Consider the following 57,086-nt stretch of genomic DNA (forward strand, 5'->3'; position numbering starts at 1 on the left):
TGCCGGTGGTGCCGGTCCCGGGGGTGCCCGTGCCGGTGGTGCCGGTCCCGGGGGTGCCCGTGCCGGTGGTGCCGGTCCCGGGGGTGCTCATGACGGCTCCTCCTCGGTCGGTGCGATGACGGCGAGGACCTGGTCCATGGCGACCGCGGTGCCCGGGGCCACGTCCAGTTCGGCGACCGTCCCGGCGTGCGGGGCGGAGATGACGTGCTCCATCTTCATCGCCTCCACCACCAGCAGGCTCTGTCCGGCGGTCACCTCGTCGCCCACCGCGACCTTGACGACCGTGACCGTCCCCGGCATGGGGGCGGTGAGCGAGTCGGCGCCGCCGTGGGCGGCGCGGGTCAGGGACGCCTCGACCGGATCGTGGTCGAGCACCTGCCAGGCGTCGCCGTCCCGGCCCAGCCAGGTGCCCGAGGGCAGCGCGGCGAAGGTGTGGGCGATGCCGTCGAGCCGGACGGTGAAGGGCGCTCCGGGGCTCGCCGGGGCCGGGCCGGCGGAGACCGGGACGGGGCTCCCGGCGCCGGCCGGCAGCAGCTCGAAGCCGCCGCCCGCGGTGGTGCGCAGCCGGACGGTCACCGGGTCGTGCCCCGGCACCCGCAGGTGGTACGCCGTCCAGGCCCGCTCGCCGCCCAGCCGCCAGCCGTCCGGGACGGCGAACGGATCCACCCAGCCGGCGGCCGGGGCGGGGGCCAGCGCGGCCCGGCGCAGCAGCGCCGCCGCCGCGTAGACCTCCCGGGGGACCTCGTCCGGCACCAGGCCGGGCGCCTCCCGCTCGACCAGCCCGGTGTCCAGCTCCCCCCGGACGACCGCCGGGTGGGCGAGCAGCCGGCGCAGGAACCCGGCGTTCGCCGGCACGCCCAGCACCACCGTCCCGGCGAGGGCGGCGCGCAGCTTGCGCAGGGCGGCGGCCCGGTCGGGGCCGTGGGCGATCACCTTCGACAGCATCGGGTCGTACAGGCTGCCGACCTCGGTGCCCTCGCTGAGCCCGGAGTCGGTGCGCACCCCGTCGCCCCGGGGCTCGCGCAGGGCGAGCACCGTGCCGCCGGACGGCAGGAAGCCCCGGGCCGGGTCCTCGGCGCACAGGCGGGCCTCGATCGCGTGCCCGGTGAGGGCGATGTCGTCCTGGACGAAGCCGAGGCGCTCGCCCGCCGCGACCCGCAGCTGCCACTCCACCAGGTCGATCCCGGTGACCAGCTCGGTGACGGGGTGCTCCACCTGGAGGCGGGTGTTCATCTCCATGAAGCAGTACGCGGCCGGGTCGTCGCCGGGGACGATGAACTCGACCGTGCCCGCCCCGACGTACCCGCAGGAGCGGGCCGCCTGCACCGCCGCCTCGCCCATGACCGCGCGGGTGGCCTCGTCCAGGAGCACGCTGGGCGCCTCCTCGACGACCTTCTGGTGGCGGCGCTGCAGGGAGCACTCGCGCTCGCCCAGGTGGACGACGGTGCCCTGGCCGTCGGCCAGGACCTGGATCTCGATGTGCCGGGGCCGGTCGATCCACCGCTCCACCAGGAGCGTGTCGTCGCCGAAGGAGGCGGCGGCCTCGCGCCGGGCGGCGGCGATCTCGTCGTCGAGCCGGCCGAGGTCGCGCACCAGGCGCATGCCCTTGCCGCCGCCGCCCGCCGAGGGCTTGAGCAGCACGGGGGCGCCCAGTTCGCGGGCGGCGCGGGCCAGTTCGGGGTCGCGGCCGCCGGGGACGACGGGGACGCCGGCCGCCGAGACGGTCTCCTTGGCGCGGATCTTGTCGCCCATCAGGGCGATGGCGTCGGCGGGCGGTCCGACGAAGACGACTCCGGCGTCGGCGCACGCGCGCGCGAAGGCGGCGTTCTCGGCGAGGAAGCCGTACCCCGGGTGGACGGCCTGGGCGCCGGTGGCCGCCGCCGCCCGCAGGATCCGCTCCACGGACAGATAGCTCTCGGCGGCCGGCGCCGGGCCGATCCGTACCGCCGTGTCGGCCTCGCGCACGTGCCGGGCGTCGGCGTCGGCGTCGGAGTGGACGGCGACGGAGCGGACGCCCAGCGAGCGCAGCGTGCGGATGACGCGGACGGCGATCTCGCCGCGGTTGGCCACAAGAACGGTGTCGAACATCGGTCCCCTCACATCCGGAAGACGCCGGACTGGGGGTCGCCCAGCGGCGCGTTGGCGCACGCGGTCAGGGCCAGGCCGACCACCTGACGGGTGTCCACGGGGTCGATCACCCCGTCGTCCCACAGGCGGGCGGTCGCGTAGTAGGCGTTTCCCTGGCGCTCGTACTGCGCGCGGACCGGCGCCTTGAACGCCTCTTCCGCCTCGGCGGACCAGGACTCGCCGCGGCCCTCCAGCTGGTCCCGCTTGACGGTGGCGAGGACCGAGGCGGCCTGTTCGCCGCCCATGACGGAGATCTTGGCGTTGGGCCACATCCACAGGAAGCGCGGCGAGTAGGCCCGGCCGCACATCGAGTAGTTGCCCGCGCCGTAGGAGCCGCCGATCACGACCGTCAGCTTCGGTACGCGCGTGGTGGCGACGGCGGTGACCATCTTCGCGCCGTGCTTGGCGATGCCGCCGGCCTCGTAGTCCCGGCCGACCATGAACCCGGAGACGTTCTGCAGGAACAGCAGCGGGATGCCGCGCTGGTCGCACAGCTCGATGAAGTGGGCGCCCTTCTGGGCGGACTCGGAGAAGAGGACGCCGTTGTTGGCGACGACGCCGACCGGGTGGCCGTGGATCCGGGCGAAGCCGGTGACCAGGGTCTGTCCGAACTCGGCCTTGAACTCGGCGAACCGGGAGCCGTCCACCAGCCGCGCGATGACCTCGCGCACGTCGTAGGGCGTGCGGGAGTCGGCCGGCACGGCCCCGTACAGCCCGTACGGGTCGGCCTTGGGCTCGACCGCGGGCCGCACCTCCCAGGGCAGGGGCCCGCGCGCGGGGAGCGTGGCGACGATGTTCCGCACGATGCGCAGGGCGTGCGCGTCGTCCTCGGCGAGGTGGTCGGTGACACCGGACACGCGCGCGTGCACCTCGCCGCCGCCGAGCTCCTCGGCGGTGACGACCTCGCCGGTGGCGGCCTTCACCAGCGGGGGGCCGCCGAGAAAGATCGTCCCCTGGCCGCGCACGATGACGGCCTCGTCGCTCATCGCCGGGACGTACGCCCCGCCGGCCGTGCAGGAGCCGAGGACGGCGGCGATCTGCGGGATGCGGGCGGCCGACATCCGGGCCTGGTGGTAGAAGATCCGCCCGAAGTGCTCCCGGTCCGGGAAGACCTCGTCCTGCATCGGCAGGAAGGCGCCGCCGGAGTCGACGAGGTAGAGGCAGGGCAGCCGGTTCTCCAGCGCGACCTCCTGGGCGCGCAGGTGCTTCTTCACCGTCATCGGGTAGTACGTCCCGCCCTTGACGGTCGCGTCGTTGGCGACGACGACGCACTCCCGCCCGCTCACCCGCCCGATGCCGGCGATGACGCCGGCGGCGGGCGCCTGGCCGTCGTACATCCCGTCGGCCGCGAGCGGGGCCAGCTCCAGGAAGGGCGAGCCGGGGTCGAGCAGGGTGTCGACCCGGTCACGCGGCAGCAGTTTGCCGCGCGCGGTGTGCCGGGCCCGCGCCTTCTCCCCTCCGCCGAGCCGGGCGGCGGCGAGCTTGGCGCGCAGCTCCGCCACGAGCGTGAGATGCGCCTCCTCGTTGACCCGCCAGGCCTTCGACGCGGGGTCCGCCGCGCCGTGCAGCTCCGGTGCCTGGTCCATCCTGCGGTCCCCTCACCTTGTTAATGAGCGTTAACGCATTTCCCTCAGGTTAACGACCGCTAACCGTGCTGTCTAGAATTGCTGCCATGGCCATGCGAACCGACGCCCCCACCCGCCGCGAGCAGATCCTCAAGGAGGCCGCGCGGCTCTTCGCCGAGCGCGGCTTCCACGGTGTCGGCGTGGACGAGATAGGCGCGGCGGTGGGCATCAGCGGTCCCGGGCTGTACCGCCACTTCCCGGGCAAGGACGCGATGCTGGCCGAGCTGCTGGTGGGCATCAGCGGCCGGCTCCTGACCGGTGGGAAGCGCCGGGTGGCCGAGGCGGACGGGGACCCGGAGGCGGTCCTCGACTCGCTCATCGAGGGCCATATCGACTTCGCGATCGACGACCGCCCGCTCATCACCCTGCACGACCGCGAGCTGGACCGCCTCCGGGACAGCGACCGCAAGCTCGTCCGCCAGCTCCAGCGGCAGTACGTCGAGCTGTGGGTGGAGGTGGTGCGCCAGGTCTACCCGGGGCTGCCCGAGCCGACGGCCCGCTCGGCCGTCCACTCGGTCTTCGGCCTGCTGAACTCCACGCCGCACCTGGGCCGGCCGGGGGCGCTGCCGGGGCGGGGGGCCACGGCGGAGCTGTTGCACCGGATGGCGAGAGGGGCGTTCGGGGCGGCGGGGTAGGAAGGGGGGCGGGACGTCACGGCCCCGCGCGCCTCGAGGGCGCTGCCGGACCACGGGAGGCGGAGTGCGGGTCGTCTGCGCCGTCGCCGTACTGGTCGCCGTGAACCTGGCCACCGACCGGCTCCTCCGCGATCCCCGCGCGTACGTCCTGAGCCGTGCCGGCGCCACGGCCGCCGCCGCGGCGGCGTTCGGCGGCGGCTCCGCGGGCGCGGCGGCGGGCGTCGCCGCCACCGCCCTCGCCGGGGCGCTCATGTGCGAGCCGCGCCGCCGTTCCGACGGTCTGCTGCCGCCGGTGGCGCCGCGCCGGGCGGTCGACGGCTCGGGCCGCGCGCCGGCCCGAGGGGGGCGTCCCGGTAAGTGGCGGCCGGACGCGTGAGGGGCGTTACCCGTGCCACGGTCTGGACGGCGGTCCGTACTCGCCGGTAGGGTTGAGTGAGCAAGCGCTTAGACGCGTTCCCGTGGAGGTGACGGCGTGCGCCGTACGGTGTTCAATGAGGATCACGAGGCGTTCCGGGAGACCATCCGCGCCTTCATCGAGGCCGAGGTCGTACCGGTGTACGACGAGTGGTTCGCCGCGGGCCAGGCGCCGCGCGAGTTCTACTACAAGCTCGGCGAGCTGGGCGTATTCGGCATCAACGTGCCCGAGGAGTACGGCGGCGCGGGCCTGGACAGCCACAAGTTCGAGGCCGTCCTCTACGAAGAGACCGCGCGGGCGGGCGTCCAGTTCGGCGGCTCCGGCGTGCACGTGCTGCTCGCCCTGCCGTACCTCAAGATGCTGGCCACCGACGAGCAGAAGAAGCGCTACCTGCCGAAGTTCGTCTCCGGCGAGGAGATGTGGGCCATCGCGATGACCGAGCCGGGCACCGGCTCCGACCTCGCGGGCATGAAGACCACCGCCAAGCTCTCCGAGGACGGCACGCACTACGTCCTCAACGGCGCCAAGACCTTCATCACCGGCGGCGTGCACGCCGACCGGGTCATCGTCTGCGCCCGGACCTCCGCGCCGACCGCCGAGGACCGCCGTTTCGGCATCTCGCTGTTCGCCGTGGACACCAAGTCCGAGGGCTACTCCGTCGGCCGCAAGCTGGACAAGTTGGGCCTGCGCACCTCCGACACCGCCGAACTGGCCTTCGTCGACGTCGAGGTGCCGGCCGAGGACCTGCTCGGCGAGGAGAACAAGGGCTTCTCCTACCTCGGCCACAACCTGGCCTCCGAGCGCTGGGGCATCGCCTTCGGCGCCTACGCGCAGGCCAAGGCCGCCGTCCGGTTCGCCAAGCAGTACGTGCAGGAGCGGACCGTCTTCGGCAAGCCGGTAGCGCACTTCCAGAACACCAAGTTCGAACTGGCCGCCTGCCAGGCCGAGGTGGACGCGGCCGAGGCCGTCGCCGACCGCGCGACCGAGGCCCTGGACGCCGGTGAGCTGACCGCCGCCGAGGCCGCCAGCGCCAAGCTGTTCTGCACCGAGGTCGCGCACCGCGTCATCGACCGCTGCCTCCAGCTGCACGGCGGCTACGGCTACATGAACGAGTACCCGATCGCCCGCCTGTACGCGGACAACCGGGTGAACCGGATCTATGGCGGTACCAGCGAGATCATGAAGTCGATCATCGCCAAGGACATGGGCCTGTAAGGTCCGCGAACTCACTGGCCAGTGGAGCAGCGGCCATGAGCCAGGCACTGCGGGACCTCCTCGATCTGCTCGACCCGGAGCAGACCGAGGTACGGGGAGAGGATGGACCACTGGGCGCCGATCCCGCCCGCGCCCGGCCCGGCCACCCTGCCGGCCTCGTCGTCGGGGCCTCGCTGGACCACGCGATGTGGTTCCACCGCCCGTTGCGTGCCGACGAGTGGCTCCTGTACGACCGGGAGTCCCCGTCGGCGTACGGCGGCCGCGGCCCGGGCCGGGCCACATCCACACGCAGGACGGCCGCCTCGCGATCACGGTGATCCAGGAGGGCGTCGTCCGCGTCCCCCGGACCGGAGGCCAGGGAAGCCCAGGGGGCGTCTCGCCTAGAGCAGCCCCGCCTCCGACAGCAGGTACGCCGTCATCGGGTCGTAGTGGCGGGGGCTGACCACGTGGTCGTCGAGCGGGACCGTCACCTGGACGGTCCCCTCGGCCTCCGCGATGAACAGGGCCGGGTCGTTGCAGTCCGCGTAGCCGACGGAGTCGACGCCGTGCTGCCCCGCGCAGCCCGCCCAGCCGTGGTCGGCGACGACCAGGTCGGGCAGCGGACGGCCCGCGCGCTCCAGGCCGGTGAGAATGGCCTTCATCGGTTCGCCCGAGTGGGTGTGCCACAGGGTGGCGCCGTGCTCCAGCACCGCCACGTCCGCGAACTGCATGACGTACCCCTCGTCCGTCTGGAGCCCGTCCGGGATGACCACGATCTCGCAGCCGGCGGCGCGCAGCGCGGCCGCCGTGGCGCGGTGCACGTCGAGCAGGCCGCCGGGGTGGCCGGTCGCGAAGAGCACCCGCTGCCCGCCGTCCGCCGCCTTGCGCAGCCGGGCCGCGAGGCGCTCCAGGGCGGCGACCGTCAGCTCGGGGTCGATGGTGTCCTGGCCGTGCCGGTACTCGGGGTCGTCGTTCACGCCGACCCGCTCCGCCATCACCGCGAGCACGTCCTGCTCGTCGGTCCAGCGGTCGCCGAGCTCCAGTCCGAGCCAGAAGTTGCGGACGCCGTTGGACAGTTGACGGTAGTGGGAGAGGTTGTTCTCACGCGGTGTGGCGACGTCGCCCGCGATACGGGTCTTCACGAGGTGCTCGACGAGCTCGGCGCGGCTGGGTGTCCCGGGTATCGGCATGGCTCTTATTGTGCGGCACGCGCCCGGGCCCGCACCCGACGTCCCGCACGCTGGGACGTGGGTCACTCGCCCGGTCACAGCCGCCGCAGCGCGAACCACAGTTCCATCCGTACGTCCGGATCGTCCAGGTCCGACCCCAACAGCGCGGCGCACCGGGCGATCCGCTGCCGGACGGTGTTGCGGTGCACCGACAGGGCGACGGCCGTGCGGTCCCAACTGCCGTGCAGGGACAGCCAGGTGCGCAGGGTGTCGGTGAGGGCGGGGTGCTGCCCGAGGGGGCCAAGCAGGGCCCGGGCGTGCGCCTCGGCCTCGGCGCCCGGGACCAGGTCGGCGAGGGCGGGCCGGCCGGCGTGCCGGACCAGCGGCGTCCGGGTGGCGCGGGCCCGGGCCAGCGCGCGGGCCGCCTGGGTGTCCGCGACGGGCCACTCCCGCGGGCCGGCGGCGGCGCTGACGCCCAGGGTCCAGCCGGACTGCGGGGCCGGTTCCCGCTCGGCGGGCAGCAGCACGCGGACGACGTCCTCGGCGAGGTCCACCAGCGGCGAGCCCAGCGCCGCGCCGAGCGCGGAGGCGGCGACCGGGTCGGGGGCCCGGGCGTCGGGCCGGGCGTGCACCACCAGCCACCGCTCCCCGCCGAGCAGCGGGGCCACGGCCTCGGCCTCGGCGCCCAGCAGCAGCCGCACCAGCGCGGCGGAGCGGTCCGCGCCGGTGCCGCTCCGGTGTTCGCCGGTGAGCAGGGCGAGCAGCACGGCGGCGACGGAGGCGATGGCGTGGTCGGCGGGGTCCCGGTGCGGGGCGGCGACGCCGAGCACGAAACCCTGGCCGGCGCCGAGGGCGTAGGCGGAGAGGTGCGCGTCGGCGACGGTGTCGGTGGCGGAGGCGGGGGAGGGGGTGGAGGAGGGGGTGGAGGACGTCGAGAAGGGCGGAGAGGGGGAGGGCGAGGGGGAGAGGGGTGGCGTGGGCGAGGGGCGTGCGGACGTCGGCCGTACCACCCGCGACAGCTCCTCCAGCGCTTGGCGCGCCTCGTCCGCCGGTGCCCGGCCCGCCGTGGCGATCCGGCCGCCGTCCGGGCCGTACAGCGCCGTCCAGCCGCCCACCCGCTGGGCCAGCTGCCGCAGGACCGAAGGGACCGGGTCGGGGCGGGCGGCGGCCGCGGCGAGGCTCCGCTGGGCCTCCGTCACCCGGCGCAGCTCGGCGTGCCGGGCCCGGGCCGTCAGCTGCCAGACCGCGCGGGCGACACCGGAGAAGGTGGTCCGGGGCGGTACCTCCAGCAGCGGCAGGCCGTACGCCTCGCAGGCCCCGACCAGCGCGGGCGGCACCGTGTCGTGCACCGGCGCCACCCCGAAGCCGAGGGCCGCGCCGCCCGCCGCGACGATCCGGGAGACGTAGTCGTCGAAGTACGTCCCCTCGCCCGCCGCCTCCGGGATGTGCACGCCGGCCGTGAGCAGCAGCTCACCGCCCAGCAGATACGGGTACGGGTCGGACATCTCGGAGGCGTGCGCCCCGTGGATCACGGTGCCGGGGCCGGACGGGCCCGCGATCTGGCGCAGGGCGAGGTCCTCCCTGGCCAGCAGGGCGGAGAGCGGCACCGGAGGGGTCGGCGGCAGGGCCGGGGCCTCGGACATGGTGTGCGTTCCCTCCAGTCCGGTCCGTACGAATGGATGAAACGTACACTTCGCAGCCGCTTCCCGGCCACCTAAGGTCGGTCCTGACCGGCTGCCGCGGATGCGGGCGGATGCCCCCGCGCCGGGCGGGCCGCCGGTGCCGATCCCCGGCGGGCCGCCGTGGAAGCGCGGCACCGCGCAGGGGGCGCCGCCCGCCCGGCGGGAGCGGCGGGCCGGACGGGCACCCGAACCCGTGACCGAACCGGTCGCGGTGCACCAGTAAAGTCGTATGACAATTAGTGCAATCAGTGCATATGGCGCATGTGGTGCGTACGCGATGAAGCATGAGAAAGAAGGCCTTTTCCGATGAGCAGCAACGAGACGCCGACCCCCCGCGGCCCCGTCGACTCGTCCCGCGTCCCGCGGTACGCCGGTCCCGCGACCTTCGCCCGGCTGCCCCGCCTCGACGAGGTCGGCACCGCCGACGTCGCCGTGGTGGGCGTGCCGTTCGACGCGGGCGTCTCGTACCGGCCGGGCGCCCGCTTCGGCGGCAACGCCATCCGTGAGGCGTCCCGGCTGCTGCGGCCGTACAACCCGGCGCAGGACGCCTCCCCGTTCGCCCTCGCCCAGGTCGCGGACGGCGGGGACATCGCCGTGAACCCGTTCGACATCACCGAGGCCGTGGAGACGGTCGAGGCGGCGGCGGACCAGCTGCTCGGCACCGGCGCCCGCCTGATGACCCTGGGCGGCGACCACACCATCGCGCTGCCGCTGCTGCGCTCGGTCGCGAGGAAGCACGGCCCGGTCGCGCTGCTCCACTTCGACGCCCACCTCGACACCTGGGACACCTACTTCGGCGCCGAGTACACCCACGGCACCCCGTTCCGCCGCGCGGTGGAGGAGGGCGTCCTCGACACCTCGGCGCTCTCCCACGTGGGCACCCGCGGCCCGCTGTACGGCAAGCAGGACCTGACCGACGACGAGAAGATGGGCTTCGGCATCGTCACCTCGGCGGACGTCTACCGCCGCGGCGCCGACGAGGTCGCCGACCAGCTGCGCCAGCGCATCGGCGACCGCCCGCTCTACATCTCCGTCGACATCGACTGTCTGGACCCGGCGCACGCGCCCGGCACCGGCACCCCCGAGGCGGGCGGCATGACCTCCCGCGAGCTGCTGGAGATCCTGCGCGGCCTGGCATCCTGCACCCTGGTGTCGGCCGACGTCGTCGAGGTGGCCCCCGCGTACGACCACGCGGAGATCACGTCGGTGGCGGCGTCCCACACGGCGTACGAACTGACCACGATCATGTCCCGACAGATTGCCGAGGCGCGCGCGAAGTGACTCACGACCACGACCTGGTACTCCGCCCCACGGCCGCGCAGAGCGCGGCGGCCCTGAACCCGCCGCCCGGCCGCAACGGCGGAGACCTGGTCGTGGAGACGCTGGCCGGGCTCGGCGCGACGACGGTCTTCGGCCTGCCCGGCCGGCACGCGCTCGGCCTGTCCGACGCGCTGCGCCGCTCGGACCTGCGCTACGTGGGCCTGCGGGTGGAGAACAACGCCGGCTTCGCGGCGGACGCCTACGGCCGGATCACCGGCGAGGCGGCCCCGCTGCTGCTGTCGACCGGGCCGGGCGCGCTGACCTCGCTGGCCGCGCTCCAGGAGGCCCGGGCGGCCTCCGCCCCGGTGCTGGCGATCAGCAGCCAGGTGCCGACGGCCGGCCTGGGCGGCGGCCGCCACGGCTATGTGCACGAACTGCCCGACCAGGCGGCCTCGTTCCGGGGCGTGGTCAAGTCCGTGCACCCGGCCCGCGCCCAGTCCCAGATCCCGTCCGCGATCGCCGAGGCCTGGAAGTCCGCGCTGACCGCGCCGCACGGCCCGGTCTGGGTGGAGATCCCGCAGGACGTGCTGCTGGCCGGGACCCACCTGCCGGTGGTGACCGCGGTCGACGCGACGCCGGAGGACCTCCCGCCCCGCCCCGAGCTGACCGCCGTGGCGGCCGACTGGCTCACCGGGGCGGACCGCCCGGCGATCATCGCGGGCGGCGGAGTGGTCCGCGCGGACGCCTCCAAGAAGCTGCGGCAGCTGGCGGAGAGGCTGGACGCGCCGGTCGTCACCACGCCCGGCGGCAAGGGCGCCTTCCCCTGGGAGCACCCGCTCTCCCTCCAGTCCTGGCTGGAGGACCGCCACACCACGGACTTCCTGGAGGACGCGGACGTCCTGCTGGTGGTGGGCTCCGGCCTCGGCGAACTCTCCTCCCACCACCACACGTTCACGCCGCGCGGCCGGGTGATCCAGATCGAGGCCGACCTCGGCAAGCTGGAGTCCAACCACCCGGCCCTCGGCATCCACGCCGACGCCCGCCTCGCCCTCCAGGCGCTGCTGGAGACGGCGGCGGAGCGCACGGACGACACCGCGGCCGGCCGGGTACGGGAGGTGCTGTCCCGGGTCCGCGACCGCATCCCGTCGCAGCGGCTCACCCTGGAGCAGGACCTGCTGGCGTCGATCCGCCGAGCGCTCCCCGCCTCCTCGCCGTCCTTCTGGGACATGACGATCCTCGCCTACTGGGCCTGGTCCGCCTTCGACGCCAAGGGCCCCAACACCCTGCACTCCGCCCAGGGCGCCGGCGGCCTCGGCTACGGCTTCCCGGCCGCCCTCGGCGCGGCGGTCGCGGACCCCACCCGCCCGGTCCTCGCGGTCTCCGGCGACGGCGGCGCCCTCTACTCCATCGCCGAACTGGCCACGGCCCGCCAGTACGACCTCGACGTCACCTGGCTGATCGTCGACGACGGCGGCTACGGCATCCTCCGCGAGTACCCGACCGACGCCTTCGGCCAGGCCACCGCGACGGAGCTGACCCGCCCCGACTACGTGGCGCTGGCCGAGTCCTTCGGCGTCCCCGGCGTCCGCACGACCCCGCAGGCCCTGGAGTCCGACCTGGCGAAGGCGCTGGCGTCACCGGGGCCGTCGGTGGTGGTCCTCCCGGCGGTGCTGCGCATGTTCACGCCGACGCATCTGGCCTGAGGCGGGGGGAGCAGGACCTCCGCCCAGGTCGCCTCTCCGATGCCGTGGCGGCGAGGGCGGCATCCCCAGCGCACGGCGAGTGCGCTGATGATGGCGAGACCTCGGCCCTGCCCGTCGTCGGGGGCGGCCCGTCCGGGCTGTGGCCGAGCGGGATTCGCGTCGGCGACCTCCACGCGCAGACACCGGTCGTACTGCGCGATGCGCACGCCGATCTGGCGGCCGACGGGACTGCGGGCATGCAGGACGGCGTTGCTCATCAGCTCGACAGGAGAAGCTCGGCGGTGTGGGCGGCTTCGCCATCGATCTTCCATTCGGTGAGTTGCTCACGGAGGAGCGCGCGGGCCCGCCCCGCTCTACGAGGGCTGTGGGGCAAGCGCCACTGGACTTCTCGGTCTGACAAAGGAACCTCCGAGACAAGGTAGAGAGGTTGACTCGACATCTCTAGAGACGTGCTCATTGAAGCGCATGGTCGCAGTGCCTCGCCATGCATCTCTAGAGATGTGCAGGTGATTGCTCGGATGGTTCCTGTGCTCGACTGGGACGCGTGACGTCTGATCCCTAGGATGTCTAGAGATGATCGGAGGAGAGGTCTGTATGAGCGGCCGGGAGACGGGGCGGCAGCCCAAGTACCAGCGGATCGCGGCGGAGCTGCGGGAGGCCATCGACGCTGGTCGGTACGGAGCGGGGGACCGGCTGCCGGGCGAGAACGACCTCATGGCCGAGCACGGCGTGGCCCGGATGACGGCCCGCCAGGCACTCGCCGTCCTTCAGGCGGAGGGCATCGCGGAAGCGCGCAAGGGGGCCGGTGTCTTCGTCCGGGACTTCCGGCCCATCAGGCGTCGCGGTGTCGAACGCCTCGCGCGTGCGCACTGGAGTGAGGGCCGTTCCATCTGGTCGGCCGACATCGGGGACCGGGAGCTGGCCGTCGACTCCGTCGAGGTGGCCGAGGAGCGGGCTCCCGGCCCGGTGGCGGCGGTCCTGGAGGTGGATGAGGACGTGAACGTGTGCGTGCGGCGACGCCGCTTCGTCCTCGAAGGCAAGCCGGTGCTGTTGTCCACGTCCTACCTGCCGGCCGATCTCGTCGCCGGGACGCCGATCACGCGGGCGGACACGGGACCCGGCGGCACGTACGCGAGGCTTGCCGAGATCGGCCGCGGGCCCGCCCGGTTCCGAGAGGAGGTCCGTTCCCGCATGCCCAGCAGGGACGAGGCCGAGCGGCTGGCTCTGCCGCCCGGCGTTCCCGTGATGCTCGTGGCCCGGACCGCCTTCGACGCGGAGGGCGTTCCCGTCGAGGTCAACGACATGGTGCTGGACGCGTCCGCGTACGTGCTGGAGTACGGGTTCGAGGGCTGATCCCGCAGCCCCGGGGGGATCTACCAGATCGCCTCGACCCACTCCGGGTGGTCGATGAACGGGTTGCGGTTGCGCTGGTACGAGGTGTAGATGACGTCGTTGCGGCGCTCCTCGAAGGAGCTCGGCGGGTCCTGCTCGTGCCACTGCTTCAGCACCGACAGGCGGCCGTGGTAGGGGACGCTGCCGTTGGTGGTGGAGTCGTTCGCCTCCAGGTCGGGCCAGCTGTCGTCGCCCTCGTAACGCACGGCCATGTAGAGGACCATCCGGGCCACGTCACCCTTGACGGCGTCGCGCGGCTCGAAGGAGTTCGAGTCGGTCAGGCTGCCGCCGGAGTTGGTGAAGGGGCTGCCGCCGTGGTCGAAGTCCTTGTTGCCGCGGATGGAGTTGACCTGGACGTCCTCCGGGCGCAGGTGGTGCAGGTCGGTGCCCGGACCCGCGGACGTGCCGAAGTCGCCGTGCGACTGGGCCCAGACGTGCTCGCGGTTCCAGTTGCCCGTGTTGCCGCCGTTGAGGGACTTGGCGCGGGAGATGCCCGAGTACAGCAGGATCACGTTGTTGCTGTTGTTCGGGTCCTGGTCGGTGACCTTCAGCGCCTCCCAGACGGCGGAGTAGGAGAGCTTGTTCTGGCTGCTGACGATCGTGTGCAGGGAGGACTTGAGGCCGGTACCCGTCCTGCCGATCGCGTTCCTGTAGTACGTCGTGTCGTACGCGGTCGTCGTGGCCGCCGCCGGGGTCGCGGTCAGCGTCGGTGCGGTGAGGCCGGCCAGCACGGCGGAGGTGGCGAGCGCCACGGTCTTCCAGCGGCGGCGTATCTGCGTCGCGGGCATGGAGTGTCCGTTCTACGCGGATTGAACGAGCGGGACATCCGGGAGGGTGACATGCACATGCGCTCAGTGGCGTGAACGGGGCGTGTCCGGCACGTGTCGGTACCGGCGGGAACGGCCCCCAGCCGCCCCCGCGGCCCGGCACGCCAGGCGCCCGACGCTTCACGAGAACGCCGCCCCTGCGTCACCGGCCCGCCCTACGGTGACGCCCATGCGCCCCAGAACCGTACGCACCGTACTCGCCTCCGTCACCGCCGGCCTGGCGGCGGCCGCCTGCCTCACCGCCGCCGGACCCGCCCAGGCCGGGAACGGCTCCGGGCCGGGCCACGCCTGTTCGCCCTCCGTCGGCATCGAGCGCTTCTCCGACGCGCTCGACAAGACGACGTACCAGGACACCTTCGTCGGCAACCTCTCCGCGCTCGCCGTCGACCGCGACGGCTCGCTCGCGGCGCTCTCCGACCGGTCGGCCCTGTTCTCGCTCGACGGCCGGACGCTCCAGCCGCGCGCCGTGCGCCCGCTCGCCGACGAGAGCGGCGCGGCCCTGGACTCCGAGGGCCTGGTCGTGGACCGGGACGGCACCTATCTCGTCTCCTCCGAGACCGAGCCCTCGATACGCCGCTACTCCCGCGACGGCCGGATCCTCGACCGCCTCCCCGTACCGGACGCGCTGCGGGTCGCGCCGGCCGGCCGTGCGGCCGCCAACGGCACCTTCGAGGGCCTCACCCTCCTCCCCGGCGGCCGCACCCTGATCGCCGCCATGGAGTACGCCCTGTCCGGCGACTCCGCCGGCACGGTCCGCCTCCAGACCTGGCGGCGGCACGGCGCGGACGGCTTCCGGCTCGGCGCCCAGTACGCCTACCGCACCGACCCCGGTCTCGGCGTCTCCGAGGTCACCGCCACCCCCGACGGCCGCCTGCTCGTCCTGGAACGCGGCTTCACCGCCGGGGCCGGCAACACGGTCCGCCTCCACCTCGCCGAACCGCGTCACGCCACGGACACGAGCGGCATCGCCCACCTCACCGGCCAGGACGGCGTACGGCCGGTCCGCAAGACCCTGCTCGCCGACCTCGCCGACTGCCCCGACCTCGGCGCCACCGCCGGGCAGCCGCAGCCCAACCCGCTGCTCGACAACATCGAGGCGATGACGGTCACCGGCCGCTCCGACGGCCGCCTGCACGTCCTGCTCGCCAGCGACGACAACCAGAACGCCGCCCAGACGACCCGCTTCTACTTCCTCCGTGTACGCCTCTGACGCACCCCGTCACGCGCCCCGCAGTGTTGCGGAGGGATGAAATCCGCCGGCGCCCGCGTTGGTGCCTTCCGGTAGATCAGGTCATCCGGACCTGAGGGGAACACGGAGGGCACCCGCGTGAGCACGCAACGGGGATGGGCACGACGGCTGTGGGGCTACGCCTGGCGCCACCCGCAGGACGTCGTCCTCGCTCTCGGCTCCTCCCTCGGCGGCATGGCCGTGCTCGCCGTCGTCCCGTTGGTCACCAAGGTGATCATCGACGACGTCATCGGCGCCGAGACCCGCGGCATGGCCCCCTGGGCCGGCGCCCTCGTCGGCGCCGCGGTGCTCGTCTACGTCCTCACCTACGTCCGCCGCTACTACGGCGGCCGCCTCGCCCTCGACGTCCAGCACGACCTGCGGACCGAGATGTACGACACGATCACCCGGCTCGACGGGCGGCGCCAGGACGAGCTGTCCACCGGGCAGGTCGTCGGCCGGGCCACCAGCGACCTCCAGCTGATCCAGGGCCTGCTCTTCATGCTCCCGATGACCATCGGGAACCTCCTGCTCTTCCTGATCTCCCTGGTGATCATGGCGTGGCTGTCCGTCCCGCTCACCCTGGTCGCGCTCGCCGTGGCGCCCGCGGTGTGGTGGATCGCCCGCCGCAGCCGCGCCAGACTGCACCCCGCCACCTGGTACGCCCAGGCCCAGGCCGCCGCCGTCGCGGGTGTGGTCGACGGCGCGGTGAGCGGCGTACGCGTGGTGAAGGGGTTCGGGCAGGAGGAGCAGGAGACCGGGAAGCTCAAGGAGGTCGGCCGCCGGCTCTTCGCGGGACGGCTGCGCACCATCCGGCTGAACAGCACGTACACCCCGGCGCTCCAGGCCGTGCCCGCACTCGGGCAGGTCGCCATGCTCGCCCTCGGCGGCTGGCTCGCCGTGCGCGGCAACGTCACCCTCGGCACCTTCGTCGCCTTCTCCACCTACCTCGCCCAGCTCGTCGGCCCGGTCCGGATGCTCGCCATGGTCCTCACCGTCGGCCAGCAGGCCCGCGCCGGCACCGAACGCGTCCTGGAGCTGATCGACACCGAGCCGACCCTCACCGACGGCCCCCGGGAACTGCCCGCCGACGCGCCCGCGACCGTCGAGTTCGACGGCGTCTCCTTCGGCTACGACCCCGACCGGCCCGTCCTCGACGGCCTCTCCTTCGAGATCCGCCCCGGCGAGACCCTGGCCGTCGTCGGCTCCTCCGGTTCCGGCAAGTCCACCGTCTCCCTGCTCCTGCCGCGCTTCTACGACGTCACCCGCGGTGCCGTGCTGGTCGGCGGCCACGACGTGCGCGAACTGACCCTCGACTCACTGCGCGCCGCGATCGGCCTGGTCCCCGAGGACTCCTTCCTCTTCTCCGACACCGTCCGCGCCAACATCGCCTACGGCCGCCCCGACGCCGGCGACGACGAGATCCAGGCCGCCGCCCGCGCCGCCCAGGCGCACGGCTTCATCAGCGAGCTGCCCGACGGCTACGACACCGTCGTCGGCGAGCACGGTCTGACCCTCTCCGGGGGCCAGCGCCAGCGCGTCGCGCTCGCCCGCGCGATCCTCACCGACCCGCGGCTGCTGGTCCTGGACGACGCCACCTCCGCCGTGGACGCCCGCGTGGAGCACGAGATCCACCAGGCGCTGAAACAGGTCATGGAGGGCCGCACCACCCTCCTCATCGCGCACCGCCGCTCCACCCTGAACCTCGCCGACCGCATCGCCGTCCTCGACGGCGGCCGGCTCGCCGACCTCGGCACCCACGACGAGCTCCAGAAGCGCTCGGCCCTCTACCGACGGCTGCTCACCGACCCGGACGAGCTGGGCGGCGTCTCCCCGGGCCACGCCCCGCCGGCCGCCCCGGCCGAGGAGGAGGACACCTCCGTCCGCGCGGAGCTGGACGCCGAGTTCGACGCCGAGCGCGGTGTCACGCCGCGCCTGTGGACCGGCGACCGCGAGCCGAAGGACACCGCCCTGTCCGGCACCCCGGCCACCCCCGAGCTGCTGGCCCAGGTGGACGCCCTGCCCCCGGCGACCGACCGCCCGGACGTCGACGAGGCGCGGGCGGTGCGCCCGGAGGTGGCGTACAACCTGCGCCGGCTCCTCCAGGGCTTCGGCCTGCCCCTCCTGGTCAGCCTCGCCCTGGTCGCGGCGGACGCCGGGATGGGCCTCCTGCTGCCCGTCCTGATCCGGCACGGCATCGACAGCGGTGTCTCCGAGCTGGCCCTCGGCGCGGTCTGGGTGGCCTCCTTGCTGGCCCTGGCCGCCGTGCTCGCGCAATGGGCGGCGCAGATCGGCGAGACCCGGATGACGGGCCGGACCGGCGAGCGGGTCCTCTACTCCCTGCGTCTGAAGATCTTCGCCCAGCTCCAGCGGCTCGGCCTCGACTACTACGAGCGGGAGCTGACCGGCCGGATCATGACCCGGATGACCACGGACGTGGACGCGCTGTCGACGTTCCTGCAGACCGGGCTGGTCACCGCGTTCGTCTCGGTCGTCACCTTCTTCGGGATCATGGTGGCGCTGCTGGTGCTCGACGTGGAGCTGGCGCTGGTGGTGTTCGCGACGCTGCCGCCGCTGATCGTCGCCACCTTCTTCTTCCGCCGGGCCAGCGTGAAGGCGTACGAACTCGCCCGCGAGCGGGTGTCCGGGGTCAACGCCGACCTCCAGGAGACCGTCTCCGGGCTGCGGATCGTGCAGGCGTTCCGGCGCGAGCGGGACGGCGCGCGGAACTTCGCGCAGCGCAGCGACAGCTACCGGCAGGCCCGCATCCGCGGCCAGTGGCTGATCTCCGTGTACTTCCCCTTCGTGCAGTTGCTGTCGTCGGCCGCCGCGGTGGCCGTGCTCGTCGCGGGCGCCGGGCGGGTGGAGGCGGCCACGCTCACCACGGGCGCGCTGGTGGCGTACCTGCTCTACATCGACCTGTTCTTCGCCCCCGTCCAGCAGCTCTCCCAGGTCTTCGACGGCTACCAGCAGGCGTCCGTCTCGCTCGGCCGGATCCAGGAGCTGCTGCGGGAGCCGACGTCGACGAAGTCCGCCGACGCCCCCCGCGAGGTGCTCTCCCTGCGCGGCCAGATCGCCTTCGAGGACGTGAGCTTCTCCTACGGCGACGACGAGGCGGCGCTCAGCGGCATCGACCTCACCGTCCCCGCCGGGCAGACCGTCGCGTTCGTCGGCGAGACCGGCGCGGGCAAGTCGACCCTGGTGAAGCTGGTGGCGCGGTTCTACGACCCGACCGGCGGCCGGGTCACCGTCGACGGCGCCGACCTGCGCGAGCTCGACCTCACCTCGTACCGGCACCGCCTGGGCGTCGTCCCGCAGGAGGCGTACCTCTTCCCCGGCACCGTCCGCGACGCCATCGCCTACGGCCGGCCGGGCGCCACCGACGCCGAGGTGGAGGCGGCGGCCCGCGCGGTCGGCGCGCACGAGATGATCGCCACGCTGGAAGGCGGCTACCTGCACGAGGTCGCCGAGCGCGGCCGCAACCTCTCGGCCGGGCAGCGGCAGTTGATCGCGCTGGCCCGCGCCGAACTCGTCGACCCGGACATCCTGCTCCTGGACGAGGCGACGGCCGCGCTGGACCTGGCCACCGAGGCGCAGGTCAACCAGGCCACGGACCGCCTGACCGGGCGCCGTACCACCCTCGTCGTCGCCCACCGCCTGACCACGGCCGCCCGCGCCGACCGGGTGATCGTCATGGACCGCGGCCGGATCGCCGAGGACGGCACGCACGAGGAGCTGCTGGCGCGCGGCGGGCGCTACGCGCGGCTGTGGCGGACGTTCGTCGGGGCGCCGGAGCCCGAGGAGACCGTGGGCGTCTGACGGCGCGCGACCGCCGGGCCCACGCCGCGCGTCCGTGCATCCGTGCATCCGTACGTCGGTCCGAGGGGTTCCGGGGCTGCGCAGGGGGCGACCGCGGACACGGGGGCGACACGGCGCCGGCGGGCGCTCGGCACGGGGCCGTGCCGACCGCGACCGGTCTGCTGGCGCTCGCCGCGCCGGCCGACGCGCACGCGGCCGCCGCCACCCGCGCCGGCCGCGAGGTCGGGACGCTGCCGTTCACCACCGGCGCCGTGCACGTCCACCGGCGCGGCGGCCACGTGTGCGCCGTCACGCTCCCCGGGCGCCCCGGTCCCAGGTACGCGATGTCGGTCAGCGGGCAGGCACGCGGCAACCGGCCGGTCGCCGACCGGGGCGGGTACACGCACCGCGCGGGGCCGGTGACCGTGCACGCCGGGCAGCGGTGCGTGTGGGTGAAGGGCTCGGTGGGGCGGGGATCGGTCAGCTCCGGCCGGATCCTGTGCTGAACCCGCCGGCGCGCGCCCCACGCTGATCTCATGACGCGTCAACCACCCTGGTGCACAGGTGTGTTGCTCCGATAGCTTCCGGCGCACATCTGTTCTCACAAGGAGGGTGCATGCGCAAGGCGCTCAGATGGCTGCTCGCGCTCACCGTGTTCATCGGCACGCTCAGCACGGCGGGGGCGGCCACCGCGGCCCAGCCGGAGGCCACCGACATCAGGGACCGGCTGCTCTCCGTACCCGGCATGAGCCTGGTCGAGGAGAAGCCGTACCCCGGCTACCGCTTCTTCGTCCTCACCTACACACAGCCGGTCGACCACCGCGAGCCCTCCCGGGGCACGTTCCAGCAGCGGATCACGGTGCTGCACAAGGACGTCTCGCGCCCGACGGTCTTCTACACCGGTGGCTACCACGTGTCCACCAACCCCAGCCGCCGGGAGCCGACCCAGATCGTGGACGGCAACCAGGTCTCCATGGAGTACCGCTTCTTCACGCCGTCCCGGCCCAGCCCGGCCGACTGGACCAAGCTGGACATCTGGCAGGCCGCCGGCGACCAGCACCGCGTCTTCACGGCGCTGAAGCCCCTCTACACCAAGAACTGGATCTCCACCGGCGGCTCCAAGGGCGGCATGACCGCCACCTACTACGAGCGCTTCCACCCCCGTGACATGGACGGCGTCGTCGCCTACGTCGCCCCCAACGACGTGGTGAACGACGAGGACTCGGCGTACGACCGCTTCTTCGCCACCGTCGGCACCCAGGAGTGCCGCGACCGGCTGAACGGCGTGCAGCGCGAGGCGCTGGTGCGCCGGGAGCCGCTGGAGGAGCGCTACCGGGCCTACGCGGCCGAGCACGGCTACACGTTCGACACCGTCGGCAGCCTCGACAAGGCCTACGAGGCGACCGTCCTCGACTACGTCTGGGGCTTCTGGCAGTACAGCCTGCTGTCCGACTGCGACACCGTCCCGGCGGACGCCGCGAACGCCACCGACGAGGAGATCTGGGACTCGGTCGACACGATCGCCGGATTCTCCTTCTACACCGACCAGGGCCTGGAGCCGTACACGCCGTACTACTACCAGGCGGGCACCCAGCTGGGCGCGCCGACCATCGGCTTCCCGCACATCGAGAGGGAGTACGTCCGCCACGGCTACCTGCCGCCGCGCTTCTTCGTGCCGCGGTCGATCCCGATGACGTTCCAGCCGTCCGCGATGGAGGACGTCGACCGCTGGGTCCGCCACCACGCCCGCCACATGCTCTTCGTCTACGGCGAGAACGACCCGTGGGGCGCGGAACCGTTCCGGCTCGGCAAGGGCGCGCGGGACGCGTACGTCCTCACCGCGCCGGGCGCCAACCACGGCGCCAGCGTCGCCGGTCTCCCGGAGCGGCAGCGGGCCCTGGCCACGGCCAGGATCCTGACCTGGGCGGGCGTCGCGCCCGCCGCGGTCACGGCCGACCCGGCCACGGCCGAGCCGCTGGCCCGGTACGACGCCCGGCTCGACAAGCGGGGCGCGGAGCGGACCCCGCGTCCGTGACGCCGGGGCCGCGCCCGCCCGCCGGCTGCGGCGGGCGGGTGCGGCCCGGTGCGGCCCGGGGGGTGTTCCGCCGATCATGCCGGGCCCGCGGCGTCCGATCCGGCCCGACCGACGCACCCCCTAGTACGTCAGCCCGTGCCCGACCGGATACAGCACCCGCGCCGGGTCGTCCGCCCGCTGCACCGGCACCGGCAGCTTCCCGCGCGGTGCCACCGTCCCGGCGATGACCCGGGCCGCCGCCCGCAGCTCCACGTCGGTCCAGGAGTAGGACGCCAGATAGCCCCGCACGCCCGGCAGCTGGGCCACGTCGTACGGGTTGCGGACGGCCACCGCGACCACCGGTGTCCCGGTCGCCAGCAACCGCTCGACCAGCGTGCGCTGCGAGTCGGCCGCCGTGACGTTGTACGTCGCCACGACCACCGCGTCCGCGTCCCGGGCCGCCGCGACGGCCCGTTCGACGGTCGCCGCGGAGGGTGCCGTACCGGTGGACAGCGCGGTCGCGGTGAAGCCGAGTTCGCCCAGCGCGGCCGCGAGGACGCCGGTGGGCGGGCCCGTCGTGCCGGACGGCGAGGCCGGGTCGGCGCCGGCCACCAGCAGCCGGGGGTGCTCGCGCGCGGACAGCGGCAGCAGTCCGCCCTCGTTGACCAGCAGGGTCGTCGTCCGTTCGGCGATCCGGTCGGCGGCCGCCAGGTGCGGCCCGGTGCCGACCGCCCGGTCGACGCCCCGCGCGCTGACGTACGGGTCCTCGAACAGCCCCAGCCGCGCCTTGAGCCGCAGCACCCGAAGGACCGAGGTGTCGAGCCGCTCCTCGGTGAGCTCGCCGTCCCGCACGGCCGCCAGGACCGCGTTCCAGGCGACGTCCAGCCTGGGCGGGTTGAGGAGCTGGTCCACGCCCGCCCGCAGGGCCAGCACCGGGACCCGGTCGTCGCCGTACTTGGTGCGGACGCCCTCCATGCCCAGGGAGTCGGTGACCACGACGCCGTCGTAGCCCAGCTCCTCGCGGAGGATGCCGGTGAGGATCGGGCGGGAGAGGGTGGCCGGGTCGCCGGACGGGTCCAGTGCCGGGACCATGATGTGCGCGGTCATGACCGAGTCGACGCCGGCCCGGATCGCCGCCCGGAACGGCGGCGCGTCGATCGTCTCCCACTGCTCCCGGGTGTGTTCGATGACCGGGAAGCCGTAGTGGCTGTCGACCTCGGTGTCGCCGTGCCCGGGGAAGTGCTTGGCGGTCGCGGCGACGCCCGCGCCCTGGTAGCCGGCGGCCTCCGCCGCGACCAGCCCGGCGACCGCCTCCGGGTCGGCGCCGAAGGACCGCACGCCGATGACCGGGTTGGCCGGGTTCACGTTCACGTCGGCGACGGGGGAGTAGTCCTGCCGGATGCCCAGCGCGCGCAGCTCCTCGCCGGCGACGCGGCCGAGGGTGCGGGCGTCGGCCCGCGACCCGCCGGCGCCGACGGCCATCGCGCCGGGGAAGAGCGTCGCGGGTCTGCCCACCCGGGCCACTGTTCCGTGTTCCTGGTCGGTGGAGATCAGCACGGGCAGCCCGCGCGGGAGGTCGAGGGAGGCCTGCTGGATGCCGTTCGACAGTTCCGCGATCTGGTGCGGGGTGCGGGTGTTGCGGGCCCAGGTGAAGTAGATGACGCCGCCGAGGCGGTAGCGGGCGAGGAGCTCGGCGGCCGTGCGCACGCCGAGTTCCCGGAGGTTGGTGTCGATGTCCGCCTGGTCGGGAGCGGTGGCGGAGTGGCCGTAGACCCGGGAGACGAAGAGCTGGCCGACCTTCTCCTCCAGGGACATCCGGGAGACGATCCCGCGCAGCCGCGCGTCGTCGGCGGTGGCGTGCGCGCCGGTCTGTCCTATCGTCAGGGCTGCGGTGACGCCCGCGGTGGCGGCGAGGACCGTGCGCCGCGTGGGGGTGGTGGCGGTGTTTCCCGGGCTCGGCGTGCCGGCGTGGTGCACGGGCGCTCCTTCCGGAGGAGATCGCTGAAGGAAACTTCCAGAGAGCCACCAATATCCGGGAAGTTTCTGCCGGTCAAGGGGACGCACAACGGGGGCGGGGGACGGGCCGCCATCGGCGCAGGGAGGGCCGCGGACCCGCGCGTCGCGGGGCCCGTCCGGCCACTCGGCGGTCGTCCCGGTGGTGTCGCCGTCGGACCGCCTCATGAGGTCACCGGCCAGACCGATCTGGGCGGACTCCATGTCGTCCGCGAGCCGGGACAGGTATCCGGTTCCCTCACCCGCGAGACAGCACGGCTTGCCCTCCGGCCCCGCTCAGGGCAGCAGGCGCAGCTGGCCCGCGGGGCTCACCATGCCCGTACCTCCGCTGCGCCGACCAGCCGGGCATCGATGTCGATGCCGTGCGCGGCCGGCCGCACCACGCGTCGCCGTGCCCGTCGGCGCTGTCGCTCACGGCGCTCGTGCGCGACCAGGTACGGGCGGACCAGCCCGATCTCCTCACCTCGCAGTACCGGGGCAACCGATGCTCGGGACGGACACGCGATCGGCGCTTCCACACAGCGGCCGGCGGATGGTTGACCGGGGCTGCGACGGCGGCCCGGCGCGGGCAACAGCAGCCGCAGCAGCGGCTCGAAGTCGATGCTCTGCGGCACGGCGAACTCCGTTCTACGGCGACACTCCGACGGTACCCCCACCACACCGCCCGGGATCAGCCGAACACCGACACCCGGACGGCCACCCGCGCCGCATCCGCCGGCCCGAGCACTCGATCACATCGGGTACTCCAGCAGGAGTCTGACGGTGATCCGAACGAAAGTCCCCAGCTGACGTGGATCGGTACGCCCAGTGTCAGCGGCTGCTGGCAGCATCACCGCTATGAACGCCATATTCACCACTCCGCGGCGGCCGTTCGACATCACCGCGCTCTTCCCTCGGCTGGCCCCGCTGGCGCGCACGGCGACCCGGCTGCACCCGCGCCCCGGGTCGCCGACCGTGCACGACAGCTCCGTCGGTGGCCCGCTCCTGTGGCCCGCCGACGAGCCGTGGCCGTACTGCGACGGGCCGCACGACAGCCGCGCGGCGCCGGTGGTCCACTCCCCGGACGACGTCCGGCTCCTCCGCCACGACCGTGCCGCAGCAGCCGAGCGGCGGCGCCTCGACCCCGAGGCACCCCAGTGGACTCCCGAGGAACGGGCGGCCTGGGAGCGGCTCGCGAACCGCCTGTGGTTCGACGGCCCGATCCCCCTCCTCCCCGTCGCCCAGCTCTACGCTCGCGAGATCCCCTTCCCGCGCCCGCCCGACGCGGACCTCCTCCAGGTCCTCTGGTGCCCCTTCGACCACGAGATGGCCCACCCCTGGACCGCCCTCTTCTGGCGCTCCTCCGCCACCGTCACCGACGTTCTCGACGCACCGCCCGAGCCGCCCATCGTCCAGCGGGACTGCTACCTCCCGGAGCCGTGCCTGCTCTCACCGGAGCAGGTCACCGAGTACCCCAACCCCTTGGACCTGGACAAGGAGCTGCAGAACCAGCTGGACGACCTGAGCCGCTGGGAGACGATCGACCCCGCGCGGTACAACACGTACGCGGACGACCCGGGCGAGCTCTACCTGAACAACCTCTCCACCGCCCCCGGCTGGAAGACCGGCGGCTGGACCCGCTGGAGCCTCACCGACCCCAAGCCCCGCCCCTGCCCCGAGTGCGGCACCGAGCAGGTCCCGCTCCTCACCATCGCCTCCTTGGAATGGGACGGCGGCAGCGGGACCTGGATCGCCGAGGAGGAACCGACGAACCCGTCCCCGCCTCCCCTGGGCGCCCAGGACGGCAACTTCACCCTGATCGACATCGTCGGCGGCTACAACCTCCAACTCCACGTCTGCCCGGTGGACCCGTCGCACCCCCACATCGAACTGATCCAGTGAGCCCTTGAAGAAGTCCTCCCCCTGCTCGCCGTCTTCTCCTGCTGGAGAATCCCGCCCGGGACTACGACGCCCTGCGCGCCCTCGGCTGGCAGGGCGCCGGCGCCGGCGTCCGCGTGGCCTGGGCCGCCACCGTGTCCGGCTTCCGTGCCCGGGGCCTGCTGCTGTGCCGCCACCCGGCCTCCACCGTCGCGTCCTTCTCGTTGCTGGTGCCCGTCTTCGGCATGACGTCGGCGGCGGTGTTCCCGGGCGAGTCGAGGACGCCGCCGCGCCGGTGCGCGGCGGTGCTGCCGGCCGGCGGCGCGGCCCTCACCTCGGTCACGGCCCGGCGAACTTCGGCGGTCCATCCCGTGGACGCACCGGCACGCCGCCTGGGCGTGGGCCGATCATGAGGGCATGCCCGTAGTCGACATCCCCGGTTCCAAGTCCCTCACCGCCCGCGCCCTCTTCCTCGCGGCGGCGGCCGACGGGGTCACCACCCTGCTCCGGCCGCTCCGGTCGGACGACACCGAGGGCTTCGCCGAAGGCCTCACCCGGCTCGGCTACCGGGTCGGCCGCACCCCCGGCACCTGGCAGGTCGACGGCCGCCCGCAGGGCCCCGCGGTCACCGAGGCCGACGTCCACTGCCGCGACGGCGCGACGACGGCCCGCTTCCTGCCCGCGCTGGCCGCCACCGGCCACGGCACCTACCGCTTCGACGCCTCCGCGCAGATGCGCCGCCGCCCCCTGCTGCCCCTCACCCGCGCCCTGCGCGACCTCGGCGTCGACCTGCGCCACGAGGCGGCCGAGGGCCACCACCCGCTGACGGTGCGGGCGGCGGGCGTCGAGGGCGGCGCGGTGACGCTGGACGCCGGGCAGTCCTCCCAGTACCTCACGGCGCTGCTCCTGCTGGGCCCGCTCACCCGGCGCGGCCTGCGCGTCACGGTCACCGACCTGGTGTCCGCGCCGTACGTCGAGATCACGATCGCGATGATGCGGGCGTTCGGCGTCGAGGTGCGCCGGGACGGCGACGTCTTCGTCGTCCCGCCCGGCGGCTACCGCGCCACGACGTACGCGATCGAACCGGACGCCTCCACCGCCGGCTACTTCTTCGCGGCCGCCGCGCTGACCGGCGGCGAGGTGACGGTGCCCGGCCTCGGGAAGGGCGCGCTCCAGGGCGACCTGGCCTTCGTGGACGTACTGCGCCGGATGGGTGCGCGGGCGGAGGTCGCCGCGGACCGTACGACCGTCCGGGGCACGGGGCGCCTGGACGGCATCACGGTGAACATGCGGGACATCTCGGACACCATGCCGACCCTCGCCGCGCTCGCCCCCTTCGCCTCCGGCCCGGTCCGCATCGAGGACGTGGCCAACACGCGCGTGAAGGAGTGCGACCGCCTGGAGGCGTGCGCGGAGAACCTGCGGCGGCTGGGCGTGGCGGTCTCCACCGGCCCCGACTGGATCGAGATCCGCCCGGGCCGGCCCGTGGGCACCGACGTCAAGACGTACGGCGACCACCGTGTGGTGATGTCCTTCGCGGTGACCGGCCTGCGGGTGCCGGGGATCACGTACGACGACCCGGGCTGCGTACGCAAGACCTTCCCCGGCTTCCACGAGGCGTTCGCGGAGCTGCGCGGCCGGCTGCCTCGCTGAACCCCGGCCGGCCGGGCAGCCGGGGTCAGGCCGAGTCGTTGAGCAGGCGGGCCAGGTGCTCGCGGCCCGCGCCCAGCAGGTCGGGCAGCGGGGCCGCGCCCTCGTACCAGCGCTTCTCGTACTCCCAGCACAGCCAGCCGTCCCAGCCGTGCCGGGAGAGGAGTTCCACCGTCTCGGCGAGCGGCAGGACGCCCGCGCCCAGCGGGAGCGGGGCGGTGTCGTCGGCGGAGGCGATGTCCTTGACCCGGACGTAGCCCAGGTGCGGGGAGAGGGCGGCGTACGTCTCCGAGGGCTGTTCGCCGCCCAGCCAGGTGTGCATCACGTCCCACAGGGCGCCGACCCGGCGGTGGCCGACCAGGCCCAGGACCCGCATCGCGTCGGCGCCGGTGCGGTGCGAGTCATGGGTTTCGAGGAGGATGCGCACGCCCGCCTCGGTGGCGTACTCGGCGGCCGTGCCCAGCCGGCGGGCGGCGGTCGCGTCGGCCTCCTCCCGGTTCTGCTCCGGCGTACCGCCGGGGAGGACGCGCACGTACGGGGCGCCCACGTCGCGGGCCAGGTCCAGCAGGGCGCGCAGTTCGTCGAGGACGGGCTCGTCGGCGCCGGGCGCGGCCACCCGCGGGTACCCGGCGACCGCGAGCGGCTCGACGCCGGACGCCTTGAACTCGGCGGCGACGTCCGCCCGTTCGGCGGCTCCCAGGCCGGGGTGGACCGGCTCCTCGGGATGGGCGCGCAGTTCGACGCCGTGGTAGCCGTGCTCGGTCGCGAGTCGGAGGACGTCCGGCAGGGGGACGCCGGGGACACCGAGGGTGGAGAACGCCAGCTTCATGTACCCAGCTTCGTACACGCGGCGCCCTTACGTCACTCCGGCGTTCCCATGTCGCTCCGGCGTTCCCGTCACTGCGATGTTCCCCGCGGCCGCCCGGAGGAACGTGTCCCCGGCCACCGCGCGGCTCCCCGGGGGAACGCGTGCCGGTCTACCGCGCGGCTCCCCGCGGGAACGCGTGCCGGTCTACCGCGCGGTGGCCCGCCGGTACACGCACACCTGGGCACCCGTGTCCGAGGCGGTCGCCGAGACCAGGTCGAAAGCGGTCTTCGTGCCGTCGTCCGGCCAGATCGACTTCCCGCCGCCCAGCACCACCGGCATCACGATCAGCCGCAGTTCGTCCACCAGTTCCTCGGCCAGCAGCGTGCGGGCCAGTGTCGGGCTACCCATGACCAGCAGGTTCCCGCCCTCGGCCGCGCGCAGCCCGCGCAGCTCCGCGACGGCGCCGGCGGCGGGGACGCGCGTGGTGTTCTCCCAGGCCTTGACGTCGTCCTCGCCGAGGGTGCCGGTGACGACGTATTTCCGGACGGAGTTCATCCGGTCGGCGAAGGGGTCCCCGGCCCGCTCCGGCCACGCCCCGGCCATCGTCTGCCAGGTCCGCCGCCCGAACAGCAGGGCCTCGGCCTCGTCCAGCGCCGCGTCGAAGGCGCCGCCGACGACCTCCGGGTCGAAGAAGGGGTGCGACCAGCCGCCGTGGGCGAAGCCGCCGTCGGTGTCCTCCTGGGGGCCGCCGGGGGCCTGGACGACGCCGTCGAGGCTGATGAACTCGCTGATGACGATGCGCATGAGGTCGCTCCTGCTGTCCGGGACGTTCCGGGGTCGGTCCCGGTCGGTCCCGGTCGGTCCGGGTCGTTCGGGGTCGGTCCCGGTCGGTCAACTGCACTGCCACTGCGCGGAAGACTGTGGCCCCGCCCGGAAATCATCGCCCCTCGGCTGAGAAGCGTCGCCCGGAACCCGTCACCCGGCCGGCGACCGTCCGATCTCCGGGGACCGTCCGATCTCCGGGGACCGTCCGATCTCCGGGGACCGTCCGACCTCCGGCGGCCGTCCGATCTCCGGCGGCCGTCCGATCTCCGGCGGCCGCCCCTGCGTCCACACCGGCCGCACCGCCAACCGGCTGAACCGCCAGCCGTCCGGCGTGCGCCGCACCTCGGCGTCGAAACGCCCGCCCACGGTGAACAGGCTCTCGTCCGGGTGCACGTGGGTCATGTGGGCGTTCCAGGAGGCGTCGGCCCGGTCGCCCCGCACGTCGACCAGGAGTCCGGACGCCAGGTGCTGCGTGCGGACGAACCGCCCGACCGCCTCCTGCGACAGCCGCTCCACCGCCTCGGCCCCCTCGGCGGCGCCCACGGGTGTCCGCATGCGGACGTCCTCGGTGACGAGTCCGCGCAGCCGGCCCGCAGGGCGGTCATGGGCGTCGAGAGCGCGGAAGAGGCGGTGGACGAGGGTCTGGACGTGGGTCCGGACGAGGATCTGGGCGTCCTGGGACGCGGGGTGATCGGTCATGCGGCCGAGCGTCGTACGTCAAGCGCGCTTGAGGTCAAGGGCGGACGGGACGCGGGTGTGACGTGTGCCACCGGCGCGGGACGTCACGGACCGGCCGGGACCGGCGTCTGGTGGGTGAGAGGTGCCGAGGGCGGACAGACAGGAGCATCCGGTGGACAGCGCACGCACGAAGGACACGGCCGGGCGGGTCGCGGACGGCTGGACGGCGGACGGGCGGGCCGGGGAGGGGCGGGCCGGGGAGGGGCGAGTCGGGGAGGGGCGAGTCGGGGAGGGGGAGCGCACCGACGCGGCCACCGAGGCGTTCGTCAGCCACCGCAACCTGCTGTTCACCGTGGCCTACGAGATGCTCGGCTCGGCCGCCGACGCCGAGGACGTCCTCCAGGAGACCTGGCTGCGGTGGGCGGGCGTCGACCTCGGCACGGTCCGCGACCGGCGCGCGTACCTGGTCCGGATCACCACCCGCCAGGCGCTGACCCGGCTGCGCACGCTGGGCCGCCGCAAGGAGTCCTACGTCGGCTCCTGGCTGCCCGAGCCGCTGCTCACCGCCCCCGACGTGGCGGACGACGTCGAACTGGCCGACAGCGTCTCGACGGCGATGCTGCTGGTGCTGGAGACGCTCAACCCCACCGAGCGGGCGGTCTTCGTGCTGCGCGAGGTGTTCGACCTGGAGTACGGCGAGATCGCCGAGGCCGTCGAGAAGACCCCGGCCGCGGTCCGGCAGATCGCCCACCGGGCCCGCGCGCACGTCGCGGCGCGCCGGCCCCGCGGCGTGGTGTCCCCCGGCCGGGCCCGGGAGGCGCTCGACGCGTTCCGGCGGGCGACCGAGACGGGCGATCTCCAGGGCCTGCTGGACATCCTCGCGCCGGACGTCGTGCTGTGGGGCGACGGCGGCGGGATCAAGCAGGCCGTCCTGCGGCCCGTGGCCGGCGCCGACAAGGTGGTACGCCTGCTGGCCGGCGGGCTGAGCCGGGTGGCCGGCGCCCTCTCGCTGCGGCCGGCCCAGGTCAACGGCCAGCCGGCGCTGGTCTGCCGGCTCGACGGCGAGCTCGACACCGTCCTGACCGTGCGTTTCGACGACGGCCTCGTCACCGGGCTGTACGCCGTGCGCAACCCCGAGAAGCTGTCCCACATGGACCGGGAGACGCTCCTGCACCGCTGACCCGCCCGGTGGCAGGTGCCGTGAGCCGGTCCGGCGCGCGCCGCGCTCAGGGGCGGATCCCGTCGCGGGCGAGCGGCAGCTGCCGCGGCCCGCGCAGCACGGCGTTACGCCGGTACGGGGGCGGGTCTTCGGAATTCCGCGCCGGGACGTGCAACCCTCCGCGGCCCGCGCGGGTCGTACAGGGTGTCAGGGCTCCCGCCGGGGGGATCCGGGGGGATGCGGGGGAGCGCCGGGGGTTCTGACGGGAGGGGAGAGCCGAGGGGGCCGGTCCGTCGACCGGCCCCCTCCACGCTCGTCCCCGCGCGGGCCCGCTCTCACAGGGCGTCGACCTCGTGCGGCGTCGGGTACGACTCCTGCGCCCCCGCCCGCGTCACCGCCGCCGCCCCGACCCGGGCCGCGTACGCCGCCGCCTCGGTCAGCGCGTCGCCCCGGCCCAGCCGCCAGGCCAGCGCCGCGGTGAAGGCGTCGCCCGCGCCGGTGGTGTCGACCACGTCCACCGGCACCGAGCGCACCCGGGCCACCCCCTGCGCGGAGGCCACCAGGGCACCCTTCGCGCCCAGCGTCACGACCACCGCACGCGGCCCGCGTGCCAGCAGGATCCGCGCCCAGTCCGCGGGGTCGTCGCCCACCAGCGCCTCACCGAGGAGCACCCGCGCCTCGTGCTCGTTCACGATCAGCGGGTCGCAGGCCGCCAGCACCTCCGGCGGCAACGGCCGCGGCGGGGACGGGTTCAGCACGAACCGGCTGCCGGGCGCCAGGCTCCGTACCGCCTCCACCACCGTCTCCAGCGGGATCTCCAGCTGCGCCGACACCACCCGCGAGGCCTGGAAGAGGCTGCCCGCCGCCCGCACGTCCTCGGGCGTGAGCCTGCCGTTGGCCCCCGGCGACACCACGATGCTGTTGTCGCCGGACGGGTCCACGGTGATCAGCGCGACGCCGGTCGGCGCCCCGCCGACCAGCACCCCCACCGTGTCCACCCCGGCCGCCCGCTGCGCGTCGAGCAGCAGCCTGCCGTGCGCGTCGTCACCTACCCGGGCCAGCAGCGCCGTACGGGCACCCAGCCGGGCCGCCGCGACCGCCTGGTTGGCGCCCTTGCCGCCCGGATGCACCGCCAGGTCGGAGCCGAGCACCGTCTCCCCGGCACCCGGCCGCCGTTCGACGCCGATCACCAGGTCGGCGTTGGCGGACCCGATGACCAGGAGGTCGTAGTCGTCCATCGATGCTCTCCCTGCTACCCGACAGCCGTGCCTGCCGCGCCCGCGGCACCGCGCACAGTCTCCCGCCCCCGACACCCCCGGGCCCGCGCGACGCGACCGCCGGCGTCCCCCGGCACCCCCCACTGTCACCCCCCACCGGTACCGTCGGATCATGTCCAACCAGTCCGCGCCGGCGCCCGATGAACGACGGCTCGCCGTGCTCGAAGGCGTCCTCGAACGGATCACGTACGCCAACGAGGAGAACGGCTGGACGGTCGCCCGCGTCGACACCGGACGAGGCGGCGGCGACCTCCTGACGGTCGTCGGCGCGCTGCTCGGCGCGCAGGTGGGGGAGTCGCTGCGGATGGAGGGCCGATGGGGCTCCCACCCGCAGTACGGCAAGCAGTTCACCGTCGAGAACTACACGACCGTCCTGCCCGCCACCGTCCAGGGCATCCGCCGCTACCTCGGTTCCGGACTGGTCAAGGGCATCGGACCGGTCTTCGCCGACCGCATCACCCAGCACTTCGGCCTGGACACCCTGAAAATCATCGAGGAGGAGCCGAAGCGGCTGATCGAGGTGCCCGGCCTCGGCCCCAAGCGGACCAGGAAGATCGCCGACGCCTGGGAGGAGCAGAAGGCGATCAAGGAGGTCATGCTCTTCCTCCAGACCGTCGAGGTGTCCACCTCCATCGCGGTGCGCATCTACAAGAAGTACGGCGACGCCTCCATCTCCGTCGTGCGCGAGCAGCCGTACCGCCTGGCCGCCGACGTCTGGGGCATCGGCTTCCTCACCGCCGACCGGATCGCCCAGTCCGTGGGCATCCCGCACGACAGCCCGGAGCGGGTCAAGGCCGGCCTGCAGTACGCCCTGTCGCAGTCCGCCGACCAGGGGCACTGCTTCCTGCCCGAGGAGCGGCTCATCGCCGACGCCGTCAAGCTCCTCCAGGTCGACACCGGCCTCGTCATCGAGTGCCTCGCCGAGCTCGCCGCACCCCCCGAGGACGGCGAGGACCCCGGTGTCGTACGGGAGACCGTGCCCGGACCCGACGGCGGCGAACCCGTCACCGCCGTCTACCTCGTCCCCTTCCACCGCGCCGAACTCTCCCTGGCCGCCCAGCTGCTGCGCCTGCTGCGCACCGACCAGGACCGGATGCCCGGCTTCCAGGACGTCGCCTGGGACAAGGCGCTGACCTGGCTGAAGGACCGCACGCGCACCGACCTCGCGCCCGAGCAGGAGGCCGCCGTCAAGCTGGCGCTGACCCGCAAGGTCGCCGTGCTCACCGGCGGTCCCGGATGCGGCAAGTCCTTCACGGTGCGCTCGATCGTGGAGCTGGCCCGCGCCAAGCAGGCCAAGGTCGTCCTCGCCGCCCCCACGGGCCGCGCCGCCAAGCGGCTCGCCGAGCTCACCGGCGCCGAGGCCTCCACCGTGCACCGGCTGCTCGAACTGCGGCCGGGCGGCGACGCCGCCTACGACCGGGACCGCCCCCTCGACGCCGACCTGGTGGTGGTCGACGAGGCCTCCATGCTGGACCTGCTGCTGGCCAACAAGCTCGTCAAGGCCGTACCGCCCGGCGCCCACCTGCTCTTCGTCGGCGATGTCGACCAGCTCCCCAGCGTCGGTGCGGGCGAGGTGCTGCGCGACCTCCTCGCCGACGGCGGCCCCCTGCCCGCCGTCCGCCTCACCCGGGTCTTCCGGCAGGCCCAGCAGTCCGGCGTGGTGACCAACGCCCACCGGATCAACGCCGGGCAGCACCCCGTCACCGACGGCATGAAGGACTTCTTCCTCTTCGTCGAGGACGACACCGAGGCCGCCGGGCGGCTCGCCGTGGACGTGGCGGCCCGCCGCATTCCCGCCAAATTCGGGCTCGACCCGCGCCGGGACGTCCAGGTGCTCGCCCCCATGCACCGCGGGCCCGCCGGCGCCGGCACGCTCAACGGGCTGCTCCAGCAGGCCATCACCCCGGGCCGCCCCGACGTGCCGGAGAAGCGGTTCGGCGGACGGGTGTTCCGGGTCGGCGACAAGGTGACCCAGATCAGGAACAATTACGAGAAAGGGAAGAACGGTGTCTTCAACGGCACCCTGGGCGTGGTCACCTCGCTCGACCCGGTCGACCAGCGCCTGACCGTCCTGACCGACGAGGACGAGGAGATCCCGTACGAGTTCGACGAACTGGATGAACTGGCGCACGCCTACGCGGTGACCATCCACCGCTCGCAGGGGAGTGAGTACCCGGCGGTGGTCGTGCCGGTGACCACGGGCGCCTGGATGATGCTCCAACGCAACCTGCTCTACACGGCGGTCACCCGGGCCAAGAAACTGGTCGTCCTCGTCGGGTCCCGCAGGGCGCTCGGCCAGGCGGTCCGCACGGTCTCGGCCGGGCGCCGCTGCACCGCCCTGGACTTCCGGCTCCGGGGTGGCTGACGCCCCCGGCGGAGGTTCGGCAGTGGATATGTTCGGCATTTCGCCCAAAAATGATCGATCAAACGAGTCGCGAAGGTCACAGACCACTTCCGGATGGGCAGTCGAGCGGGCAGGATGACAGGTTGGCGGCACTGAGTGCCGCCGATGAGCCCAACGGTCGACCCCGAGTGCACTCTCCTGAGCCAAATGGGGGATGGTAGAGACAGTCAGGGCACCTCGAAGATGAGGCACTACGTCGGTGAGGGAAGACGTGAGCGACAACTCTGTAGTACTGCGGTTCGACGGCAGCGAGTACACCTACCCGGTGATCGACAGCACTGTCGGTGACAAGGGCTTCGACATCGGAAAGCTCCGGGCCCAGACCGGTCTTGTGACCCTGGACAGCGGTTACGGAAACACCGCCGCCTATAAATCCGCCATCACCTATCTGGACGGCGAGGCCGGCATCCTCCGCTACCGCGGATACCCGATCGAGCAGCTGGCCGAGCGCTCCACCTTCCTGGAGGTGGCGTACCTGCTGATCAACGGTGAGCTGCCGACCGTCGACCAGCTCACCGGCTTCCGGGACGAGATCACGCGGCACACCCTGCTGCACGAGGACGTCAAGAACTTCTACCGTGGCTTCCCCCGCGACGCCCACCCGATGGCCATGCTGTCGTCGGTCGTCTCGGCGCTGTCCACGTTCTACCAGGACAGCCACAACCCGTTCGACGAGCGCCAGCGCAACCTCTCGACCATCCGGCTGCTGGCCAAGCTCCCGACGATCGCGGCGTACGCGTACAAGAAGTCGATCGGTCACCCGTTCGTCTACCCGCGCAACGACCTCGGCTACGTCGAGAACTTCCTGCGCATGACCTTCTCGGTCCCGGCCCAGGAATACGAGCTCGACCCGGTCGTGGTCGCCGCGCTGGACAAGCTGCTGATCCTGCACGCGGACCACGAGCAGAACTGTTCCACCTCCACGGTCCGCCTGGTCGGCTCCTCGCAGGCGAACATGTTCGCCTCGATCTCCGCCGGCATCAACGCCCTCTGGGGCCCGCTGCACGGCGGTGCCAACCAGTCCGTCCTGGAGATGCTCGAAGGCATCCGCGACGCGGGCGGCGACGTCGACTCCTTCATCCGCAAGGTGAAGAACAAGGAGGACGGCGTCCGCCTGATGGGCTTCGGCCACCGGGTCTACAAGAACTTCGACCCGCGCGCCAAGATCATCAAGGCCGCCGCGCACGATGTGCTGTCCGCCCTCGGCAAGTCCGACGAGCTGCTGGACATCGCGCTCAAGCTGGAGGAGCACGCGCTCTCCGACGACTACTTCGTCTCGCGCAGCCTCTACCCGAACGTCGACTTCTACACCGGCCTGATCTACCGGGCCATGGGCTTCCCGACCGAGATGTTCACGGTCCTGTTCGCCCTCGGCCGGCTGCCGGGCTGGATCGCCCAGTGGCACGAGATGATCAAGGAGCCGGGTTCCCGCATCGGCCGCCCGCGCCAGATCTACACGGGCGTCGTCGAGCGGGACTTCGTCCCGGTCGAGGAGCGCTGATTCCCGCACTCCCGGGCTGATCGCCGCACGCCCGCGGTGGTCCTCGCCCGCCCGCGGTGACCACCGCGATCCCTCGCCGTCGGCCGCGGCCGCCTGACGCACAGCAGGCGGCCGCGGCCGACGGCGCGGAAGACCCCGGAAGACCCCGGAAGGCCGCCGGAAGACCCCTGAGGGCCGCGGAAGACGCAACGGCAAAGCAGAAGGCGCCCCGGTTCGCCGGTCCCCCCACGGGCCGGCGACCAGGGCGCCTTCCCATGTCCCGGTGCGGATTCCCCCCACGGGATCCGGCCGGGCGTCTGTGAGAACCAGCGCCTGAATCGCTGTTACTGCGTACTGCTGCCGTGCTGCGGCTGCGGTCTGCCGGGACAGCGCACGCTGGGAGGGCCGCTCAAAGCTTCCCGGTGTACGTGTCCCGGCAACGCATCTCTGAGGAAGTCCCCCAAGACGACCCCAGATGCCGGTCGGCGCCCCCCAAGACGCCTTCCGACATCGCCAACTTAGACCTTCGAACCCCTTCGATGGTTACGTTCACATCACTGTGATCTGAGTCTCCTGCATATGTCCTGCTAGGTACGCAAGAGGCCCGGTACGACGAACGGGGCTCAAGCGTAAGGATGATGCGCGAGCCTTGTGAAGAGCTTATGTGAGGCTCGCGCCGGACTGAAGGGGAAACCGGGCTTTTCCGTTGCCCGGCCGAGCTCAGCGGAACGCCCGCAGCCGCAGACTGTTCGTCACGACGAACACCGACGACAGGGCCATCGCCGCCCCCGCGATCATCGGGTTGAGCAGACCCGCGGCGGCCAGCGGCAGCGCGGCCACGTTGTAGCCGAACGCCCACACGAGGTTGCCCTTGATGGTGGCGAGCGTCCGGCGGGACAGCCGGATCGCGTCCGCCGCGACCCGCAGGTCCCCGCGGACCAGCGTCAGGTCGCCCGCCTCGATGGCCGCGTCGGTGCCCGTGCCCATCGCCAGCCCCAGGTCGGCGGTGGCGAGCGCGGCCGCGTCGTTGACGCCGTCGCCCACCATGGCGACCGTCCGCCCCTCGCCCTGCAGCCGCCGTACGACCGCCACCTTGTCCTCGGGCAGCACCTCGGCGATCACCTGGTCGATGCCGACGGTCCGCGCCACCGCCTCGGCGACCCGCCGGTTGTCCCCGGTGAGCAGCACCGGCGTGAGCCCCAGCGCGCGCAGCTCGCGCACGGCCTGCGCGCTGGTCTCCTGCACGGCGTCCGCGACCGCGAGCACCCCGCGCGCGACCCCGTCCCAGCCGGCCACGACGGCCGTACGGCCGTTGCTCTCGGCCTTGTCGCGAGCGCGGGCCAGCTCCTCGGGCAGTTCCTCGAAGAGGCGCCCCACGGCCACCTCGCGGCCCGCCACGCACCCGCGTACGCCCCGCCCGGGCACGTTCTCGAACCGCTCGACCGCCGGCAGCTCCCCGACCCGCTCCCGCGCGCCGGCGGCCACGGCCCGGGCGACCGGGTGCTCCGAGGCGTGTTCGAGGGCGCCCGCGAGCCGCAGGACCTCCCGCTCGTCGGCGCCCTCGGCGGCGTACACCTCCTGGAGGGTCATCCGGCCGGTGGTCACCGTGCCGGTCTTGTCCAGCACGACGGTGTCGACGCGGCGGGTGGACTCCAGGACCTCGGGACCCTTGATCAGGATGCCGAGCTGGGCGCCGCGGCCCGTGCCCACCATCAGCGCGGTCGGGGTGGCCAGGCCCAGCGCGCACGGGCAGGCGATGATCAGGACGGCGACGGCCGCGGTGAAGGCGGCGACGGTGTCGCCGGTCGCCCCGAGCCACAGGCCGAAGGTGGCGGTCGCGAGCACCAGGACGACGGGTACGAAGATCCCCGCGACCCGGTCCGCGAGCCGCTGCACCTCCGCCTTGCCGTTCTGCGCCTCCTCCACCAGCCGGGCCATCCGCGCGAGCTGGGTGTCGGCGCCCACCCGGGTGGCCGCCACGACCAGCCGGCCCCCCGCGTTCACGGTCGCCCCGGCCACCGTGTCCCCGGCCGCCACGTCCACCGGCACGGACTCGCCGGTCAGCATCGAGACGTCGACCGCGGAGGCGCCCTCGACCACGGTGCCGTCGGTGGCGACCTTCTCGCCGGGGCGTACGACGAACCGGTCGCCGACGGCCAGCTCGGTGACCGGCACGCGGACCTCGCGCCCGTCGCGCAGCACCGCCACGTCCTTCGCGCCGAGCTCCATCAGGGCCCGCAGCGCGGCGCCCGCGCGGCGCTTGGAGCGGGCCTCCAGATAGCGGCCGAGCAGGATGAACGCGGTGACTCCGGCGGCCACCTCCAGGTAGATCGTCGAGGCGCCGTCCGCGCGGGAGACCGTCAGCTCGAACGGGTGCCGCATGCCCGGCATGCCCGCGTGCCCGAAGAACAGCGCCCACAGGGACCAGCCGAACGCGGCCAGCGTGCCCACCGAGACGAGGGTGTCCATGGTGGCCGCGGCGTGCCGGGCGTTGGTCCAGGCGGCCCGGTGGAAGGGCAGTCCGCCCCAGACGACGACGGGGGCGGCGAGGGTGAGCGACAGCCACTGCCAGTTGTCGAACTGGAGGGCGGGAACCATCGCCAGGAGGATGACGGGGGCGGCGAGGAGCGCGGAGACGGCCAGGCGCCGGCGCAGCGCGTCCTGCCCGGCGTCGCGGGGGGCCTGCTCCTGTTCCGGTGCCGGCTGCGGCGGGGCGGGCTCCTCGGCCGTGTAGCCGGTCCGCACGACGGTGGCGATCAGGTCCGCGACCTCGGTTCCGGCCGGACAGGTGATCCGGGCCTTCTCCGTCGCGTAGTTCACCGTGGCGCTGACGCCGGCCATCCGGTTGAGCTTCTTCTCGACGCGGGCCGCGCAGGAGGCGCAGGTCATCCCGCCGATCAGCAGTTCGACCGTGGTGGCCGGCGGGTCCGTCGGCGTGTCCGGCGTGTCTATGGAGGTCCGCGTGGTGGTGCTCGTCATGTCCGACTCCGACTCCGACTCTCACTTCAGACGGCGGACCGGACCGTCCGGGGGGCCGATCCGCTGGTCGGTCCCCCGGAACGGCCCGGTGCGGGAAAGGGTGCGTCAGGCGCGGCCGACCAGCTCGAAGCCGGCCTCGTCGACGGCCGCCCGCACGGCCTCCTCGTCCAGCGCGGCCGAGGAGACGACCGTGACCTCCCCGCTGGCCGCGACGGCCCGCACCGAGCTGACGCCGGGCAGCCGGGAGAGCTCGCCGGAGACGGCGCCCTCACAGTGTCCGCAGCTCATCCCGCTCACCTGGTAGACGGCGGTGACGGAACCCGGGGTGTCGGTCTGCGCGGTCATGTCGTTCTCCTCGTCGAGGCGGCTGGTACGGGCGGGACCTGGGAGGGCCCCGTACACGGTTCACTATACCCCTAGGGGGTACTTTTCCCGGAGTGGTCCCGGCGGGCCGGCGACCGCACCCGGGCGACGCCGGTGAGCGGCCGCGGGGACGGGCTCGGCAGGTGGTTCTCCGTCGGCGCGGCGCCCGGTACCCGGAGTGCCCCGCCGGCCGGGAGGCATCCGAGGATCACGCCGGCGCCCGGCTCGCGGCCGTGCCGCTCGTACGCCCGGCACGAAGGTCACCGGCGCCGGGAAGCCGCCGAGCAGGACGAGGGCGGGCGGGAGGGCGGTGTTCCCGGTCGCGTGGGCGACCGCCGCGGTGAGCGCCCAGGGCGCCGGCCCGCTCCACAGGCGGCGCCGCCACGGGCCCGTACGGCGCCGGAGGCGCGGCGGCGGGGGCCTGTGCGGGGGCGGGATGCGGGCCCGGGGCGCGCTGCGGGCGGCGGGGGGTGGGTCACGGCGTTCCCTCGTGCTCCTGTGGTGCTCCCGTGAGAGGTGCTCCCGTGGGAGGTGCCGCGGCGGGAGGCGCTCCTGCGGGGGCACTTCCGCGGGACGTGCTCCTGCGGGAGTGGTGTGTCCGAACCCTAAGCGGATGCGGCTTTTGTCGCAGGGCGGCGGACGCGTGTGAGGGACGCCTCGGGCGCCGCCGGGGCACCGGGGCGGGCGGGGCTCAGGCGGTGCGGGCGGCGGCGAGGGGCTCCAGGTAGCGCACGAGGACGTTCTTCAGCTCCTGGACGTACGCCTCGCGCTCGGCGCCCTGGTGGGCGAGGACCAGTTCCAGGCCCGACTTGTAGACGCCGAGGCAGACGTGCGCGGTGCGGGCGACGTCGGCCGGCGGGGTGCCGGGCAGCAGCGAGGTGAGCAGCGTCTCGATGCGCAGCAGCAGGGTGGCGTGCAGTGCGTCGTGCTCCTCGGCGATCCGGCCGGGGATGTCGGGGCCGTGCATCAGCGCGAAGAAGACCGGGTGCCGGCAGTTGAAGGCGATGAACCGGTCGACGGCGGAGCCGACGGCCTCGGCGAGCGGGGTCGCGGCGTCGACGGGCGCGAGCGCCTCGCCGTACGTCTCGCGCATCTCGTGCATCAGCCGGTCGCCCAGCTCGATCGCGATCGCTTCCTTGTTCGGGAAGAACTGGTAGAGCGTGCCGGGGGAGACGCCCGCCTCGCGGGCGATGGCGTTGGTGCTGGCGGCCGTGTAGCCGGTGCTGCAGAAGACGGCGGCCGCGGCCTCCAGCAGCTGGGCGATCCGGCGTTCGCCGCGCGCCTGGCGCCGGCGCGGCGTGGATTCTGCCGCCGGCTCCTGGGCCGGCGTCTGGTTCTTCTCGGGCACGCGTTATCCCCAGCTCTCCGCACGCGATTGACAAACACGAGCGGTCGCTCGCATTCTGAGGTAACGCGAGCGATCTCTCGTGTTTCGAGTGTATGGCCATGGCTGACCCGTGCCGCCTGCCCGGACGCGTCCGGGCAGGCGGCACGGGTCACGGTGAAGGGGACACCGCACGATGACCGAAGTCAACACACCACCGCGCGCACCGCGCCCGAGCGGCTGGACCCGCCTCGTGACCGCCCGGCCCCGCCTGTCGCTGCTCGCGGCCCTGGTGCTGACCGTGCTCGCGGCGCTGGCCGGGAGCGGCGTCGCCGACCGGCTGGGCAGCGGCGGCTGGCAGGACCCCGACGCCGGGTCGGCGTACGCGACCGAGGTGCTGGAGCGCGAGTTCCCCGGCTCCCAGCCGAACCTGCTGCTGCTGGTGGACGCGGGCCGCGCCTCGGTGGACGATCCGGCGGTCGCCGCGGCGGCCGCGCGCCTCACCGGGCGGCTGGCCCGGGAGCGGGGCGTGGTGGGCGTCGGCTCGTACTGGCGGTCCGGGTCACCCGCCCTGCGCGCCGAGGACGGGCACGCGGCGCTGATCGCCGCCCGGATCGCCGGCGACGAGAAGACCGCGGGCGAGACCCTGGAGCGCATCGCCCCCGCGCTGCGCGGGACCCACGGCCCGCTGGAGGTCCGGATCGGCGGTCTGGTGGCCGTGCAGCACGAGATGCAGACCCTCATCCAGGAGGACCTGACCCGGGCCGAGCTGATCGCCCTGCCGGTGACGCTGGTGCTGCTGGTGACGGTCTTCGGCAGCGCGGTCGCGGCCCTCCTCCCGCTGGGCATCGGCATCGTGGCCATCCTGGGCACCAACGCGGTGCTGCGCGGCCTGACGGGATTCACCGACGTCTCGGTCTTCGCGCTCAACCTCACCACGGCACTGGGCCTGGGCCTGGCCATCGACTACGCGCTGTTCATCGTCCGCCGCTTCCGCGAGGAGCTGTCCGCGGGTGCCGACCCGTCGGCGGCCGTCGGCACGACCCTGCGCACGGCCGGGCGCACGGTGCTGTTCTCCGCCCTGACGGTCGCGGTCTCGCTCGCGGCGATGCTGGTGTTCCCGCAGTACTTCCTGCGCTCCTTCGCCTACGCCGGGATCGCCGTGGTGCTGATCGCCGCGGCGGCCGCGCTGATCCTGCTTCCGGCCGCGCTGGTGCTGCTCGGCCACCGGGTGAACGCACTGGACCTGCGCCGCCTCGTCCGCCCCGGTGCGCGGCCCGCGCCGGCCGGTGCGGGCGGCGGCGCCTGGGGCCGTACGGCGTCGCTGGTGATGCGCCGGGCCCCCGTCTTCGCGATCGGCACGACGGGGGTGCTGCTCCTGCTCGGACTGCCCTTCCTCGGCGTGCGGTTCGGCACCGCGGACGACCGCCAGCTGCCGTCGGGCGCCGAGTCCCACGTGGTCCAGCAGTACATCAGGGACGGCTTCCCGGGCAGCCCCGGCGGCGGCCTGGAGGTCCTGGCCGAGGGCCGGGCGACGCGCGCCGAGTACGCCGGCTTCAAGGAGCGGATCGCCCGGCTGCCGGACGTGCTCCGGGTGGACGGTCCCCTGGTGCGCGGCGAGACGGCGTACTTCACGGTGCTGCCGAAGGGCGAGGCGGTCGACGAACGCGCCCAGCGCCTGGTGGGCGAGGTGCGCGCGACCGAGGCGCCGTTCCGCACCAGCGTGACCGGCACGGCGGCGGTCCTGGTCGACTCCAAGGACGCGATAGGCGGACGCCTGCCCTGGGCCCTGGCCGTCATCGCGGTCGTCACCCTGCTGCTGGTCTTCCTGCTCACCGGCAGTGTGCTGATACCCGTCCAGGCGGTGGTGCTCAACGCGCTGAGCCTGACGGCGATGTTCGGCGCGGTCGTCTGGGTGTTCCAGGACGGCCACCTCTCCGGCCTGCTCGGCTTCACCAGTACCGGCTCCATCGAGACCACCCTGCCCGTCCTGATGTTCTGCGTGGCCTTCGGGCTCTCCATGGACTACGGCGTGTTCCTGCTCTCCCGCATCAAGGAGGAGTACGACCGCACGGGCGACCACGACCGGGCCGTGCGGCACGGCGTGCAGCGCACGGGCGGGCTGATCACGGCGGCGGCGGTCATCCTGGCGGTCGTGATGGTCGCGATCGGCACCTCCCGCGTCACCAACACCAAGATGCTCGGCCTCGGCATAGCCCTGGCGGTCCTGATGGACGCCATGGTGGTGCGCTCCCTGCTGGTCCCGGCGGTGATGCGCCTGACGGGCCGCGCCACCTGGTGGGCCCCGGGCCCGCTGCGCCGGCTGCACACACGGTTCGGCCTCAGCGAGGGCGAGCCGGCCTCGCGGGCGGCGCACGACGGTCCGGACGGGGCGGAGCGGCGGCCGCGCGACAAGGTGACGGCCGGCTAGCGCCGCGGCAGGCGACGTTCTCCCCGTCGCGGCGCCCCGCACGCACTCTCGCCGCACCCCGAAAGCCCGAGTACGTCCCGTACGTACGAGGGCTTCCGGCCGGCACGCCGAGAGCACGCACCGGACGCCGCTCCGCCACGGGCAGACGTTGCCTGCCGCGGCACTTGGTTCCAGCCCGGCGCGGGCGCACCGAACCCGCCGGCCCGCGGAACGGGCTGCGGCCGGCCCGGCCGCAGCCCGTTCCGCGCCCCCGCCGCTCCCCGCCGCGTCCCCCGGGTCAGTCCGCGCGCCGGCCGCGATTGCCGGGGCGGGAGGCGACCCAGGCGCGGATGGTGTCGGCGTACCAGTAGGGCTTTCCGCCCTCCACATGGTCGGGCGCGGGCAGCAGTCCGTGCTTGCGGTAGGACCGCACGGTGTCCGGCTGCACCTTGATGTGCGCCGCGATGTCCTTGTACGACCAGAGCCTTCGGTCGGTCATGGGGGCACCTCCCTGCGCGAGCCGCGGCGGCGGCCGGGAGCGGCCGTCCGGGGGAGCCGGGCGCTGCGCTGGTGATCAGTCACCAAGCCTGTGCCCGGTTCAACGACGCAGAGTGACGGCGAGGCCACGTCTGTCGACCGGGCGTGACGCGCGGGCCACGCACCTGGGACATGTGTGACAAGAAGGTGATGTTTGTGACAGACATGCAGCAAAGGAACGTGCGCCCGCACTGGGCGGGGCGCGTTGACGCGGGGCCGCCTCCGTGGTCGCGGCCCGCGGAGGCGGTCCCGTCGGGCCACCCTGCTCGTCCTTATGTCCGGACAAAATATTGACAGGCCTCGTGCTGGGAAGCTAGAAATCCGGAGGGAACCGCCGGCGACGACGCGACGGGAACGCGAAGGGACCTCGATGGCGTACGACCTGATCACCCTGGGGCGGATCGGCGTGGACCTCTACCCGTTGCAGACCGGCGTCCCGCTGCCGCAGGTGACGTCCTTCGGGAAGTTCCTCGGCGGCTCCGCGGCCAACGTCGCCGTGGCCGCCGCCCGCCTGGGCCGCCGCACCGCGGTGATCACCCGCACCGGCGACGACCCGTTCGGCACCTATCTGCACGAGGCGCTGCGCGGGTTCGGCGTGGACGACCGCTGGGTGACGCCCGTGCCCGGCCTGCCGACGCCGGTCACCTTCTGCGAGGTCTTCCCGCCGGACGACTTCCCGCTGTACTTCTACCGGCAGCCCAAGGCGCCGGACCTGGAGATCGACGCCGACGGACTCGACCTCGACGCCATCGCTGCCGCCCGCGTCTTCTGGGTCACCGGCACCGGCCTGAGCGAGGAGCCCAGCCGTACGGCGACCCTCGCGGCCCTCGCCCACCGCGACCGGTCCGGCACCACGGTCTTCGACCTCGACTGGCGCCCCATGTTCTGGCGGGACCCCGACGCGGCCCGCCCCTGCTACGCCGAGGCACTGCGGCACGCCACCGTCGCCGTCGGCAACGTCGACGAGGTGGAGATCGCCACCGGCGTCCGGGAACCGCACGCGGCCGCGGCGGCGCTGCTCGACGCGGGCGTGTCGCTCGCCGTCGTCAAGCAGGGCCCCGAGGGCGTCCTCGCCGTCAGCCGCACCGGCGAGTCCGTCGAGGTCCCCGCGCTGCCGGCCGACGTGCTCAACGGCCTCGGCGCCGGTGACGCCTTCGGCGGCTCCCTCTGCCACGGCCTGCTGGCCGGCTGGGGCCTGGAGAGGACCGTGCGGCACGCCAACGCCGCCGGCGCCATCGTCGCCTCCCGCCTGGAGTGCTCCTCGGCGATGCCCACCGAGGCCGAGGTGGAGGCGGCCCTCGGCGCGGGCGCCGTGCGCGGCACGGGCCCCGCCCACCCGCCGGGAGCCCTCCGGTGACCGTCGACGTCGCGGAGCTCGTCCACACCCGGGCGCACCGCCCCGAGGCGATCGCCGAGGCCGCCGCCCGCCGCGTGCGCCGGCCGCTGATCGGTGCCACCGGCCGGCTGATGATCGTCGCCGCCGACCACCCGGCCCGCGGCGCGCTCGGCGTCGGCGACCGCGCGCTGGCCATGGCCGACCGCGCCGACCTGCTCGGACGCCTCTGCCTGGCGCTCGGCCGCCCCGGCGTCGACGGCGTCCTGGCCAGCGCCGACATCCTGGACGACCTGCTGCTGCTCGGTGCCCTCGACGGCAAGGTCGTCATGGGCTCGATGAACCGCGGCGGCCTCCAGGGCGCCCGCTTCGAGCTGGACGACCGCTTCACCGGCCACCGCCCCGAGGACATCGAGCGGCTCGGCTTCGACGCCGGCAAGCTGCTGCTGCGCATCGACTACGACGACCCGGGCTCGCTGACCACCCTGGAGTCCGCCGCCCGGGCCGTCGACGCGATGGCGGCGCGCCGGCTGCCCGTCTTCGTCGAGCCGTTCATCAGCCGCCGGGACGCCGGCGGGCGGCCGGCGAACGACCTGTCCGCCGACGCCGTCACCCGGTCGATCGCCATCGCCTCGGGGCTGGGCGGCAGTTCGGCGTACACCTGGCTGAAGGTCCCCGTCACCGACGACCCCGACGACATGGCCCGGGTCATGGCCACCACGACGCTGCCCGCCGTGCTGCTGGGCGGCGACGTCGCGGGATCCGCCGAGGACCGGGCCGGCGCGTACGAGAAGTGGCGCGGCGCCCTCCGGCTCCCCACCGTGCGGGGGCTGGTGGCCGGCCGGTCGCTGCTGTACCCGGCGGACGGCGACGTGGCCGCCGCCGTGGACACCGCCGCAGGACTGCTGTGAGGGCCGCATGAGCAACGAGTTGTACGTCCCCAGGGGCACCACCGCCGACCCGTACTACACACTCGACATCGACCCCAAGCTGGCCGGCTGGACCCACAGCAGCCTGCGGGTGGTCGAGCTGGGTGCGGGCGGTACGCACACCTTCACCACCGGGGACAGCGAGTGGATCGTGCTGCCCCTGCAAGGTGCTTGTACCGTGCAGGTGGTTGACGCGGTGTTCCAGCTGCTGGGCCGGGAGAGCGTCTTCGCCGGAGTCTCCGACTTCGCGTACGTCCCCCGTGACGCCCAGGCACAGATCACCTCCGGCGCGGGAGGCCGCTTCGCCCTGGCAGGAGCGAAGTGCGAGCGACGACTCCCCGCCCGCTACGGCCCCGCGCCGGAGGTCCCCGTCGAGGACCGCGGCAGCGGCACCTGCGCCCGCCGGGTGCGGGGCTTCGCCGCCGCCGACGCCTTCCCCTGCGACCGGCTCATCGCCGTCGAGGTGGTCACCCCCGGCGGCAACTGGTCCTCGTACCCGCCGCACAAGCACGACGAGGACCGGCCGGGCGAGGAGACGGAGCTGGAGGAGATCTACTACTTCGAGATCGACGGCCCGGACGGCTTCGGCTACCAGCGGGTGTCCCCGTCCCGCGGGGGCGGCGCCGAGGTGCTCGCCGAGGTCCGCACCGGCGACGTCGTCCTCGTCCCCGACGGCTGGCACGGGCCGTCCATCGCCCAGCCCGGCCACGACATGTACTACCTGAACGTCATGGCGGGCCCGGGACCGACCCGGGAGTGGCGGATCCGCTTCCACCCGGACCACCCGGAGGGCTACCGATGACCAGGCTGACCGTCGCACAGGCGCTTGTGCGCTTCCTCTCCGCGCAGTACACCGAGCGGGACGGGGTACGGCGACGCCTCATCGCCGCCACCTGGGGCATCTTCGGCCACGGCAACGTCGCCGGGATCGGCCAGGCGCTGGTCGAGTACGCGGACGCCATGCCGTACCTCCAGGGCCGCAACGAACAGGCCATGGTGCACGCGGCGGCCGGCTACGCCCGCCAGTCCAACCGCCTGTCCGCCCACGCGGTCACCACCTCCATCGGTCCGGGCGCGACCAACCTGGTCACCGGCGCCGCCCTGGCGACCGTCAACCACCTGCCGGTGCTGCTGCTGCCCGGCGACACCTTCGCCACCCGCCCCGCCGACCCGGTCCTGCAACAGCTCGAAGTGCCCTACGCGGGCGACGTGTCGGTCAACGACAGCCTGCGCCCGGTCTCCCGGTACTTCGACCGCGTCACCCGCCCCGAGGCGCTGATCCCGGCCGCGCTGCAGGCCGTGCGCGTGCTCACCGACCCGGTGGACACCGGCGCGGTCACCCTCGCGCTCCCGCAGGACGTGCAGGCCGAGGCGTACGACTGGCCGGAGGACTTCTTCGCCGAGCGCACCTGGGCGGTCCGCCGTCCCGGCGCCGATCCGGCCGAACTCGCCGAGGCCGTCCGCACGATCAGGGCCGCCCGGCGCCCGCTGCTGATCGCCGGCGGCGGCGTCCACCACAGCCGCGCCGAGGCCGCCCTCGCCGAGTTCGCCGAGGCCACCGGCATCCCGGTGGCCTCCACCCAGTCCGGCAAGGGCTCGCTGCGCCACGACCACCCGCAGGACGTCGGCGGCATCGGCCACACCGGCACCGCGACCGCCGACGCGCTCGCCCGCACCGCCGACCTGGTGATCGGCGTGGGCACCCGCTACACCGACTTCACCACCGCCTCCGGCACCCTCTTCGCCCACCCGGACGTCCGTTTCCTCAACCTCAACATCGCCGCGTACGACGGCCACAAGCTCGCCGGATCGCCGCTGATCGCGGACGCGCGCAGCGGTCTGGCGGAGCTGACCGAGGCGCTGGTGATGCACGGCCACCGGGTCGCGGACGCGTACGTCACCGGCTACACCGAGGACAAGGCCCGCTGGGAGCGGCGCGTCGACGCCGCCTACGCGGCCGCCGAGCCGGCCGGACGGCCGACGCAGCCGCAGGTGCTGGGCGCGCTGGACGCCCTGGTGGACGAGACGGACGTGATCGTCAACGCCGCCGGCTCGCTCCCCGGCGACCTGCACAAGCTGTGGCGGACCCGGTCCTGCGACCAGTACCACCTGGAGTACGGCTACTCCTGCATGGGCTACGAGATCCCCGCCGCGATCGGGGTCAAGCTCGCCGCCCCCGACCGCCCGGTGTGGGCCCTGGTCGGCGACGGCACCTACCTGATGCTGCCGACGGAGATCGTCACCGCCGTCCAGGAGGGCGTCGCGATCAAGGTGCTGCTGGTGCAGAACCACGGGTACGCGTCCATCGGCGGGCTCTCCGAGGCGACCGGCGCGGAGCGGTTCGGCACCGCCTACCGGCACCGCGCGGACGACGGCACGTTCACCGGCGCCCCGCTCCCGGTGGACCTGGCCGCCAACGCCGCGAGCCTCGGCATGCGGGTGCTGCGCGCCGGGACCGTCCGCGAGCTGCGCGCGGCGCTCGCCGAGGCGCGGGCCGCGGACACTCCCACATGTGTCTACGTCGAGACGGAAACGGCAGACACAGTGTCGGGCGCGCCCGGGGCACAGGCCTGGTGGGATGTACCCGTGGCCGAGACCGCGACCCGGCCGTCCGCGGTCAAGGCCCGTGAGCTGTACGAACGGCACGTCTCGACCCGACGCCGCCATCTGTGAAGGAGCAACCGGTCATGACGAAGATCGTCACCCACTGGATCGGCGGCAAGCCCGTCGACGGCGCGTCGGGCGCGTTCGGTCCGGTCACGGACCCGGCGACCGGCGCCGTCACGGCGAAGGTCGCGTTCGCGTCGGCCGACGAGGTGGACGCGGCGGTCGCGGCCGCGAAGGAGGCGTTCTCGGCCTGGGGCCGGTCCTCGCTGGCCGAGCGCACCTCGATCCTGTTCCGGTTCCGCGCCCTGCTGGACGCGCACCGCGACGAGATCGCCGATCTGATCACCGCCGAGCACGGCAAGGTGCACTCCGACGCCCTCGGCGAGGTGGCGCGCGGCCTGGAGATCGTCGACCTGGCCTGCGGCATCACCGTGCAGCTCAAGGGCGAGCTGTCGACGCAGGTGGCGAACCGCGTCGACGTGGCCGCGATCCGCCAGCCGCTCGGCGTGGTCGCCGGCATCACGCCGTTCAACTTCCCCGCCATGGTGCCGATGTGGATGTTCCCCCTCGCCATCGCCTGCGGCAACACCTTCGTGCTGAAGCCGAGCGAGAAGGACCCCTCGGCGTCCGTGCGGATCGCCGAACTGCTCGCCGAGGCCGGCCTGCCCGACGGCGTCTTCAACGTCGTGCACGGCGACAAGGCGGCCGTCGACCGCCTCCTGGAGCACCCCGACGTCAAGGCGGTGTCCTTCGTCGGCTCCACCCCGATCGCCCGCCACATCCACACCACGGCCGCCGCCCACGGCAAGCGCGTGCAGGCCCTCGGCGGCGCCAAGAACCACATGCTGGTCCTGCCGGACGCCGACCTGGACGCGGCGGCCGACGCGGCGGTCTCGGCGGCGTACGGCTCGGCCGGCGAGCGCTGCATGGCCGTCTCCGCCGTCGTGGCGGTCGGCGCGATCGGCGACGAACTGGTGGCGAAGATCCGCGAGCGCGCCGAGAAGATCAGGATCGGCCCCGGCAGCGACCCGGCCTCCGAGATGGGCCCGCTCATCACCAGGGCCCACCGCGACAAGGTCGCCTCCTACGTCGCGGGCGCGGCGGCCGAGGGCTGCGAGGTCGTGCTGGACGGCACCGGCCACACCGTCGCCGGCTACGAGGACGGCCACTGGATCGGCATCTCGCTGCTCGACAAGGTGCCGACCAGCGCCAGGGCCTACCAGGACGAGATCTTCGGCCCGGTGCTGTGCGTGCTGCGCGCGAAGACCTACGAGGACGGCCTGGCGCTGATCAACGCCTCCCCGTTCGGCAACGGCACCGCGATCTTCACCCGGGACGGCGGCGCCGCACGCCGCTTCCAGCTGGAGGTCGAGGCCGGCATGGTCGGCGTCAACGTGCCGATCCCGGTCCCCGTCGGCTACCACTCCTTCGGCGGCTGGAAGGACTCCCTCTTCGGCGCCCACCACGTCTACGGCAACGACGGCACGCACTTCTACACCCGTGGCAAGGTCGTCACCACCCGCTGGCCGGACCCGGCGGACGCCCCCGCGGGCGTCGACCTGGGCTTCCCGCGCAACCACTGAGCCGGCCCGCCGCGTACCGCGCTCGCGGTACGCGGCACGGCCCCGTACGCCTCAGGGATGGCGCCGGGTTCAGCCCGTGAGCTGTCCGGGGCCGACAGGTTCACCCGTACCGTGTGACGCATGGACTTTCGACTGCGCGGCCCGGACGGGCTGCTGCGGCGGCCGCGACGGCTGGCCGCCGCGGCGGCCGCCGTCGTCGTGCTCGCCGGGGCCGGCACGTGGACGGCCGTCGCCGACGACGACGCGCCCGCGGTGCGCCGCGCCGACCGGGTACTGAGCGTGGGCGACGGGGTGCGCCTCGACACCTCGTACTTCACCACCGCGGCCGCCGGCCGCCGACCCGCCGTCCTGCTGGCGCACGGCTTCGGCGGCAGCAAGGACGACGTACGGCAGCAGGCGCAGGACCTGGCCCGCGACGGCTACGCGGTGCTGACCTGGTCGGCGCGCGGCTTCGGCGAGTCCACCGGCCGGATCGGGCTGAACGACCCCGAGGGCGAGGTCGCCGACGTCTCCCGGCTGATCGACTGGCTGGCGCGGCAGCCGCAGGTCGAGCTGGACAGGTCCGGTGACCCCCGCGTGGGCATGACGGGCGGCTCGTACGGCGGCGCGGTCTCCCTGCTGGCCGCCGGACACGACGACCGCGTGGACGCCATCGCCCCGGCGATCACCTACTGGAACCTGGCCGACGCCCTCTTCCCCAACGGCGTCTTCAAGAAGCTCTGGGCGGGCGTCTTCGTCACCTCCGGCGGCGGCTGCGCCCACTTCGCACCGCAGGTGTGCGCCATGTACGAGCGGGTCGCCGAGTCCGGCACCCCGGACCCCGCGGCCCGCGAACTGCTCCAGGAGCGCTCGCCCTCGGCCGTCGGCGACCGCATCGACGTACCGACGCTGCTGGTGCAGGGTCAGTCGGACTCCCTGTTCCCGCTGGACCAGGCCGACGCCGCCGCACGGGCCATCCGCGCCAACGGCGCCCCGGTGGACGTCGACTGGATCGCCGGCGGCCATGACGGCGGCGACCTGGAGACGAGCCGGGTCCAGCAGCGCGTGACGGCCTGGTTCGACCGGTACCTCAAGGACGACAGGGCCGCCGACACCGGCCCCGCCTTCCGCGTCACCCGCACCGGCGGCGTCGACTCCACCGACGGCGAGGCCGTGCTGCGCGGCGCGAGCGCGGACACCTACCCCGGCCTGGCGAGCGGGCAGCGGTCGGTGGCCCTCACCGGACGCGAGCAGACCTTCGACAACCCGCCCGGCGCCGGCCCGCCCGCCGTCTCGGCCCTGCCCGGCCTCGGCGCCGGCGGCGGCCTCGCCCAGCTCTCCGCGCTCGGCGTCGGCATCTCCCTGGACTTCCCCGGCCAGCACGCCCGGTTCGAGTCGGCGCCGCTCGGCCAGGACCTGCGCGTCACCGGCTCCCCGACCGTCACCGTCCACGTGCGCTCCAGCAGCGCGGACGCCGTCCTGTTCGCCAAGGTGTACGACGTCGGCCCCGACGGCCGCTCCCAGGTGCTGCCCTCCCAGCTGGTGACGCCCGTGCGGGTCGAGGACGCCCGGGCCGGCAAGGACGTGACGCTCACCCTCCCCGCCATCGACTACGAGGTCGGCAAGGGCCACCGGCTGCGCCTGGTGCTCGCCTCCACCGACCTGGCGTACGCCTCCCCGGCCGCCCCGGCGACATACACCGTCTCCCTCAAGGGCGACCTGAGGGTGCCGACGGCGCCCGCGGTGACGGCGGCACCCGCGCCGCTGCCCGCCTGGGTGTGGTGGCTGCCGCTGACCGGCGCCGCGCTCGCCCTGGTGCTGCTGGCCTCGGCCCGCCGCCGGACCGCCACCCCGGCCCCCGACCCCGCGCTGTCCGAGGTCCCGCTCCAGATCACCGGCCTGAGCAAGCGGTACGCGAAGTCGGCGGACCGGTACGCGGTCCGGGACCTCTCCTTCCGGGTGGAGAAGGGCCAGGTGCTGGGCCTGCTGGGCCCCAACGGCGCGGGCAAGACGACCACCCTGCGCATGCTGATGGGCCTGATCGGGCCGGACGGCGGCGAGATCCGCGTCTTCGGCCACGCCGTCCGCCCCGGCGCGCCGGTGCTGTCCCGGGTCGGCGCCTTCGTGGAGGGCGCGGGCTTCCTGCCGCACCTGTCCGGCCGGGAGAACCTGGAGCTGTACTGGCGGGCGACCGGCCGCCCGGCCGAGGACGCCCACCTCGACGAGGCACTGCGGATCGCGGGTCTCGGTGACGCGCTCGCCCGCGCGGTGCGCACCTACTCGCAGGGCATGCGCCAGCGCCTCGCCATCGCACAGGCCATGCTCGGCCTGCCGGACCTGCTCATCCTCGACGAACCGACCAACGGCCTGGACCCGCCCCAGATCCGCGAGATGCGCGAGGTGATGATCCGGTACGCGGCCGCCGGCCGCACGGTGATCGTCTCCAGCCACCTCCTGTCCGAGGTCGAGCAGTCCTGCACGCATCTGGTGGTGATGGACCGGGGCCGGCTCGTGCAGGCGGGCCCGGTCGGCGAGATCGTCGGCTCCGGCGACACCTTCCTCGTCGGCACGGGCACCCCCGTGGAGGAGCCGGTCGTCGAGAAGATCGCCGCGCTGCCGGGCGTCGCCTCGGCCGTCGTCACCGGCGACGGGCTGCTGGTCCGGCTGGACGCCGGCGGCAGCGCCGCCCGCCTGGTCGCCGAACTGGTCCGGCTGGAGGTGCCGGTCGCCTCGGTCGGCCCGCACCGCCGCCTGGAGGACGCCTTCCTCACCCTGATCGGAGGACCCGCATGAGCGGCAGCACGCTCACCGACCGCACGGCCGGCCACGAGACCGCGTCCGGCTACCGGGCGGGCCGCACCCTGCCCCTGTGGGTGGAGCTGGTCCGCCAGCTCAAGCGGCGCCGCACCCTGGTCATGTTCGGCATCCTCGCCGTGCTGCCCTTCGTCCTGGTCGCCGCCTTCGCGATCGGCGGCGAGCCGGACGGAGGCGGCGAGCGGGTCTCGCTGATGGACGCGGCCACCGCCTCGGCGGCCAACTTCGCCGCGGTGAACCTGTTCGTCTCGGCCGGCTTCCTGCTGGTCGTCCCGGTCGCCCTGTTCTGCGGCGACACCGTCGCCTCCGAGGCGAGCTGGTCCTCGCTGCGCTATCTGCTGGCCGCGCCGGTGCCCCGGGCGAGGCTGCTGTGGTCCAAGCTCGCCGTGGGGCTCGGCCTCAGCCTGGCCGCCATGGTGCTGCTGCCCCTGGTCGCGCTGGCCGTCGGCGTCGCCGCCTACGGCTGGGGCCCGCTCCAGATCCCCACCGGCGGCGCGCTCGACGCGGGCACGGCGGCACAGCGGCTGCTGGTGGTCGTGGCGTACGTCTTCGTCGCCCAGCTGGTCACCGCCGGACTGGCGTTCTGGCTGTCGACGCGGACGGACGCGCCGCTCGGCGCGGTCGGCGGCGCGGTCGGCCTGACCATCGTCGGCAACGTCCTCGACGCGGTCACCGCCCTCGGCGACTGGCGGCACTTCCTGCCCGCACACTGGCAGTTCGCCTGGGCGGACGCCCTCCAGGCCGAACCGCAGTGGTCCGGCATGATCCAGGGCACCGCGATCTCCGTGACGTACGCCCTGGTGCTGTTCGCCCTGGCCTTCCGGGGTTTCGCCCGCAAGGACATCGTGTCGTAGGTCTCGGGAGGATCACCCGCCGGTCTCGGCGGGGATCACCGCCGAGACCGGCGAGCCCGCTCCGTGGCCGCTTCGAGACGCAAGCGCAACGCTTCGTCACGCACGTTCCCGCCCCGTGTGCCGTCACAGTCACTGACGTCGACGTCCGACGGCACGTCAACCGACACAGGGGGCACGCGAGATGACGAGGTACCGGACACGGCGGCTCGCCGGGGCGCTGCTGGCACTCACCACGGCGGGCGGCCTGCTCCTGACCGGATGCTCCGGCAGCGGCACGGGCGGGGGCAGCCGCGCGGACAGCGCGGAACAGGCCGAGGGCTTCCCGGCCCCGGCCCCGCCCGCCATCGAGTCGGGGGAGGCGGGCGACGAGCAGCGGCGCGACGGCACGTTCGCGCCGGAGCCCGACCACCTCTCCACCTTCGCGCTCGACGTGGACACCGCCTCGTACGGCTACGCCCGCCGCACCCTGGCCGCGGGCGGGCGGCCGCATCCGTCGACGATCCGCCCGGAGGAGTTCGTCAACAGCTTCCGCCAGGACTACGAACGCCCCGACGGCAACGGCTTCTCGGTGACCGTCGACGGCGCCCGCACCAGCGCGCGGGACTGGTCCCTGGTCCGGGTCGGACTCGCCACCCGGCCCGCCGAGGACGAGGGCGAACGCCCGCCCGCCGCCCTCACCTTCGTCCTCGACGTCTCCGGTTCGATGAGCGAGCCCGGCCGGCTGGACCTGGCCAAGGAGTCCCTCGGCGTGCTGACCGACCGGCTGCGCGACGACGACTCGGTCGCGCTGGTCGCCTTCAGCGACGAGGCGGAGACGGTCCTGCCGATGACCCGGCTCGGCGGCCACCGCGGCCGCATCCACGACGCCGTCGCCGGCCTGGAGGTCCAGCAGTCCACCAACCTCGGGGCGGGCGTGCGGACCGGTTACGCGACGGCCGTCGAGGGCCTGCGCGAGGGCGCCACCAACCGGGTCGTCCTGGTCTCCGACGCCCTCGCCAACACCGGCGAGACGGACGCCGACACGATCCTGGAGGACATCGCCGGTGCCCGCCGGGAACACGGCATCACCCTGTTCGGGGTGGGCGTCGGCAGCGACTACGGCGACGAGCTGATGGAACGCCTCGCCGACCGGGGCGACGGCCACACGACCTACGTCTCGACCCTCGCGGAGGCCCGCGAGGTCTTCTGCGAGCAGCTCCCGCGCCATGTCGACCTCACCGCCCGCGACGCCAAGGCGCAGGTCGCCTTCGACCCGGCGACGGTCGACCGGTTCCGCCTGATCGGCTACGAGAACCGCGAGGTCGCCGACGAGGACTTCCGTGACGACCGCGTCGACGGCGGCGAGGTCGGCCCCGGCCACACGGTCACCGCCCTGTACGCCGTCCGCACCCGGCCCGGTGCCGGCGGCCACCTCGCCACGGCCACCGTCCGCTGGCTCGACCCCCGCACCCGCGCCCCGCACGAGGAGTCGGGCCGGCTGGAGACGGCGGCCCTGGACGACTCCGTGCGCGGCGCCTCCCCCCGCTTCCAGGTCACGGCGGTGGCCGCCTACTTCGCCGACGCCCTGCGCCGCGAGGACCCCCGCTTCACCCCGCTGCCCGGCGCCCCGGGCCTGAGCGCCCTCGCCGGACACGCGCGCGACCTGGCGCGGCGGACGGAGGACGAGGCGGTGGAACGGCTGGCGACCGCCGTCGACCAGGCCCGCGGCATCGCCTCCTGACGCCCGGCGCGTCCGGCGCGGCGCGCGGGGCACGGGGCAGGGCGGGTCCGGGCCCGCCCCAGTGACCTTCTCCGGCTTCGTCGCCGCCCAGGTCACCCTCGGGCACGGCAGGCGAAAGGGCGGGTGGCCGGAGACTCCGGCCACCCGCCCCCGCTACGACGTCACTCGCCGTTGGCCGACAGGACCGACACGTCCTCCAGCAGGTGGGCCAGCGCACCGTCGCGCTTGGCGTTGGTGGAGTTCTCGGCGCACTGCTGCTGCGTGTGGTCCGACAGGATCGGGATGTCCTGGACCGGCACGCCGATCAGGGCGCCGGCACCGACGGGCAGGTCGTTCACGGCGATGCACGGCTTGTTGAAGGAGCCCTGGATCAACGCCATCTGCGGGCTCATGTTCCCGTGGGTGGACGAGTTGCCGTAGCTCTGCAGCGCACCGATGCCGTTCGCGGAGTTCGGCCCGCTGTCGTCACCGACCGCCAGGGCCTGCGGGGCCGCGGCAGCGGAGGCACCCATGACGGAAGCGGCGATCGCGGCGGTGGCAATAACCTTCTTGATCACTGGCCAGTCCTTTCTGAGGAAACCCCGTCCACCGGAGCGTTCTGGTCAACTCCACGGCCCCTGCGCGGTTTCTCCCGATCACTCTGTCGGCCGACACCCGAGCTCTTCGTGTGGTCATGAGTTCTGGTGATTGTCGGACTTTCAGGCGCGGCGTCGGGCCAACCGGGTGAACGTCCGCAACCAATCATCCGGGGCCTGGTTGATGAGGCCGTAGGACACGCGTCGCAACTAGGAAAGGAACGCGAAGTGCTCAAGAAGGCAATGGTCGCCGGGGCGGTCGCCGCTTCCGTCATCGGTATGTCGGTGGCGGCTGCTCCCCAGGTGCTTGCCGTCGGGGACGACTCCGGGCCGTCCGTGGCCAACGGCAACGGCACGTCGTCGTCGTTCGGCAACTCGGCGACCAAGGGCAACATGAGCCCCCAGCTCTCGCTGGTCGACGGGACGCTCAACAAGCCGTGCCTCGCCGTGCAGGACGTCCCGGTCGGTGTCGCCGCCCTCATCGGTGTGGCGGTCCAGGACGTTCCGGTCCTGTCCGACCACACGCAGCAGCAGTGCGCGGACAACTCCACCAACGCCAAGCGCGACGGTGCGCTGAACCACATTCTGGAGGACCTGTCGGTCCTGTCGGCGAACGGCGACTGAACAGAGTCCCTCGCGCAGTCCGGGCGGTCCGCTGATTCTCCTGCGGGCCGCCCGGCGGCGTACGGCAGACACTTGTTTGCCGAGCGATCGAGTGAATTCCTCGGTGTTGCACGTTCCGTGGTTTCTCCGGCTGTCAATTTCTTGTGTGCAGGCTGCAGGTCATGGTGCGAGCCGTACAAGCTGTGCTCGCTCGGTCTCGGCCGTCCACAAGGCATGACCGCAGAGAAGGGAAGATTCATGAAGAAGAGCGCTGCTGTCGTCGCGGGCGCGATCATGGCTCTCGGCATGGCCACCCCGGCCCTCGCCGACTCCGGCGCCGACGGTGCCGCCGTCGGTTCGCCGGGTGTGCTGTCGGGCAACGTGGTCCAGGTGCCCGTGCACGTTCCGATCAACGTGTGCGGCAACTCCATCAACGTGATCGGGCTGGTGAACCCGGCGTTCGCCAACCAGTGCAAGAACGACTGACGGTGTAACGCACCAGCCGCACGGCTGCGCCACGGCCGGCCTTGGACGACTCCGTTCTTCTCCGAGGTCGGCCTTCCCCTTCCACCTCTGCGAGCAGGAAGACAACGAGATTGCGACAGACCCTGGGCAAGGGAGTGGTCGCGGCGGCCGCCGCGACGAGCATGCTGTGGCTGTGCGGCGGCGCCGCCCTCGCCGACTCCACGGCGAGCGGGGCGACCAAGGAGTCGCCCGGCGTGTCGTCGGGCAGCACCGCCGAGGTCCCGGTCGGCGTGCCGGTCAACGCCTGCGGCGACACCGTCGACGGAGCCGCAGGCCTGAACGCCGCCTTCGGCGACACCTGCGTCGAGGAGGATGACTCGTCCAGGCACCTCGGCGGCCTCCACCGCGGCGGCTCCCCCGAGGACACGCCCGCGGACGACGCGGGCGCCGGGGACCGGGCCGAGCCCGGCACCGACGTGAGCACCGGCCACCCGCAGGAGACGGTCCCGGACGGCGGCACCGGCATGTCGCACACGCAGGGCGACGCCGCGCCGGACAGCGGCACGGGCCCGTCCCCCACGCGCGGCGACGACGCGTCCGGCGACCCCGCGGGCACCCCCGCCGCCGGTGACGTCACAGGTGGCTACGGGGACGACCACGGCGACGACCGTGCCCCCGGCCACGGGGACGGAACGGACGTCGGCTACGGGACCGGTTACGGTGACGACGGCGCGCCCGGCCACGGGGACGGAACGGACGTCGGCTACGGGACCGGTTACGGTGACGACGGC

Annotated in this window: 43 protein-coding genes and 3 pseudogenes; 29 read left to right on the plus strand and 17 right to left on the minus strand. The window is 73.7% G+C overall.

The annotated features are described in order from the left end of the window. Window positions 1-87: 87 nt before the first annotated feature. Both ACFF45_RS04920 and ACFF45_RS04925 read right to left on the minus strand, forming a co-directional pair. Window positions 88-2,088, minus strand: a complete 2,001-nt coding sequence (locus ACFF45_RS04920) for an ATP-binding protein (protein ID WP_381342333.1) — start codon at window positions 2,086-2,088, stop codon at window positions 88-90. Between the two features lie 8 nt (window positions 2,089-2,096). Next, complete coding sequence (locus tag ACFF45_RS04925) at window positions 2,097-3,713, minus strand: carboxyl transferase domain-containing protein (protein ID WP_381342336.1); 1,617 nt, start codon at window positions 3,711-3,713, stop codon at window positions 2,097-2,099. A gap of 86 nt (window positions 3,714-3,799) precedes the next feature. On the opposite strand from ACFF45_RS04925, the gene ACFF45_RS04930 reads away from it, so the two are divergent. From ACFF45_RS04930 to ACFF45_RS04945, 4 genes and pseudogenes are all read left to right on the plus strand, one after another. Then, complete coding sequence (locus ACFF45_RS04930) at window positions 3,800-4,387, plus strand: SACE_7040 family transcriptional regulator (protein WP_381342339.1); 588 nt, start codon at window positions 3,800-3,802, stop codon at window positions 4,385-4,387. Between the two features lie 64 nt (window positions 4,388-4,451). Next, a complete protein-coding gene (locus tag ACFF45_RS04935; protein WP_381342342.1) occupies window positions 4,452-4,763 on the plus strand; it encodes a hypothetical protein in 312 nt (103 codons plus the stop codon). Window positions 4,764-4,859: 96 nt separating this feature from the next. Further along, entirely contained in the window at window positions 4,860-6,017 is a 1,158-nt protein-coding gene (locus ACFF45_RS04940; protein WP_381342344.1) for an acyl-CoA dehydrogenase family protein, read from the plus strand. After that, window positions 5,939-6,459, plus strand: a pseudogene (locus ACFF45_RS04945) (hypothetical protein); the annotation flags it as partial. The gene ACFF45_RS04940 and the pseudogene ACFF45_RS04945, both read left to right, overlap by 79 nt. On the opposite strand, the gene ACFF45_RS04950 reads toward ACFF45_RS04945, so the two are convergent. After that, window positions 6,398-7,186, minus strand: a complete 789-nt coding sequence (locus ACFF45_RS04950; protein ID WP_381342347.1) for a phosphatase — start codon at window positions 7,184-7,186, stop codon at window positions 6,398-6,400. The pseudogene ACFF45_RS04945 and the gene ACFF45_RS04950 sit on opposite strands and share 62 nt — an antisense overlap. 74 nt (window positions 7,187-7,260) lie before the next feature. Beyond that, window positions 7,261-8,808, minus strand: coding sequence for a helix-turn-helix domain-containing protein (locus ACFF45_RS04955; RefSeq protein WP_381342350.1), 1,548 nt, complete (start codon window positions 8,806-8,808; stop codon window positions 7,261-7,263). Window positions 8,809-9,153: 345 nt separating this feature from the next. On the opposite strand from ACFF45_RS04955, the gene speB reads away from it, so the two are divergent. Continuing rightward, window positions 9,154-10,128 (plus strand): agmatinase, encoded by a 975-nt coding sequence (gene speB, locus ACFF45_RS04960; protein ID WP_381342353.1) that lies wholly within the window; start codon window positions 9,154-9,156, stop codon window positions 10,126-10,128. Next, on the plus strand, window positions 10,125-11,810 hold the full coding sequence (locus tag ACFF45_RS04965; protein ID WP_381342356.1) for a thiamine pyrophosphate-binding protein: 1,686 nt from the start codon (window positions 10,125-10,127) through the stop codon (window positions 11,808-11,810). Before speB ends, ACFF45_RS04965 begins: the two co-directional genes overlap by 4 nt. Window positions 11,811-11,944: 134 nt before the next feature. Here ACFF45_RS04965 and ACFF45_RS04970 read toward each other — a convergent pair. Next, window positions 11,945-12,121 (minus strand): annotated as a pseudogene (locus ACFF45_RS04970) (ATP-binding protein); the annotation flags it as partial. 283 nt (window positions 12,122-12,404) lie between these two features. Between ACFF45_RS04970 and ACFF45_RS04975 the strand changes: the two are divergent. Then, on the plus strand, window positions 12,405-13,163 hold the full coding sequence (locus tag ACFF45_RS04975) for a GntR family transcriptional regulator (RefSeq protein WP_381342359.1): 759 nt from the start codon (window positions 12,405-12,407) through the stop codon (window positions 13,161-13,163). Between the two features lie 20 nt (window positions 13,164-13,183). Here ACFF45_RS04975 and ACFF45_RS04980 read toward each other — a convergent pair whose 3' ends face one another. Then, entirely contained in the window at window positions 13,184-13,990 is an 807-nt protein-coding gene (locus tag ACFF45_RS04980; protein ID WP_381342362.1) for an endonuclease I family protein, read from the minus strand. A 208-nt stretch (window positions 13,991-14,198) separates the two neighbouring features. On the opposite strand from ACFF45_RS04980, the gene ACFF45_RS04985 reads away from it, so the two are divergent. The 4 genes from ACFF45_RS04985 to ACFF45_RS05000 all read left to right on the plus strand — a co-directional run bounded on the left by ACFF45_RS04985 (window position 14,199) and on the right by ACFF45_RS05000 (window position 21,090). Beyond that, the gene (locus ACFF45_RS04985) at window positions 14,199-15,239 is read left to right on the plus strand and encodes an esterase-like activity of phytase family protein (RefSeq protein WP_381342365.1); all 1,041 of its coding nucleotides are present in this window, start codon (window positions 14,199-14,201) and stop codon (window positions 15,237-15,239) included. A 117-nt stretch (window positions 15,240-15,356) separates the two neighbouring features. Beyond that, window positions 15,357-19,076, plus strand: a complete 3,720-nt coding sequence (locus tag ACFF45_RS04990; protein WP_381342367.1) for an ABC transporter ATP-binding protein — start codon at window positions 15,357-15,359, stop codon at window positions 19,074-19,076. Between the two features lie 140 nt (window positions 19,077-19,216). After that, a complete protein-coding gene (locus ACFF45_RS04995; protein ID WP_381342370.1) occupies window positions 19,217-19,561 on the plus strand; it encodes a hypothetical protein in 345 nt (114 codons plus the stop codon). Between the two features lie 110 nt (window positions 19,562-19,671). Then, entirely contained in the window at window positions 19,672-21,090 is a 1,419-nt protein-coding gene (locus tag ACFF45_RS05000; RefSeq protein WP_381342373.1) for a S28 family serine protease, read from the plus strand. 120 nt (window positions 21,091-21,210) lie between these two features. Here the strand turns inward: ACFF45_RS05000 and ACFF45_RS05005 are convergent, their stop codons facing one another. Both ACFF45_RS05005 and ACFF45_RS05010 read right to left on the minus strand, forming a co-directional pair. After that, window positions 21,211-23,046: a glycoside hydrolase family 3 protein gene (locus ACFF45_RS05005; protein WP_381342376.1), complete on the minus strand. Its 1,836-nt coding sequence runs from the start codon at window positions 23,044-23,046 to the stop codon at window positions 21,211-21,213. Between the two features lie 344 nt (window positions 23,047-23,390). Then, a complete protein-coding gene (locus ACFF45_RS05010; RefSeq protein WP_381342379.1) occupies window positions 23,391-23,696 on the minus strand; it encodes a hypothetical protein in 306 nt (101 codons plus the stop codon). A 223-nt stretch (window positions 23,697-23,919) separates the two neighbouring features. On the opposite strand from ACFF45_RS05010, the gene ACFF45_RS05015 reads away from it, so the two are divergent. From ACFF45_RS05015 to aroA, 3 genes and pseudogenes are all read left to right on the plus strand, one after another. After that, window positions 23,920-24,963 (plus strand): hypothetical protein, encoded by a 1,044-nt coding sequence (locus ACFF45_RS05015; RefSeq protein ID WP_381342381.1) that lies wholly within the window; start codon window positions 23,920-23,922, stop codon window positions 24,961-24,963. A 12-nt stretch (window positions 24,964-24,975) separates the two neighbouring features. Continuing rightward, window positions 24,976-25,352 (plus strand): annotated as a pseudogene (locus ACFF45_RS05020) (EamA family transporter); the annotation flags it as partial. Window positions 25,353-25,356: 4 nt separating this feature from the next. Then, a complete protein-coding gene (gene aroA / locus ACFF45_RS05025; protein WP_381342384.1) occupies window positions 25,357-26,592 on the plus strand; it encodes a 3-phosphoshikimate 1-carboxyvinyltransferase in 1,236 nt (411 codons plus the stop codon). 25 nt (window positions 26,593-26,617) lie between these two features. Here aroA and ACFF45_RS05030 read toward each other — a convergent pair whose 3' ends face one another. The 3 genes from ACFF45_RS05030 to ACFF45_RS05040 all read right to left on the minus strand — a co-directional run bounded on the left by ACFF45_RS05030 (window position 26,618) and on the right by ACFF45_RS05040 (window position 28,921). After that, on the minus strand, window positions 26,618-27,418 hold the full coding sequence (locus ACFF45_RS05030) for a sugar phosphate isomerase/epimerase family protein (RefSeq protein ID WP_381342469.1): 801 nt from the start codon (window positions 27,416-27,418) through the stop codon (window positions 26,618-26,620). A gap of 183 nt (window positions 27,419-27,601) precedes the next feature. Next, window positions 27,602-28,201, minus strand: a complete 600-nt coding sequence (locus ACFF45_RS05035) for a dihydrofolate reductase family protein (protein WP_381342387.1) — start codon at window positions 28,199-28,201, stop codon at window positions 27,602-27,604. 171 nt (window positions 28,202-28,372) lie between these two features. Further along, window positions 28,373-28,921, minus strand: a complete 549-nt coding sequence (locus tag ACFF45_RS05040) for a nuclear transport factor 2 family protein (RefSeq protein ID WP_381342390.1) — start codon at window positions 28,919-28,921, stop codon at window positions 28,373-28,375. Window positions 28,922-29,072: 151 nt separating this feature from the next. On the opposite strand from ACFF45_RS05040, the gene ACFF45_RS05045 reads away from it, so the two are divergent. Further along, window positions 29,073-30,080: an RNA polymerase sigma-70 factor gene (locus tag ACFF45_RS05045; protein WP_381342393.1), complete on the plus strand. Its 1,008-nt coding sequence runs from the start codon at window positions 29,073-29,075 to the stop codon at window positions 30,078-30,080. Between the two features lie 314 nt (window positions 30,081-30,394). Here ACFF45_RS05045 and ACFF45_RS05050 read toward each other — a convergent pair whose 3' ends face one another. Next, window positions 30,395-31,297 carry a ribokinase gene (locus tag ACFF45_RS05050; RefSeq protein WP_381342396.1) on the minus strand — a complete coding sequence of 301 codons (903 nt, stop codon included), beginning with the start codon at window positions 31,295-31,297 and terminating at the stop codon, window positions 30,395-30,397. A 151-nt stretch (window positions 31,298-31,448) separates the two neighbouring features. Here ACFF45_RS05050 and recD2 point away from each other — a divergent pair, with 151 nt between their 5' ends. Then, a complete protein-coding gene (gene recD2, locus ACFF45_RS05055; RefSeq protein WP_381342399.1) occupies window positions 31,449-33,701 on the plus strand; it encodes an SF1B family DNA helicase RecD2 in 2,253 nt (750 codons plus the stop codon). 250 nt (window positions 33,702-33,951) lie between these two features. After that, window positions 33,952-35,241, plus strand: coding sequence for a citrate synthase (locus ACFF45_RS05060; RefSeq protein ID WP_381342402.1), 1,290 nt, complete (start codon window positions 33,952-33,954; stop codon window positions 35,239-35,241). A gap of 699 nt (window positions 35,242-35,940) precedes the next feature. On the opposite strand, the gene ACFF45_RS05065 is transcribed toward ACFF45_RS05060, so the two are convergent. From ACFF45_RS05065 to ACFF45_RS05075, 3 genes are all read right to left on the minus strand, one after another. Continuing rightward, window positions 35,941-38,199 (minus strand): heavy metal translocating P-type ATPase, encoded by a 2,259-nt coding sequence (locus ACFF45_RS05065; RefSeq protein ID WP_381342405.1) that lies wholly within the window; start codon window positions 38,197-38,199, stop codon window positions 35,941-35,943. 105 nt (window positions 38,200-38,304) lie between these two features. Beyond that, entirely contained in the window at window positions 38,305-38,544 is a 240-nt protein-coding gene (locus ACFF45_RS05070) for a heavy-metal-associated domain-containing protein (protein ID WP_381342408.1), read from the minus strand. 709 nt (window positions 38,545-39,253) lie between these two features. After that, on the minus strand, window positions 39,254-39,910 hold the full coding sequence (locus ACFF45_RS05075) for a TetR/AcrR family transcriptional regulator (protein ID WP_381342411.1): 657 nt from the start codon (window positions 39,908-39,910) through the stop codon (window positions 39,254-39,256). A gap of 172 nt (window positions 39,911-40,082) precedes the next feature. Between ACFF45_RS05075 and ACFF45_RS05080 the strand changes: the two genes are divergently transcribed. Next, entirely contained in the window at window positions 40,083-42,317 is a 2,235-nt protein-coding gene (locus tag ACFF45_RS05080; protein WP_381342414.1) for an MMPL family transporter, read from the plus strand. A gap of 277 nt (window positions 42,318-42,594) precedes the next feature. Here ACFF45_RS05080 and ACFF45_RS05085 read toward each other — a convergent pair whose 3' ends face one another. After that, entirely contained in the window at window positions 42,595-42,795 is a 201-nt protein-coding gene (locus tag ACFF45_RS05085; protein ID WP_381342417.1) for a helix-turn-helix transcriptional regulator, read from the minus strand. 408 nt (window positions 42,796-43,203) lie between these two features. On the opposite strand from ACFF45_RS05085, the gene iolC reads away from it, so the two are divergent. The 8 genes from iolC (at window position 43,204) to ACFF45_RS05125 (ending at window position 54,652) form a co-directional block, all read left to right on the plus strand. Continuing rightward, window positions 43,204-44,190: a 5-dehydro-2-deoxygluconokinase gene (gene iolC, locus ACFF45_RS05090; protein WP_381342420.1), complete on the plus strand. Its 987-nt coding sequence runs from the start codon at window positions 43,204-43,206 to the stop codon at window positions 44,188-44,190. Then, window positions 44,187-45,077 carry a Cgl0159 family (beta/alpha)8-fold protein gene (locus tag ACFF45_RS05095; protein WP_381342423.1) on the plus strand — a complete coding sequence of 297 codons (891 nt, stop codon included), beginning with the start codon at window positions 44,187-44,189 and terminating at the stop codon, window positions 45,075-45,077. The genes iolC and ACFF45_RS05095 overlap by 4 nt, the downstream gene beginning before the upstream one ends. Window positions 45,078-45,084: 7 nt before the next feature. Then, the gene (iolB, locus tag ACFF45_RS05100; RefSeq protein ID WP_381342426.1) at window positions 45,085-45,897 is read left to right on the plus strand and encodes a 5-deoxy-glucuronate isomerase; all 813 of its coding nucleotides are present in this window, start codon (window positions 45,085-45,087) and stop codon (window positions 45,895-45,897) included. Then, entirely contained in the window at window positions 45,894-47,768 is a 1,875-nt protein-coding gene (gene iolD / locus ACFF45_RS05105; protein WP_381342429.1) for a 3D-(3,5/4)-trihydroxycyclohexane-1,2-dione acylhydrolase (decyclizing), read from the plus strand. Before iolB ends, iolD begins: the two co-directional genes overlap by 4 nt. A gap of 14 nt (window positions 47,769-47,782) precedes the next feature. Continuing rightward, window positions 47,783-49,285, plus strand: a complete 1,503-nt coding sequence (mmsA, locus tag ACFF45_RS05110) for a CoA-acylating methylmalonate-semialdehyde dehydrogenase (RefSeq protein ID WP_381342432.1) — start codon at window positions 47,783-47,785, stop codon at window positions 49,283-49,285. Between the two features lie 120 nt (window positions 49,286-49,405). Then, the gene (locus ACFF45_RS05115) at window positions 49,406-52,057 is read left to right on the plus strand and encodes a CocE/NonD family hydrolase (RefSeq protein WP_381342435.1); all 2,652 of its coding nucleotides are present in this window, start codon (window positions 49,406-49,408) and stop codon (window positions 52,055-52,057) included. Then, entirely contained in the window at window positions 52,054-52,932 is an 879-nt protein-coding gene (locus tag ACFF45_RS05120; protein WP_381342437.1) for an ABC transporter permease, read from the plus strand. Before ACFF45_RS05115 ends, ACFF45_RS05120 begins: the two co-directional genes overlap by 4 nt. A 181-nt stretch (window positions 52,933-53,113) precedes the next feature. Beyond that, complete coding sequence (locus ACFF45_RS05125; RefSeq protein ID WP_381342440.1) at window positions 53,114-54,652, plus strand: vWA domain-containing protein; 1,539 nt, start codon at window positions 53,114-53,116, stop codon at window positions 54,650-54,652. A 161-nt stretch (window positions 54,653-54,813) separates the two neighbouring features. Here ACFF45_RS05125 and ACFF45_RS05130 read toward each other — a convergent pair whose 3' ends face one another. Continuing rightward, window positions 54,814-55,209, minus strand: coding sequence for a rodlin (locus ACFF45_RS05130; protein WP_381342443.1), 396 nt, complete (start codon window positions 55,207-55,209; stop codon window positions 54,814-54,816). A gap of 246 nt (window positions 55,210-55,455) precedes the next feature. Between ACFF45_RS05130 and ACFF45_RS05135 the strand changes: the two genes are divergently transcribed. The 3 genes from ACFF45_RS05135 to ACFF45_RS05145 all read left to right on the plus strand — a co-directional run. Then, entirely contained in the window at window positions 55,456-55,851 is a 396-nt protein-coding gene (locus tag ACFF45_RS05135; protein ID WP_381342445.1) for a rodlin, read from the plus strand. 237 nt (window positions 55,852-56,088) lie between these two features. Further along, on the plus strand, window positions 56,089-56,316 hold the full coding sequence (chpD, locus tag ACFF45_RS05140; RefSeq protein ID WP_381342447.1) for a chaplin ChpD: 228 nt from the start codon (window positions 56,089-56,091) through the stop codon (window positions 56,314-56,316). Between the two features lie 110 nt (window positions 56,317-56,426). Then, a partial coding sequence (locus tag ACFF45_RS05145; RefSeq protein ID WP_381342450.1) for a chaplin occupies window positions 56,427-57,086 on the plus strand: 660 nt, incomplete at its 3' end.

It is taken from the genome of Streptomyces cinereospinus (assembly GCF_042430725.1).
GTDB classification, from domain to species: Bacteria; Actinomycetota; Actinomycetes; order Streptomycetales; family Streptomycetaceae; genus Streptomyces; species Streptomyces cinereospinus.

Coding starts and splice junctions, on each gene's coding strand:
- ACFF45_RS04920 (WP_381342333.1), bottom strand. CDS start 2,088: ATGTTCGACACCGTTCTTGTGGCCAACCGCGGCGAGATCGCCGTCCGC.
- ACFF45_RS04925 (WP_381342336.1), bottom strand. CDS start 3,713: ATGGACCAGGCACCGGAGCTGCACGGCGCGGCGGACCCCGCGTCGAAG.
- ACFF45_RS04930 (WP_381342339.1), top strand. CDS start 3,800: ATGGCCATGCGAACCGACGCCCCCACCCGCCGCGAGCAGATCCTCAAG.
- ACFF45_RS04950 (WP_381342347.1), bottom strand. CDS start 7,186: ATGCCGATACCCGGGACACCCAGCCGCGCCGAGCTCGTCGAGCACCTC.
- ACFF45_RS04955 (WP_381342350.1), bottom strand. CDS start 8,808: ATGTCCGAGGCCCCGGCCCTGCCGCCGACCCCTCCGGTGCCGCTCTCC.
- speB (WP_381342353.1), top strand. CDS start 9,154: ATGAGCAGCAACGAGACGCCGACCCCCCGCGGCCCCGTCGACTCGTCC.
- ACFF45_RS04975 (WP_381342359.1), top strand. CDS start 12,405: ATGAGCGGCCGGGAGACGGGGCGGCAGCCCAAGTACCAGCGGATCGCG.
- ACFF45_RS04980 (WP_381342362.1), bottom strand. CDS start 13,990: ATGCCCGCGACGCAGATACGCCGCCGCTGGAAGACCGTGGCGCTCGCC.
- ACFF45_RS04985 (WP_381342365.1), top strand. CDS start 14,199: ATGCGCCCCAGAACCGTACGCACCGTACTCGCCTCCGTCACCGCCGGC.
- ACFF45_RS05000 (WP_381342373.1), top strand. CDS start 19,672: ATGCGCAAGGCGCTCAGATGGCTGCTCGCGCTCACCGTGTTCATCGGC.
- ACFF45_RS05015 (WP_381342381.1), top strand. CDS start 23,920: ATGAACGCCATATTCACCACTCCGCGGCGGCCGTTCGACATCACCGCG.
- aroA (WP_381342384.1), top strand. CDS start 25,357: ATGCCCGTAGTCGACATCCCCGGTTCCAAGTCCCTCACCGCCCGCGCC.
- ACFF45_RS05030 (WP_381342469.1), bottom strand. CDS start 27,418: ATGAAGCTGGCGTTCTCCACCCTCGGTGTCCCCGGCGTCCCCCTGCCG.
- ACFF45_RS05035 (WP_381342387.1), bottom strand. CDS start 28,201: ATGCGCATCGTCATCAGCGAGTTCATCAGCCTCGACGGCGTCGTCCAG.
- ACFF45_RS05040 (WP_381342390.1), bottom strand. CDS start 28,921: ATGACCGATCACCCCGCGTCCCAGGACGCCCAGATCCTCGTCCGGACC.
- ACFF45_RS05050 (WP_381342396.1), bottom strand. CDS start 31,297: ATGGACGACTACGACCTCCTGGTCATCGGGTCCGCCAACGCCGACCTG.
- recD2 (WP_381342399.1), top strand. CDS start 31,449: ATGTCCAACCAGTCCGCGCCGGCGCCCGATGAACGACGGCTCGCCGTG.
- ACFF45_RS05065 (WP_381342405.1), bottom strand. CDS start 38,199: ATGACGAGCACCACCACGCGGACCTCCATAGACACGCCGGACACGCCG.
- ACFF45_RS05070 (WP_381342408.1), bottom strand. CDS start 38,544: ATGACCGCGCAGACCGACACCCCGGGTTCCGTCACCGCCGTCTACCAG.
- ACFF45_RS05080 (WP_381342414.1), top strand. CDS start 40,083: ATGACCGAAGTCAACACACCACCGCGCGCACCGCGCCCGAGCGGCTGG.
- ACFF45_RS05085 (WP_381342417.1), bottom strand. CDS start 42,795: ATGACCGACCGAAGGCTCTGGTCGTACAAGGACATCGCGGCGCACATC.
- iolC (WP_381342420.1), top strand. CDS start 43,204: ATGGCGTACGACCTGATCACCCTGGGGCGGATCGGCGTGGACCTCTAC.
- iolB (WP_381342426.1), top strand. CDS start 45,085: ATGAGCAACGAGTTGTACGTCCCCAGGGGCACCACCGCCGACCCGTAC.
- iolD (WP_381342429.1), top strand. CDS start 45,894: ATGACCAGGCTGACCGTCGCACAGGCGCTTGTGCGCTTCCTCTCCGCG.
- mmsA (WP_381342432.1), top strand. CDS start 47,783: ATGACGAAGATCGTCACCCACTGGATCGGCGGCAAGCCCGTCGACGGC.
- ACFF45_RS05115 (WP_381342435.1), top strand. CDS start 49,406: ATGGACTTTCGACTGCGCGGCCCGGACGGGCTGCTGCGGCGGCCGCGA.
- ACFF45_RS05120 (WP_381342437.1), top strand. CDS start 52,054: ATGAGCGGCAGCACGCTCACCGACCGCACGGCCGGCCACGAGACCGCG.
- ACFF45_RS05125 (WP_381342440.1), top strand. CDS start 53,114: ATGACGAGGTACCGGACACGGCGGCTCGCCGGGGCGCTGCTGGCACTC.
- chpD (WP_381342447.1), top strand. CDS start 56,089: ATGAAGAAGAGCGCTGCTGTCGTCGCGGGCGCGATCATGGCTCTCGGC.